The sequence below is a fragment of the Enterococcus canis NBRC 100695 genome, from assembly GCF_001544375.1.
Taxonomy (GTDB): domain Bacteria; phylum Bacillota; class Bacilli; order Lactobacillales; family Enterococcaceae; genus Enterococcus_H; species Enterococcus_H canis.
In genome coordinates this window covers 1-57,671 of the sequence record NZ_BCQJ01000010.1, presented here as the reverse complement: position 1 = coordinate 57,671, position 57,671 = coordinate 1, and the positions used below count along the sequence as shown (strand labels likewise).

Genomic DNA, 57,671 nt, shown 5'->3' with positions numbered 1-57,671 from the left:
TACATACAAAAAAGTGCCTAGTCCACCCCTAAAAAGGAGTGGAAAAAGCACTTTGACTGCTGTTTTCGAATCTCGTTTGTTAGGATAACATAATTCCTTGGTACCTGCAAGATTCTGTCTTCACTATTTTTATTTTTAAGGTAGTTATTTTGAAAAATAGATTTCATTAAGAGGCTGCTTTTTGAAAAAGAACCGATAAATCGGTAAAATAAAAGAAAAAGGAGGTACCATCTTATGGGATTATTCAGCGATCGATCTTTACCAGATGAACGGGAAACAGATACAGAAAAGTTGGCACAAATTGTTTTATCTACTGGCAATATCAGCCGCAAGTATCTCGTTCGTGATCTGGCATTTGCAGTAGATACAAAAGAAGGCGATTTATTTTCGACTGATCCAAATGAATTGTTCCATGATTTAATCATGAAACTCCGCCAGCAAGCAGTAGCCTACGAAGCAGATGCTGTAATCAATTGTCATTTTGAGCATCAAACAACAACAATAGAAGGCAAATCCATTTTGAAGTTATTTGGATATGGCACCATCGTACAATTCAATCAAACCGCCATCAGCTGATTTTGATTGTCTGCCCAAGCGTCATTAGTAGAAATTCTGCTAGTGACGCTTTTTTGACAACAAAAAACCCAAGCGCGAACGCTTGGGCTTAGCCATAGATGCTTTGACTACTTTATCATCGTATTTTTTTACTCTGATAAGAATGATTTCTAGTTGAATATACGCTTTTTCCATTTTTTTGTCAATCGAAATCAGCGAATTTTAAAAGCGTTTTTTTGCCGGCTCTACCACCAGATAGCGATAAGGTTCATCCCCTTCAGAATGGGTTTGAATCGCTTCATCTTTACTTAAAGTAGAATGGATCTGCTTTCGTTCAAAGGCTGGCATTGGTTCCAAGAAAACCGGCTGACCTGTGCGTTTAACCTTTTCCGCTGTCCGTTCAGCTAGACGTTTGAGAATTGCTTGACGCTTTTCACGATAATCCCCAACGTTGACTACGACTGACAATTTTTCACGAGCAGCACGATGAACAAAAACTTGAGCCAAATACTGGATGGCATTTAAAACTTTACCATGCTTACCAATCAAAATTCCTTGCTTTTGGCTATCCAGATGGAAAATTATCAAGTTATCTTCACGAGCAATTCTGACTAAGGCTGGTGCCCCTAATTCTTTTGAGATATTGGTCAAATATAATGCTAATTCGGTAATGGCTTCTGATTCTTCAAGATCTTCTAACTGTTTGACTGCCGGTTCTGTTGCCGAGTTTGTCTTAACCGTTTCAACGATTACAGGTTCCGTCGTTTCCACAGCTTCAATCTCCGCTACGGTTTCTGCCACAGCTTCAGAGATTTCTTCTGCAACAGAAGGTTCAATAGAAACTTGGGCAGATTTTTTCCCAATTCCCAGAAAGCCTTTTTTTCCTTCATCAATTACTTCGATCACAACATCATCTTTTGTCAGATTCAAAGAAGTTAGTCCGCTTTGGATAGCCTCTTCGACTGTCATTCCTTCAAATATAGGCATTTTTTGACCTCCCTGCTATTTTTTACGTTTTTTCTTAGGATTCATTGCTTTTTGTAGTGCTCGTTCCCGTTCACGCTGTTTGCGGGCAACATCTTCTCGCTCTTGACGAATCTTGAATGGATTATTGATTAATAAGGTTTGACCTACTTGGAAGGCGTTAGAAACTACCCAGTATAAAGACAAACCACTTGCTAAGTTTAGACCCATTACTAAGATCATGACGGGCATCGCAAACGTCATTGTTTTGGTCATCCCATTTGATTCCAGTTGGCTCATACTTGAAAGATAGCTACTAATAAAAGTAAAGATTGCGGCTAAGATTGGTAAAATAAAGTATGGGTCATGTTCCCCTAAGTTCAACCATAAAAAACTACCGGCACGCAAAGCTGGTACACGTGAGATGGCTTGCCACAATGCCATTAAGATTGGCATTTGTACCAATAATGGTAGACAACCAGCATATGGATTGACATTGTTTTCTGCATATAAGCGCTGTTGTTCTTCTTGCAATTGACGTTTTGTTTCAGGATCGCGAGAAGAGTATTTTTCCTGCAGTGCTTTTAACTGCGGCTGTAATTCCTGTGTTTTTCGCATGCTCTTGTTTTGGAAGTGCATTAAAGGTAGTAGAATAATCCGTACAATCAATGTAAAGAGGATGATTCCTACCCCGCCGTTACCACCAAATGATAAAAATTGAATCGCCCGAGCAAAGTTAAATACGATATAACGCTCCCAAATCCCAGTACTCTGAGCACCAATTTCGGAAGTACCACAAGCAGATAACACGACGAGCAGACTTAGCATAGCCGCTCCTAATAATATTCTTTTGTATTTTTTCACCAATAAATTCCTCTCCTATAATAATTTCGCTAATCGCAAAACATGGATCAAGTTTTGTTGCAATTCATCCATTGATAATTCTTCCACAGACGGACGTGCAATAATTAAAAAGTCTACATCTTGTCGCAATGAATCCTTCAATTCATAGACACCCTGACGAATCCTTCTTTTGACACGATTTCGCGTGACGGCGTTACCAATTTTTTTACCTACCGACAGACCCACCCGAAAATGCTTCTGTTCTGGTTTTTCTAATAAGTAGATAACAAATTTTCGATTTGCACAGGAATTTCCTCTTTTAAATACTTTTTGAAACTCTTGCTCATGCTTGACCCGATAGGATTTTTTCATTTGAAGATCTCCTAATTTCAATTAGCTTATTCACCTTAACAATGATACCATATTTGCTTTTTTTTTCACTCATTTTCGGCAAATTATCGTTTTTTGGACAAAAAAAAACCACTGAGTGATTTCAGCGGCTTAAGCAGAGATAACTTTTCTGCCTTTACGACGACGGCTAGCTAATACCCGACGACCATTTTTTGTGCTCATACGTTTACGGAATCCGTGAACTTTTTGGCGTTTGCGTTTATTTGGTTGATACGTTCTTTTCATTTTCTCCACCTCCTGGGGCAAAAGTGTACAGACATACCTTAGTAGTATACCGAGAGCATACTAGTTTTGTCAATTACAGATTGCGAAAAAAGCAAATTTTTCTTTTATTAATTTATCCACAGATAAAAAAATTATTGGGACAGTATGTGCATAACTTAAAATTCAGTTCAGGGTTGTGTAGTAGTTTTTACGGATTTCTCCACAAAAAAATCATTGTGGAAAAAAGTTGTCCACAGGCGTTTTTTTGCTTGTTGGAAACTCGTTGTAATTCTTTAATATCAAGCGATTGGTGTTTTTAAATTTTGTGGATAACTAGTGGACAATCAAAAGAACCCACATTCTCACTTTCTCCTGTGGATAAGTTTTATTACAGTTGTTTATCATTTTTCCACATTTGCTTTTTGCTTGTGGAAAATTATTGTAAAACATGCTAAAATTTCATTTGCATCTATGCTTGATTGGGGAGCTTTGGCTGTCCAATTTTTTAAGTTGTATAAATATACATAACATCGAGGAGGATTTTCTATGCCAGATCTCGACTCTTTCTGGAAAGAACTTCAAAATAGCTATCATGCAGTCTTGAGTCCTGCAAGCTATAGCACTTGGATTGAGTCTGCAAAACCTTTGCAGCTGGAAAACAATGAATTAGTCATTCAGGTACCCTCCGATCTCCATAAAAACTACTGGGAAACAAAACTTGTGACCCATGTGTTACAGACTGGATTTCGATTGACAGGAAATGAAATCACTCCCGTTTTCGTGGTGGCAGATAATTCACTTCCTGAACTACCTAAAAAAGTTGAACCTAAAATGAGTGTTCAATTGATGGAACAAAGTAAAAAAGCCCTACTGAATCCCAAATATACCTTCGACACTTTTGTCATTGGTAAGGGAAATCAGATGGCTCATGCCGCTGCCTTAGTAGTAGCAGAAGATCCTGGATCAATTTATAATCCACTCTTTTTCTATGGTGGTGTTGGTTTAGGTAAGACGCACTTGATGCACGCCATTGGTCATCAAATGCTACAAAATCAGCCGGAAGCCCGCGTGAAATATGTTAGCAGTGAAACCTTTGCCAATGATTTTATCAATTCTATCCAGAATAAAACTTCTGAAGAATTTCGTCAGGATTACCGTAAAGTTGATTTATTGCTAGTTGATGATATCCAATTTTTTGCTGATAAAGAGGCAACCCAAGAAGAATTCTTCCACACCTTCAATGCTCTGTATAATGAAGGAAAGCAGATTGTCTTAACCAGTGACCGTCTACCAAATGAGATTCCTAAGCTACAAGAACGACTCGTATCACGCTTCGCTTGGGGACTTTCAGTCGATATCACGCCACCTGACTTGGAAACTAGGATCGCTATTTTAAGAAAAAAAGCCAATGCGGAGCGGTTAGAAATACCAGATGATACTCTCAGCTATATCGCCGGACAAATCGATTCTAATATTCGCGAATTAGAAGGTGCCCTAGTACGTGTTCAGGCCTTTGCCACGATGAGTAGTGCAGACATCACGACTAGTTTAGCAGCGGATGCTTTGAAAACCTTGAAATCTACTGGTAATCGCAATCAGCTTTCTATTTTACAGATTCAAGAAGAAGTAGCAAAATATTATCATATCCAATTAAAAGATCTTAAAGGAAAAAAACGAGTGAAATCGATCGTAGTGCCGAGGCAGATCTCCATGTATTTGTCTCGCGAGCTGACAGATAATTCTTTACCAAAAATCGGAGCGGAATTTGGTGGCAAGGATCATACAACGGTAATCCATGCCCATGAAAAAATCCAGCAATTATTAGAAACCGACCCTACAATCCAAAAAGAAGTCACTGAGATCAAAAATTTTCTTTTAGGTTGATTGTGGAAAAGTAAGAAAAAAGACGTCTTGTTTTCCACAAGATATCCACAAGTGGAAAACTTTATGCTCGTTATGCTTTTTGCTGTTTTCCACAGAACACACAGGCCCTACTACTTTTATTATTTTATCTAATATATAGAAAAGGAGTTTCCAAATGAAATTTACGATAAAAAGAAGTATTTTCCAACAAGAATTACAAACTGTTCAACGAGCTATTTCAACTAAAACCACGATCCCTATCCTAACAGGGGTAAAAATCGTTTTAAATGAGGAAGGACTTTCTTTGACAGGAAGTAATTCAGATATCTCAATTGAAACTTTCTTACCTGTAACCAATGAAAAAGCGCAACTAGCTATTGAAGAAACAGGCGCTATTGTATTACAAGCGCGTTTCTTTGGCGAGATTATTAGACGTTTACCTGAAGATTTGTTTACTATGGAAGTTTTAAGTAATAATCAAGTAGCTATTACATCAGGTAAAGCTGATTTTACAGTCAATGGCCTAGATGCTGACAACTATCCGCACTTACCAGTGATTGATGCCGCTAATCAAATCAAATTGCCTGTACATGTTTTAACTAAATTAATTGGCGAAACGAGTTTTGCGGTTTCTCAACACGAAAGTCGTCCTATTTTGACAGGGGTTCATTTTATTTTAAATAATCAAGAATTATTAGCAGTTGCTACGGATAGCCATCGGTTAAGCCAACGAATCATTCCAATCGAAAATACTGCTGAAAATTTTGATATTGTCATTCCTGGTAAGAGCTTGACAGAATTATCTCGTTCTTTCATGAATGAAGAGGAGATCGTAGAAATTAGTATCATGGAGAATCAAGTGCTCTTTAAAACAGAGAACATGTATTTCTACTCTCGCTTATTGGAAGGAAACTACCCTGATACGAACCGTTTGATTCCTACTAGCTTCAATACTGAAATCGAGTTCCAAGTTCCTGAACTACTAGCTGCCATTGAACGGGCATCCTTGCTATCTCATGAAGGTCGTAACAATATCGTTCGTTTAGAGATTGCTGACCAAGGCGTTACGCTATTTGGGAACTCACCAGAAATCGGTAAGGTTGAAGAGGAATTGAACTATGAAACCGTAAACGGTGATCCATTAGAGATTTCTTTCAATCCAGACTATATGAAGGATGCTTTAAGAGCCTTCGGTGATATGAGTATTAAAATCAAATTCATTTCCGCGATTCGTCCCTTTACAATTGAGCCAAGTGAAAATAGCGTAGCTTTTATCCAATTGATTACACCAGTACGCACAAATTAGGATTTTTTAAAGCTTTGGAAGGCCCACTTCAACGTCGGCTTTCCAAAGTTTTTTCATTTGCTTTCAGAAAAATTGTAAATAATCAGCTTAAAACGATAAATGACATTTTTTAGCGTTAAAATTCGTTTTAAGCGATTTTAATAAAAAAATGAAAAAACAGTCGATTTATCAAAAAAACGGTTATACGAGAAAAAAACCCAGTAAAATTTGTTTTCAGGCCTAAAAAAGGGTATAATATTGGTAGAAATTGAAAAAGACAGGAGGCTCCTTTTTGAAAAAGACAGTCGTTTTAGAAAGTGATTACATGACACTTGGTCAATTTCTTAAAGAAATTAGCGTTATTTCTAGTGGCGGCCAAGCTAAATGGTATTTAGCCGATACTGCTGTTTTAGTTGATGGTGAACCAGAACAGCGTCGAGGGCGTAAACTTTATGCAGGAATGATGGTGGAAGTACCAGACGAAGGTACTTTTTTTATGGCAAAAAAAGAGGAAACACATGAGACTGAATGATATTCAGTTAGAGCATTATCGTAATTATGATCAGTTAGCATTGGACTTTCCTAAGTCATTGAACATCATTTTAGGAGAAAATGCGCAGGGAAAGACGAATCTTTTAGAGAGTATTAATGTGTTAGCGATGACTCGTAGCCACCGTACTAGCAATGAGAAGGAACTGATTAACTGGCAGTCTGATTTTGCCCGAATCACTGGCACGGTTCAAAAAAAAACGACCAAAGTTCCTTTAGAATTGTTGTTATCAGCTAAAGGACGCAAGACAAAAGTCAATCATATTGAACAGAAAAAATTGAGTTCATATGTTGGTCAACTTAACGTTATTTTATTTGCGCCAGAAGATCTTTCGCTCGTAAAAGGCAGTCCGCAGATTCGCCGTAAGTTTCTGGATATGGAATTAGGTCAGATCAATCCTATTTATTTATATGATTTGGTTCAATATCAAACAATTTTGAAACAACGAAATCAGTACTTGAAAAAGGCTGATGGTAAGGTGGACGAAGTTTATTTGGACGTTTTGTCTGAACAATTAGCTGACTTTGGTAGCAAAGTCATTACCGCCCGTTTGCGGTTTGTAGATCGCTTGACATACTGGGCTAAACAGCTGCATCAGCAGATCACTTATGGCAAGGAGCAACTTGCTTTAGAATACATTTCAACGATTGATTTTGCCAACGGGGCTGAGCAACCTGAAATTTATCAGGCGTTCTTAGCGCAGTTAAAACAAAATCGTGCCAGAGAATTGTTCAAAGCGACAACCTTTATCGGGCCACACCGCGATGATTTGCTTTTTTTTATTGATGAAAAAAATGTCCAAACATACGGATCACAAGGACAGCAACGAACAACGGCCTTGAGTGTCCGCTTGGCGGAAATCGATTTGATGGCAGAAGAAACAGGGGAATATCCACTCTTATTACTAGATGATGTAATGAGCGAATTAGATAATGAACGCCAGTTACATTTGCTGGAGACAATTGAAGGCAAGGTCCAGACATTCTTGACCACCACCAGCCTAGAACATTTACGAGATAAAATCACAGTAGAGCCTGATGTTTTCATTGTTCAGGCTGGGACTATCGAAAGGAAAGAAACAGTATGACAGAAGAAAAAAGTATGCAGGAGCGTGCTAGAGAGTATGACGCCAGTCAGATCCAAGTCCTAGAAGGGCTGGAAGCTGTCCGGAAACGTCCAGGAATGTATATTGGCTCTACTAGCAGCCAAGGTCTACACCATTTAGTATGGGAAATCGTTGATAACTCTATTGACGAAGCTTTAGCAGGTTTTGCTGATGAAATTAACGTCATTATTGAAGAAGATAATAGTATTACTGTCATTGATAATGGTCGTGGGATTCCCGTTGATATCCAAGCAAAGACAGGTCGTCCGGCAGTTGAAACGGTCTTCACGATTCTTCATGCCGGTGGTAAATTCGGTGGAGGCGGATATAAAGTATCCGGCGGTTTGCACGGGGTAGGTTCTTCTGTTGTAAACGCGTTATCTAGCCTATTAGACGTAAAAGTTTATAAGGATGGAAAAATCTATTTCCAAGAATATCACCGCGGTACAGTAATGAATGACCTGAAAGTGATTGGCGATACAGATCGTCATGGAACGACCGTCCATTTTGTTCCAGATCCAGAAATTTTTACTGAAACGACAGAATTTGAATTTGACAAATTAGCTACACGGATTCGTGAATTGGCATTCTTAAACCGCGGTTTGAAAATCTCAATTGAAGATAAGCGCAGCGCAGAACCAATTTTGCGGGAATATCACTATGAAGGTGGTATCCGCAGCTATGTAGAACACTTAAATCAAAATAAAAATGTTCTTTTTCCAGAACCAATCTACATTGAAGGGGAACAGCAAGATATCGTGGTGGAAGTTTCCATGCAATATACGGATGGCTACCACACAAATTTATTGAGTTTTGCTAATAATATCCACACTTATGAAGGTGGAACCCACGAATCTGGATTTAAAACGGCCTTGACGCGGGTCATCAATGACTACGCTCGCCGGCAAAAATTAATGAAAGAAAATGACGAAAATCTGACAGGTGAAGATGTTCGTGAAGGTTTGACGGCAGTAGTTTCTATCAAACATCCTGAGCCACAGTTTGAAGGACAAACTAAGACTAAGTTAGGAAACTCTGAAGTTCGAACAGTAACGGATCGTTTATTCTCTGAGTATTTCAATAAATTTTTATTGGAAAATCCAACAGTTGGTCGCCAAATCGTTGAAAAAGGTCTATTAGCTTCTAAGGCGCGTCAAGCAGCAAAACGTGCTCGGGAAATGACCCGTCGTAAAACGGCCCTTGAAATCAGTAATTTACCTGGTAAATTAGCAGACTGCTCCAGTAATGATCCAGAACGCTGCGAATTATTTATCGTCGAAGGTGATTCTGCCGGTGGTTCTGCTAAACAAGGACGCGACCGCGAATTCCAAGCTATTTTACCAATCCGTGGGAAAATTTTGAACGTCGAAAAAGCTAGTATGGATAAGATTCTAGCAAATGAAGAAATTCGTTCATTGTTCACGGCTATGGGAACAGGTTTTGGCGAAGATTTTGATGTTTCAAAAGCTCGTTACCATAAACTCGTTATTATGACCGATGCCGATGTTGATGGTGCGCATATTCGGACGTTATTGCTGACTCTATTTTATCGCTATATGCGTCCCATCGTAGAAGCCGGTTATGTGTATATTGCGCAACCACCGCTCTATGGGGTGAAACAAGGTAAAAATATCACGTATATTCAATCAGGTAAGCATGCTGATGAACAACTAGCAGAAGCCATTGCAAGTCTACCAGACTCACCAAAACCGGCTATACAGCGTTATAAAGGCCTTGGTGAAATGGACGATCATCAGCTATGGGAAACAACCATGGACCCTGCCAATCGCGTTTTAGCGCGTGTCAGCGTGGATGATGCAATCGAAGCCGACCAAATCTTTGAAATGTTGATGGGTGATCGAGTAGAACCACGTCGGGCTTTCATTGAAGAAAATGCGCATTACGTGAAGAATTTAGATATCTAATAAGGGAGGGGTCTCAGCTTTATGAGTGAAAAAGAAAATATTAAGGATGTAAATCTAACCAGCGAAATGCGAGAATCGTTTATTGATTACGCCATGAGTGTTATTGTGGCTCGTGCACTGCCAGACGTTCGTGATGGCTTAAAGCCGGTTCACCGCCGTATTTTATATGGAATGAATGAATTAGGCGTTACGCCCGACAAGCCTCATAAAAAATCAGCACGGATCGTTGGTGACGTAATGGGGAAATACCATCCCCACGGTGATAGTGCGATTTATGAATCAATGGTACGAATGGCGCAACCATTTAGTTATCGCTATATGTTAGTTGATGGCCACGGAAACTTTGGCTCTGTCGATGGTGATGGGGCAGCGGCGATGCGTTATACTGAAGCGCGGATGAGTAAAATCGCCATGGAAATGTTGCGTGATATCAATAAGGATACTGTTGATTATATTTCTAACTATGATGAATCTGAAAAAGAACCGCAAGTGTTACCAGCACGCTTCCCTAACCTCCTAGTAAATGGGACAACAGGGATCGCGGTAGGGATGGCAACTAATATTCCACCGCATAATTTGACCGAGGTCGTTCAAGCGGTGAATTTAGTGATGGAAAATCCTGAGGTAACAACGAACGATCTGATGGAAGTGATTCCGGGACCAGACTTTCCAACAGGTGGTCTAGTGATGGGAAAATCAGGTATCAGACGTGCTTATGAAACTGGCAAGGGTTCAATTACTGTTCGTGCAAAGGTAGAATTAACCGAGTTACCTAATGGAAAAGAACGAATTTTAGTCACGGAACTACCTTATATGGTCAATAAAGCTAAATTGATTGAACGGATCTCTGAATTACATCGAGATAAACGTATCGAAGGAATTACTGACTTACGGGATGAATCTTCTCGTGCGGGTATGCGAATTGTAATTGATGTTCGTCGCGATGTTAGTGCGTCAGTTGTACTGAATAATTTGTATAAATTGACGGCCTTACAATCATCCTTTGGTTTTAATATGTTAGCAATCGTTAAAGGTGTTCCTAAAGTGTTGAGTCTTAAAGAGATTTTGGTCAACTATATTGAACATCAACAAGTGGTTATTCGTCGCCGGACCGAGTTTGATAAGAAAAAGGCAGAAGCTCGGGCGCACATTTTAGAAGGTTTGCGTATTGCACTGGATCATATTGATGAAATCATTGCGATTATCAGAGGATCAAAATCGGATGATCAAGCTAAATCAGCTTTGATTGAACGCTTTGAATTTTCAGATCGTCAAGCGCAAGCGATCCTAGATATGCGTTTGCGTCGTTTAACTGGTTTGGAACGAGAAAAAATCGAGAATGAGTATCAAGAATTATTGACACTAATCGCAGATTTAAATGATATCTTGGCAAATCCTCAACGAATCGATGAAATCATTAAAACTGAGTTGGGTGACATTGAACGCCGCTATGGGGATGCTCGTCGGACAGAGCTCTTGGTGGGCGAAGTGCTTAGCCTAGAAGATGAAGATTTAATCGAGGAAGAAGAAGTCGTGATCACCTTGACCAATAATGGTTATATCAAACGGTTGGCGAATTCTGAATTTCGAGCTCAGCGTCGTGGTGGCCGTGGCGTCCAAGGTATGGGCATTCATGATGATGATTTTGTTAAAACGCTGATTTCTTGTTCGACCCATGATACCTTGTTGTTCTTTACTAATAATGGGAAAGTTTATCGGGCGAAGGGATATGAAATCCCAGAATATGGGCGCACCGCTAAAGGGATTCCAGTTATTAACTTATTAGGAATTGATTCAAGCGAAAGTATCCAGACGATTATAGCCGTGACTGGTCAAGCAGAAGAAGGCCATTATTTGTTCTTTACAACTAAATATGGTGTTGTAAAACGTACTGCTGTGACGGCCTTTTCCAATATTCGTAGCAATGGTTTGATTGCTATTAACCTCAAAGAAGATGATGAATTGGTCAATGTTTTGATGACAGAAGGCGACAATCATATCATCATCGGGACACACGCTGGTTATTCTGTTGCTTTTGCTGAAGAAAGTGTTCGTGATATGGGACGAACAGCAACCGGCGTTCGCGGTATTCGCTTGCGAGAAAACGATTATGTAGTAGGTGCCGATATTCTAACTGAAACCAACGAGGTTCTGGTCATTACTGAAAATGGTTATGGAAAACGAACTGCTTCAAGTGAGTATCCAATCAAAGGCCGTGGCGGTAAAGGAATCAAGACAGCTAATATTACGGCCAAAAATGGCCCATTAGCTGGTTTAACTACTGTTAATGGCGATGAGGATATCATGGTCATTACGGATAAAGGTGTTATTATCCGGTTCAATGTTGACTCAGTATCCCAAACAGGACGAGCAACGCTAGGGGTTCGCTTAATGCGAATGGAAGATGAAGCAAAGGTTGTCACGATGGCAGTCGTTGAACCGGAAGCGGAAACAGAAACGGAAGAAATTGCAACAACAGAGGAATAAAGTAATGCTGTGGGTGAAAATCCACAGCATTTTTTTAATTATAGTGAAAAAAACGTATCTATAAGTAACAACAGATGCGGATAAGCATTGATTATGCTAAGGATTTAGTGTATAATGATTGATTGTGAGTAGTCTATTTTTTAGATAACTCTCCTTGCTCTCGCAGAGAGAGCCAAAGTCCATAGGGAGGTGAAAATCAATGAGTCAAGCAACGAAGTACGAAATCATGTACATTATTCGTCCGAACATTGATGAAGAAGCAAAAACTGCTTTAGTTGAACGCTTTGATACAATCTTAAAAGATAATGGCGCTGAAGTCATCGAATCTAAAGATTGGGAAAAACGCCGTTTCGCGTATGAAATGAACGGTTTCCGTGAAGGTATCTATCATATCGTTAAAGTTTCTGCTCCTACATCAGCTTCTGCTATCAACGAATTCGATCGTTTAGCAAAAATCAATGACGATATCATCCGTCATATGATTGTTAAAGAAGAAGAGTAAGGAACAAAATGTTTCACGTGAAACATTTTAGCGAAAGGAGAACGACGAATTGATTAATAATGTTGTATTGGTTGGTCGATTAACGAAGGATCCGGATTTACGCTATACTGCCAGTGGAGCAGCGGTTGCGACTTTTACACTAGCTGTCAATCGTAATTTCACGAATCAAAGCGGTAATCGCGAAGCTGACTTTATTAACTGTGTTATGTGGCGGAAACCTGCTGAAACATTAGCAAATTATGCTCGTAAGGGTACTTTGTTAGGTGTTACCGGCAGAATCCAGACTCGAAATTATGAAAATCAACAAGGGCAACGGGTTTATGTAACTGAGGTGATCGCAGAGAACTTCCAATTACTTGAATCACGTTCAGCATCTGAGCAACGACAACAAACAGATGGCTTTGCCGGTGGTAACAACAACTTTGGTGGTTCCACTAACAATAGTTCATCTTCATTTAATCCATCGTCCACTCCGAAAAATGATATGCCTAATTTTGATCGAGACGTTGATCCTTTTGGGGGAGCGGGCTCATCAATTGACATTTCAGACGATGATTTACCATTCTAATCAAGATTGATAGGAGGGAAAAGGAATGGCACAACAAAGAAGAGGCGGACGTAAACGCCGTAAAGTAGACTATATTGCTGCAAATCATATCGAACATATCGATTATAAAGATATTGAATTACTAAAACGTTTCATTTCAGAACGTGGTAAAATTTTACCTCGTCGTGTAACTGGAACTGGCGCTAAAAACCAACGTAAATTGACTGTTGCAATCAAGCGTGCTCGTATTATGGGCTTGCTACCATTTGTTTCAGAAGAATAATTTATGTCGACCTTCCATAAATTGGAAGGTCTTTTTTTATAGAAAATGTTTCACGTGAAACATTTTCTAACCATTCGCCCGGCGCCCCTTTTTGTGCTAAAATTAGTTATTGAATGGGGGCAGAGGAGTAATATATATGAGACAGTCTTTGAAAAAAAGTTTGGTGTTCAGCTTATGTCTGTTTCTCATTGCTAGTGTAATGGTGTTGTTGGTTAAGCAAATATGGGCAATAGTTTTAGTGCTTTTTTTAGTTTTTCTAGTGAACCTTCGCTTTATTCTACGGCAGGTTCAAATCACCAAAATAAAGAATGAGGAAAAAATTCAAAAAGCGACAGCGATAGCCCAACAAAACGTACAATTTGCTAGTGAACACTATCCTATCGGTATTGTGGTTTACGAAAACCAAAAGATCATTTGGCACAATCAAGTGGTGACAGAAATGTTGCCAATCAATGAGCTTGAGAAACATTTAAAAAAGGAAAAAGAGTATACAATTGAATGGCAGGATAAAGTTTTCCAAGTTGAAACCTACGAAACAACTAGTTTTTTGATTGATATAAGTAAAGAAATTGCATTAGAAAAAGCACAAAGTGCCCGTAAGTCAGCCATTGGGATTGTTTCAGTCGATAATTTCGATGAAGTTACTGATGGAATGGATGATAAGGAAGTATCTTACCTCAATAGTTATATAACGACGATCTTATCTGACTGGTTGGAAAATTATCATATCTATTATAAGCGGTTGAATGCAGAACGCTATTTCTTTGTTGCTACATATCAAGATATCGAAGCAATGATGAAGGATAAATTCAAAGTATTAGATACGGTGAGAAATGAGTCGGCCACCTCACAAGAGATTCCCTTAACATTAAGTATTGGGATTGCATATGGCAACACCTCGTTAGAAACTATCGGAGATGACGCGCAAGCTAACTTGGATACGGCACTGGTCCGTGGTGGTGATCAAGTAGTTTTAAGAGAATCTGCTACAAATGCTAAGCCTTTTTATTATGGCGGTAAGTCTGCTAGCACCACCAAACGCACTCGAGTACGTTCACGTGCTATGAGTACAGCGTTGAAAAACATTATTTTACAATCAGATCAAGTTTTTATTATGGGACATCGTTTTCCTGATATGGATGCAATTGGTTCAGCTTTTGGGGCAGCCTGTTTAGCCCGTTTTAATCAAAAAAAAGCTTATATTATTTTAGATAATACCCAAGTGATACCAGATGTTGAACGATGCTTGCAAGAAATTCAAAAATATCCAGAGTTAGCAGACCAGGTAATTGATCCCAAAGATGCTGCACAGCTCAAAACGGACCGTAGTGTCTTGCTGATGGTAGACTACCATAAACCTTCTTTATCAATCTCGCCGGAACTATACGAGCAATTTGATAAAATTGTGGTGATTGATCATCATCGAAGAGGAGAAGAATTTCCAACCCAACCAATTTTAACGTATATCGAATCAGGTGCGTCCTCGGCATCTGAATTAGTAACCGAATTGATTGAGTATCAAAGTACGAGAAAGATGCGCTTACAAAAAATTGAAGCAACATTACTGCTAGCGGGTATGGAGGTAGACACGAAAAATTTTGCAGTCCGCACAACGGCTCGAACCTTTGATACAGCAAGTTATCTTCGGACTTGTGGAGCTGATCCATCTCTTGTACAATATTTATTAAGTTCGGATCTTACTAGTTACTTGGAAATGAATCGTTTAATAGCTAAGGCTGAATATGTAACGGAAGATATCGTGATTGCGGCGGCTGACGAAGCCGATACTTATGATAGTGTTATGGCGGCTAAAACAGCGGATACCCTACTTAGTATGGTTGGAATTAATGCAGCTTTTGTCATTACTAAAAGAAGTGATGGCTTAATCGGAATATCCGCCAGAAGTTCCGGGACTATAAATGTCCAAGTGATTATGGAAGAGTTAGGTGGCGGTGGGCACTTTACTAACGCAGCGGTTCAATTGAAAAGTACCGTACCTGAGGTCAAGGAACAGCTACTGCAGTTGATCCACCAAAAAATCAATGAAATTTACCAAAAGGAGTGACCCTAAATGAAAGTTATTTTCTTAAAGGATGTTAAAGGCAAAGGTAAAAAAGGCGAAGTAAAAGAGGTAGCGAGCGGTTATGCGCAAAACTTTTTGATCAAAAATGGTTTAGCTAAAGAAGCGAATAAAGGAAGTATCAGTGAACTAGAAGGACAGAAAAAGGCACAAGAAAAATTAGAAGCTGAGCAGCTCGCTGAAGCTGAGACTATGAAAGCGTTTCTAGAAAAGGAAACAACAGTCGTTGAAATCAAAGCCAAAGCTGGTGAAGATGGCCGCTTATTTGGTTCTATTCCTTCTAAACAAATTACGGATGCTTTGCAAAAACAGCATAAAGTAAAACTTGATAAACGTAAGCTAGCATTAGAACAACCAATTCGTTCTTTAGGCTATACACGTGTGCCCGTTAAACTACATCATGACGTTACCGCCGATATCAATGTTCATGTGGTAGCAGAATAAGCAGTTTTTTTGAAAGCATCAAAGCGACCACCGCTTTGATGCTTTTTATACATCCAGCTGGGCAGTTGTACTTTAAGCTGCTTTCTTGTAAAATAGGTAGGCAATGCAGAAAGGAAAAGAGGAGCGAAACACATGAATGAAGTATGGCAAGATCGTATGCCGCCGCAAAGTATTGAGGCGGAACAAGCTGTTTTAGGCTCTATTTTTCTGGATGCCGAAGCGATTGTAGATGCCCTTGAATACATAGAACCTAAAGATTTTTACCGTCGAAGCCATCAGTTGATTTTTCAAACGATGATGCTGTTAAACGACCGTAATGAAGCCATCGATATTATTACCGTCAAAGATCGTTTAGAGCAAGAGAATCAATTAGAGGACGTTGGTGGCTTAGCCTATCTATCTGATTTGGCGGTGACAGTACCAACGGCTGCTAATATCGTCCATTATGCTAAAATCGTGGAACAAAAATCATTGCTGCGTAATTTGATTCAAACTGCTACAGATATTGTTTCAAAAGGATTTGAGCAGTCAGAGGACGTTGAAGCAATTTTAGATGACGCTGAGCGAAGTATCTTAGAAGTATCAGAAAAGCGGAATCGTAGTGGTTTTCTTGCTATCGGTGACGTTTTGAATCAAGCAATTGCGCATATTGATGAGTTGTATCAGCAAAGTGAAGAAATTACGGGTTTGCCAACAGGTTACCAAGCTTTAGATAAGATGACGGCTGGGCTACAACCAGAGGAGCTGATTATCTTAGCCGCCCGGCCAGCGGTTGGTAAAACGGCGTTTGCTTTGAATATTGCCCAAAATGTTGGCACAAAAACGGATCGATCAGTTGCTATTTTTAGTTTGGAAATGGGGGCTGAGTCGCTAGTTAACCGGATGCTTTGTGCGGAAGGTTCGATTGATGCGGGACATTTAAGGACCGGGCAGCTATCTGAAGAAGAATGGCAGAACTTAATTATTGCCATGGGCAGTTTGTCACGTGCTAGCATTTATATTGATGATACGCCAGGGATTAAAATTACTGAAATCCGAGCAAAATGCCGTAAATTGGCCCAAGAAAAGGGTAATTTAGGCTTGATTTTAATTGATTATCTGCAGTTGATTGAAGGAACGGGTCGTGAAAACCGGCAACAAGAAGTTTCTGAAATCTCACGTCAACTGAAAAAGTTGGCTAAAGAATTAAAAGTACCGGTTATTGCTTTGTCACAGCTTTCGCGGGGTGTAGAACAGCGCCAAGACAAGCGACCAGTTCTAAGTGATATTCGTGAATCTGGTTCTATCGAGCAAGATGCGGACATCGTAGCCTTTCTTTACCGAGATGATTATTATGAACGAGGTGATGGTGAAGGCGAAGAGGAAGCTCAAGGACCTGAGAACATCGTAGAAGTTATTATTGAAAAGAACCGGAGTGGTGCCAGAGGAACAGTGGAACTACTTTTCACAAAAGAATACAATAAATTTTCTTCGGTTTCCCATCGAGAAGAATTTTAAAGCTAAGAGTGATCTTAGCTTTTTTCTTTTGTTTTCATATAAAACTAAAATAAAGTTCGTGTTTTAACCTGTTTTTTCAAAATATAAATGATAATATTCGAATTTTGATTGAAACCTGTTTGAGAAACTGATACAATGATTCAGGACAAAATATTATAGAACGAGGTGTTCGTATGTCATCTGTAGTAGTTGTAGGAACGCAATGGGGCGACGAAGGTAAAGGAAAAATCACTGACTTTTTAAGTGAAAATGCGGAGGTCATTGCGCGCTATCAAGGTGGTGACAACGCTGGGCATACTATTAAATTTGATGGTGTGACCTACAAATTGCATTTGATTCCGTCTGGTATTTTTTATAAGGAAAAAATCAGCGTTATCGGTAATGGTGTGGTAGTTAACCCTAAGTCTTTAGTGAAAGAATTAGCCTATTTGAAAGAAAACGGCGTAACCACTGATAATCTGCGAATCTCAGATCGGGCACACGTCATTTTGCCTTATCATATTAAATTAGACCAATTGCAAGAAGACGCTAAAGGCGAAAATAAAATTGGTACAACAATCAAAGGAATCGGGCCTGCTTATATGGATAAAGCAGCACGCGTCGGGATTCGGGTAGCAGATCTATTAGATAAAGAGATTTTTGAAGAACGTCTACGTTTGAATTTAGAAGATAAAAATCGTCAATTTGTTAAAATGTTCGATTCAGAAGCCATGTCTTTTGATGATATTTTTGAAGAATACTATGAATATGGTCAACAAATCAAACAATATGTCACAGATACTTCTGTGATTTTAAATGATGCTCTAGATGCTGGTAAACGAGTTTTGTTTGAAGGCGCTCAAGGAGTTATGCTAGATATCGATCAAGGTACTTATCCATTCGTTACCTCTTCTAATCCAGTTGCCGGTGGTGTGACGATTGGTAGCGGAGTTGGTCCATCTAAGATCAACAAAGTCGTTGGTGTCTGCAAAGCTTACACATCCCGTGTTGGTGATGGACCGTTCCCAACTGAACTTTTTGATGAAGTGGGTGAACAAATCCGTGAAGTAGGTCGGGAATATGGTACAACTACGGGACGTCCTCGTCGAGTAGGCTGGTTTGATACAGTGGTAATGCGACACTCAAAACGTGTTTCTGGAATTACCAACCTTTCGTTGAACTCAATCGATGTTTTAAGTGGTTTAGAGACTGTCAAAATTTGTACGGCTTATGAACTAGATGGCGAACGGATTTATCATTATCCAGCTAGTTTGAAGGAGTTGAACCGTTGCAAACCAATTTATGAAGAACTACCAGGTTGGTCTGAAGACATTACAGCATGTAAGACATTGGCAGACTTACCAGATAATGCTCGTAATTATGTCCACCGCATTTCTGAGTTAGTAGGGGTTCGTATCTCTACGTTCTCTGTAGGACCAGATCGTAACCAGACCAATGTACTAGAAAGCGTTTGGGCACAAGCATAAACTATTGAAACTAGGCAGTTTTTTGCCTAGTTTTTTTTATCGTGGTATGATAGCCCCAGAGGAGGAATAAAAATGACATTCCAAATAATGACAGATTCTTGTTGTGACTTACCTTATACTTATTTAAAAGAACATAATGTCGCATTTGTCAGCATGACGATTACCCTCGAGGGGACCGAGTATGTCGATGACTTAGGTGAAACATTTGATTTGAATCATTTTATGCAGCAGGTGAAAGACGGTGCGATGCCAACCACCTCTCAAATCAACGTAGGAACGTATCTGGAGACGTTTAGACCTTACGTTGAGGCGAAACAGCCGCTACTATATATCGCCTTCTCATCAGGCCTTAGTGGCTCTTACAGCAGTGCCCTTCAAGCAGTAGAACTATTAAAGGAAGAGTACGAAGAAGTGCTGGTATACGCCATTGATACGAAAATGGCTAGTTTTGGCGAAGGTCTGCTAGTTCGTAAGATGGTCGAACTAAAAGCAGCTGGGCATTCTTTAGAAGAGTGTTTGCTTTGGTTGGCAGATAATAAAATGAAGGTTCAGGCGTGGGTCACGGTCGATGATTTGAAACACTTGGAGCGTGGTGGCCGCATCTCAAAGACTGCTGCGGCAGTAGGCAGTTTGATTAATATCAAGCCAATCATCACAGTTGATAGTGAGGGAAAATTGAAACCCGTAGGCAAAGTTCGTGGGCGTAAAAAAGCATTGCAACAGATCGTCGATGATACCGTTGCACACATTGAAGAGCCTATCCAGCAAACGTTGATTGTTGCGTACGCAGGTGATCTAGCAGCTGGACAAACGGTCAAAGAAAAACTGGCGCAAGCAATTCAAGTAAAAGATATCGAACTTTATCCATTAGGGCCGACCATTGCGAGTCATACGGGTTATGGCTGTATCGCGATTTTTTCAATGGGCTCAAAACGTTAAAAATTTCAATAGCTGATAGTTGAGATTTCAATTAATAAAAAAACGGAACCAAGTCTGACTTGATTCCGTTTTTTTTTAAGCTAATAATGAAGCTACTTGTGTTTGCAAGTTAGGGTTTTCTAAAAACTCATCATAAGTCGTTTCCGCCCGGTCTACGACACCTTTATCAGAAACTACGATGATCCGATTAGCTAGTGTTTGGATAAATTGGTGGTCATGAGAAGCAAACAATAGCGAACCAGTGAATGCCATTAACCCATCATTCAATGCGGTAATGGATTCTAGATCCAGGTGATTAGTTGGATCATCTAAAACAAGTACGTTTGACTTAGAAAGCATTAGTTTAGAAAGCATACAGCGAACTTTTTCGCCCCCGGATAAGACGTTGACCGGCTTCAACACTTCATCACCAGAAAAGAGCATCCGACCTAAGAAACTGCGCAAGAAGGTGTTGTCATCTTCTTCTTTACTAGCATATTGGCGCAACCAGTCAAGAATTGTTAAAGTATTGTCAAATTCTCGGGAAGTATCTTTTGGCAGATACGCTTGGCTAGTAGTAACACCCCAGCGTACGGTTCCAGTATCAGGGGTCAGTTCGCCCATAATGACTTTGAATAAGGTCGTGGTCGTGATATCGTTATTCGCAATAAAAGCCACTTTATCATCTTTATTCAAAGTAAACGAAATATTATCTAAGATTTTTTTGCCATCAATGGTGACACTGACGTTTTCAACTTGCAATAAATCATTACCGATTTCTCGTTCTGGTTTGAAGCCAACAAAAGGATAGCGACGTGAAGAAGGCTGAATATCATCCAACGTGATTTTATCCAACATTTTTTTCCGCGAAGTGGCTTGTTTTGATTTAGACGCATTGGCGCTGAAACGCGCAATAAACTCTTGCAATTCTTTGATTTGTTCTTCTTTTTTAGCATTTTGTTGTGATTGCAATTTTGTTGCTAGCTGACTAGACTCTAACCAAAAATCATAGTTGCCGACATATAGCTTGATCTTACCGAAATCTAAATCAGCCATGTGTGTGCAGACTTTGTTTAGGAAGTGACGGTCATGGGAAACGACAATGACCGTATTTTCAAAGTTAATCAGGAATTCTTCTAACCAGTTAATCGATTGGATATCTAGTCCGTTCGTTGGTTCGTCTAGTAAAAGAACGTCAGGCTTGCCAAATAAGGCTTGCGCTAATAAAACTTTTACTTTTTGACCGGCCGTTAATTCACTCATTAATTGATGATGGAATTCTTCGGGAATGTTTAAGCCTTGCAGTAAGACAGCAGCCTCTGGTTCAGCTTCCCAACCATCTAACTCGGCGAATTCACCTTCTAATTCAGCGGCCCGAATACCATCTTCATCCGAAAAATCTTCCTTCATGTAGATAGCATCTTTTTCTTTCATTACTTCATAGAGACGTTTATGTCCCATAATAACTGTTTCCAAAACACTATATTCTTCAAAATCAAAGTGATTTTGTTTTAAGACAGCCATTCGTTCGTTAGGTCCTAAACTGACAGACCCGGTAGAAGGTGCTTGCTCTCCTGATAGGACTTTCAAGAAAGTCGATTTGCCGGCGCCATTTGCACCAATCAAGCCGTAGCAGTTACCTGGTGTAAATTTAATATTAACATCATCAAAAAGTTTGCGATCTGAAAAATGCAAACTTACATCCGTTACAGTAATCAATGATTTTCCTCACTTTATTTATTATTGTAAATCTCTAGGCATTATAGCGAACTAAGTAAGCTATTTCAAGGTTTTCATGAAACCTTCCATAAAAAGGAGAATTTTTTCTAATGGATATAGAAAAGCGCAGAGGCATATCTAAACAGATATCCTCTGCGTTTCGTTTACATTTCGTTTGGTGCTTCGATTCCTAGTAAACGCAAATCTTCTTTGAGTAAAGTTGCTACAGCGGCAACTAGCGCCAGACGGCTGTCCCGTTGTTCATCTTCTACCAAAATTTTCACGTTGGCATAGTACTTATTGAAGGCTTGTGCCAAATGGATCGCATGCTTAGCGATGACTGAAGGCTCAAATTTATCAGCTGCTCGTTGAACGACATCAGGATATGCCTGTAGTAGTTTAACAACTTCCCAACTTTCTGGATCATTTAGTTGATAGCTAGCTTGAGGATCAGCTTGCCAAACGGCTTTACGCAAGATGCTTTGGGAGCGCGCGTGGGTGTATTGCACGTATGGACCTGTTTCGCCTTCGAAGCGCACGACTTCTTCCAAATTGAAATCGAAATTATTTAAACGATCATTTTTCAAGTCGTGGAATACAACGGCGCCCACACCGACTTGCTTCGCCACAGTATCTTGATTAGCTAGGGTTGGATTTTTAGCTTGGATCTGTTCTTTCGCTTGCGCAATGGCATCATTTAAGACTTCCTCCAGCAGGACAATCTTACCTTTACGGGTAGACAGTTTTTTACCGCCTTGAGTAATTAGACCAAATGGTACATGGTAGAGATCATCTGCCCAGTCAAAGCCCATTTCTTTCAAGACAGCTTTTAATTGTTTGAAGTGGATGCTTTGTTCATTTCCTACCACATAAAGAGATTTAGCAAATTGATAAGTTTCTTTGCGGTAGATGGCAGCTGCTAGGTCACGTGTCATATAGAGGGTTGCGCCATCAGACTTACGAATCAAAGCAGGGTTAAGATCGTAAGCTGATAAGTCTACGATTTCAGCACCTTGGTTTTCTTGTAGTAGATGTTTTTCTTCTAAAAGGTTTACCACGCCAGCCATTTTATCATTGTAGAAGGCTTCGCCATTGTAAGAATCAAAGGTGATGCCTAACATGTCATAGATCTTTTGAAATTCCTTCAGGGATTCTTCGCGGAACCAACGCCAAAGCGCCAAGGCTTCTTCATCGCCTTCTTCCAAGCGTTTGAACCAGGCCCGAGCTTCGTCATTTAATTCAGGTTCTTTTTCGGCTACTTCATGAAATTCTACATAAAGGCGGAGTAATTCTTGGATCGGTGCTGCTTGGACTTCCGCTTCTGAGCCCCAGCGTTTGTAGGCAACGATTAGTTTCCCAAACTGAGTGCCCCAGTCACCTAAGTGATTGATCTTCACCGCTTGGTAGCCGATTTTAGTCATGATATTGGCTAAGGCGTTTCCGATAACAGTTGAACGCAAGTGTCCCATTGAGATTGGCTTAGCAATATTAGGAGAAGACATATCGATAGGAATCGTTTGTCCAGTTCCTAATTGGCTGTCACCATAATGGCTGCCATCTGCCAAGATGTCTTTTAGGACGTTTTGACTGACTTTCCCTTTATCAAGGAAGAAGTTCAGATAAGGACCAACGGCTTCTACTTTTTCAAAATCACCCTGCGGTAATTTCTCAATTAATTCAGCCGCAATCATTTGCGGTGCTTTCCGTAAAGTTTTGGCTAAGGTAAACGTAGGGAATGCGACGTCACCATGTTGTGCACTTTTTGGTTGTTCTAGCAATTGTAAAATCGCTTCAATGGATAGTTGTTCATCTAAAGCAGTGTGGAGTGCTTTAGCAACAATCTCTCTCTCATTCATAATAACCCTCCATTTTCAAATAAAAAAGAACCGTCTCTCCTAAGAAAGACGTTCTTAACAGTGTCAAAATCATTCACATTATAACAAAAAAAAGCCATAATGACTACTGTTGGTACAAAGATTCACTGAGAAGACCTGATTAAGTAAAAAGTACCTAAAAAAGGATGTTTTTACATTTTTTTCTGCTATAATTGCTGTGAGAGGGGCGATTCAATGAAAAAAGCAAGCCGTCAAGCATTGATCAAGCAGCTGATTACCCAGCAGCCAATTGAAACACAAGAAGAGTTGTTGGCTGGCCTGGAAGCTGCAGGTGTTAAAGCGACACAAGCGACCATTTCGCGGGATATTCGTGAAATGGGAATTGTTAAGACCCACGGTATTGATGGGAAAATCCAATATGCATTGTTTACAAAAACGACGCAATCCAGCGAACAGAAATTACATGAAACAGTCAAAGATACAGTCACTAAAGTTATTCGCGTCCAATTTATTGTCGTAATCCATACGACAATGGGGAATGCGGATGTTGTGGCGGCTTTATTGGACGACATCCAGTATGAGGAGATTGCAGGGACCATTGCTGGTGTTGATACGATCGTCTGTATTGCTACTTCAGAAGGTGCAGCACAGATTTTTGAAGAGCGGATTACCGATATGTTATAGAAGACAGGCAACTGTCTTTTTCATAAAACTAAAATGAAAGGGGTACCAATTGTTGGACTTAAAAACATTACAAAATGGCTCAGATATTCGTGGAATTGCGCTTGATACAGAGGAACACCAAGCAAATCTGACGACAACAGCAGTGAAAGAAATCGCCAATGGCTTGGTAAACTGGCTGAACTCGAAAGGAAAAGGTAAGAAAATCGCGATTGGACATGATAGTCGGGTAACCGGTCCGGAACTAAAGCAGGCACTGATCACAACCTTTTTAAAACAAGGCGTTCAAGTAATCGACGTTGGCCTAGCAACGACCCCCGCCATGTTTATGGCCACTCAGTTTCCCGACTTTGCGGCTGATGCCAGTATTATGATCACCGCCAGTCACTTGCCTTATTACTTCAATGGCTTGAAACTGTTTACCGCAGAAGGTGGCGCAGAAAAGGAAGACATTGCCTATATTTTAGCCCATACAGAAACTAACAGCGAAAGTAAGGGGACGCTTGTTCAGCGAGACCTACTAACGCCATATGCCGCTGATCTGGTGGAAAAAATTCGCCAAGGGATTGGACAAGGACAAAAGCCTTTAACAGGATTTCATATCATTGTCGATGCGGGTAACGGCGCGGGCGGATTCTTTGCAGATAAGGTCCTTGTGCCACTAGGTGCAGATACGACAGGCAGTCAATTTCTAGAACCCGACGGCATGTTCCCTAACCACATTCCAAATCCAGATAATAAAGAAGCGATGGCAAGTATCCAGCAAGCAGTCCTCAGACATAAGGCAGATTTGGGTGTTATCTTTGATACTGATGTGGATCGCTCCGCTGTGGTGGATCAGGCCGGACACGTCCTGAATCGTAACAACTTGATTGCTGTTTTAGCGACCATTGTTCTAGCTGAACAACCAGGGAGTAGTATCGTAACCAATTCTCCCACTTCTAGTCATTTAAAAACGTTCATAGAAGCTAAAGGCGGACATCAAATTCGCTATATCTCTGGCTACCGGAATGTTATTAACCGAGCTATTGAAGCCAATAAAGCAGGAACTGTTACGCCGTTAGCCATTGAGACTAGTGGGCATGCGGCCTTTAAGGAAAACTATTTCTTAGATGATGGTGCGTATGTGATTGCCAAAATTTTGATGTTACTACCAAAATTGCGTCAAGAAAATCGTGATTTGCAAGATCTCATCGCTGATTTGGCGCAGCCAGCGGAAACGCAAGAAGTACGCTTCTTAATAACCGCTGCTGATGTCCAAGCTTATGGGCAACAAGTGATTGCTGAGATGGCCGACTTTGTGGAACAAACTCCAGGCTTTGCGGTGGATCCCGAAAATGAAGAGGGAATTCGCGTTAATGTCACTGAGCCCTTTGGTACTGGCTGGTACTTGTTAAGATTGAGCTTGCATGAACCACTACTGGTTTTACAGGTGGAAAATGACCAAACAGGCATGAATCTTCAAGTCTTCCAAAAACTGCAAGAATTCTTTACAAAGTATTCGGCTCTAGACCTTGGTAAATTGCAGACAGTACTACGTAATTGAAAATGAAAATGCCCACAGCAATGGCGGATCCCGTTGCTGTGGGCATTATTTTTACCAGAAACCAGGTGCGGTGACAGATATTTTTTCTTGTGTAAAGGGTAGGCTAAAGGTTAGCTGCTCCGCATGCAACATTAGGCGTTTTCCAGCTTGACCGTAGAGGGGATCGCCGATAATGGGATGTCCCATCGCCGCTAGATGGACTCGGATTTGATGCGTTCGCCCCGTCTCTAGTTGACAATAAACGGCCGTTTTCCCCGGTAAGTGATGGACGACGGTGATATGAGTAACAGCCGCCTTACCGTTGTGCTCATCAATAATGCGTTTGCGTCTATCGTGTCGGTCACGGCCAATTTTTTTGGTAATGGTGATAGTTTGTATAGTACCCTGCACGATTGCTTGGTAACGTCGATAAATTGCTTTGTCGGCTAATAATCTGCCTAAGATAGGCAGGACGACAGGATTTTTGGCAAAAAGAATCACGCCACTTGTTTCTTTATCTAAACGATGGACAACATAGGGATAGGCTGGGGCAAGATAAGCGGCTAAGTGATTTAATAGCGTATCCTGTTCATTAGGTTGATTAGGATGAGTTTTCATTCCTGCTGGCTTGTTTACCACAATCAACTGCTCATCTTCATACAAAACGGCAACTTTTGCTGCATCCCCGGGTAAAATCGTGGGTACAGGGTAATCACTTTCTTCAAAAACCAAGTGGACCACATCACCAGGCTGAATCAGTTGATGAAAGGGAGCATTCACTTGATTGACTTGGACTTGCCGCCGAGTACGTAAAAAATGACGAACTTTGCGGGGAATCAACCATTCCTTTTCCAATACTTCGGTCAGAGGCATTGGTGCGAAGTCTGCCGGGAGCGTGATAGTCAATTCCATTTTGTGAGGATCCTCCTTAAATTTCGTGGAAATTGAAACTTTTCTTAAGAATTTTAGCATAGAATAGCGATAACTTCATGGTAAAATAGAAAACAGTTTAAAATTGCTTACATAGAGGAGTTTATATGGATATTAAAAAAATCTGGTCGGCGGTCAAAACCTATTGGCTGAAATTTTGGCATTGGCTAAAGCCGCATTTAATGACCTTTCATCAATGGCGCAAACGAGTCTGGAAAAAATACCAGATCAATAAAATTTTGTTGCTAGTAGGTTTGCTATGTGTGTTAGTAACAAGCATCTATTTGTTTTATTTAGCGAAAACTGCGAATGTTGCAACCTTGAAATCTGGACTCAGTCAGTCAACCGTTATTTACGATAAGGACGATGAAAATGCCGGCAGCTTATACGGTCAAAAAGGAACCTATGTCGAATTGGATCAAATCTCACCATACATTCAAGATGCTGTGATTTCGACAGAGGACCGTAACTTTTATTCTCATCATGGTTATGATTTGAAAGGGATTGCCCGGGCTTTAGTGGGCCGAGTACTTTCTGGCGGAATTACCGGTGGGGGGAGTACGATTACCCAGCAATTGGCTAAAAATGCCTATTTAACACAAAAGCAGACGTTCGACCGAAAAGCCCGTGAATTGTTTTTGGCTATTGAGATCGAAAAAAAGTACAGTAAGGAAGATATCTTGACGATGTACCTAAATAACTCCTATTTTGGAAATGGGGTTTGGGGAGTCGAGGATGCTGCGCATAAATACTTCGGTGTTAGTGCAGCTGATGTCAGTATCGGCGAAGCTGCGACATTAGTAGGTATGCTGAAAGGTCCGGGTATCTATAACCCAATTGATTATTTAGAAAATGCCACTAATCGTCGGGATACAGTTCTAAGTTTAATGGTGGACAATAAGAAGTTGTCGAAAGAACAGGCGGATCAAGAAGCGACGGTCGACCTTGGCAGTCTGTTGGCAGATGACTATGCAGGACCCGACGCGGGTTACCAATACCCATCTTATTTCGATGAGGTTATTAATGAAGCAGTTAATAAATATGGTTTTAAAGAAGAAGATTTGTTAAACAAAGGGTACAAAATTTATACAGAATTGGATCAGAATTATCAACAGGGCATGGAGACAACCTATGCAAATGATGCGTTGTTCCCACCAAATGCAGTAGATGGTGCGATGGTTCAATCAGGTTCAGCCGCGCTAGATCCCAAAACAGGTGGGGTTCGCGGTATTGTGGGCGGACGTGGTGAGCATGTGTTCCGCGGTTTTAACTTTGCCACGCAAACCCGTCGCGCTCCAGGTTCTTCATTGAAACCAATTTCGGTTTATACACCAGCTTTAGAAGCAGGATATAAACCAGATAGTATCTTGAAGGATGAGCCGCAGGATTATTATCCCGCCCAAAACTATAGTCGGACATACAGTGGTGAGGTGACTATGTATGATGCAATTGCGCAGAGTCTTAATCTACCGGCTGTCTGGTTGTTACATGAAATGGGGATTGATAAGGGCTATGATAAGACGGAAAAATTTGGCATCCCACTGACCAAAGATGATCACTATTACGGTCTAGCCTTAGGTGGCTTGAGCAAAGGTGTTTCACCTTTACAGATGGCGAATGCTTATAGTGTATTTGCAAATGAAGGCAAGCAAGTAGAAGCACATTTGATTCGCAAAATCGTAGACTCAACCGGTGCAGTAGTGCTAGATGTTACGCCAAAAGAAAGTCAAGTGACTTCTAAAAAGACAGCAGATACCATGACCAGTATGCTGCGAGGCGTATTCAGTAGTGGGACTGGGGTTAATGCCGAACCTTATGGCTATGTGATGGCCGGAAAAACCGGAACAACAGAAACCAATTATGATGCTAGTCGTACAAATGATCAATGGGTCGTCGGCTATACGCCGGATGTAGTGATTGCTACTTGGCTAGGTTTTGAAGTCAGCAGCAAGGACCACTACTTGGAAGGAACCAGTGCCGAAGCAGCATCTGCGGTGTTCAACGACCAAGCTAGTCGAATATTACCTTATACGGCACAAAGTCAATTTACCGTAGAAGATATCTATGCAACTGGCGGCCAAGTGACCGAAACCGGCGAAAGCAGTGATGACAGTAGCAATTGGCAAGACAATCTGAATGATGTTGGCGAAAAAGCTAAGGAAGGTTTAGATAGTGTCGGTGAAGTCGTTAAGAAAGGCTGGGACAAGGCAACAGATGCTCTACGAGGACTTTGGCAGAGATTTCAAGAGTAAGCTAGGATTTAGCTAGTCTGCATGTTAGAATAAAAGTATCTTAGAAGAGAAGAGGGATTAGTAGTGAGTAATGTTTATGATAGCGCGAATGAATTAGAACGCGAGATTCGTGAATTGCCAGAATTCAAAGCCTTGGAAGAAGCCTATGGTGAAGTAAAAGCAGATGAATCAGCTTTTACTCTATTTAAAGAATTTCAAGGATTCCAACAACAATTACAAGAAAAACAAATGCGCGGCGAAGATTTTACAGAAGAAGATGCCACTAAAGCGCAAGAATTAGCGACAAAAGTTCAAGGAACAGAATTAATCAACAAAATGATGGAAAAAGAACAAGCTTTCAGCTTAGTTATCAATGACTTAAACCGCATCATCATGACGCCGATCCGCGATCTTTACAACGACAAATAGGAGATTAGGACATATGAAGAGAGAGGGACATAACTTAAAAAGTTGTGTCCCTCTCTCTTCTTTTTTCGGAAATATACCGAACAAACTTTCGTTTTCAAGCTGAATCTTTCTATGAAAAATGGTATGATGAAGAGACGAAGGAGAAGACAGCTATGAAGATTTTACACACAGCCGATCTGCATCTGGATCGCCCCTTTGAAGGGCTGACAGGACTGCCAGATGCCTTGCGGAAAAAGCTCCAAGAGAGCAATTTGATCATGTTAAAACGAATCGTAGACTTGGCGATCACAGAAGAAGTGGAACTAGTCCTTTTTGCTGGTGACGTCTTTCATCAAAATTATATCGCGTTAAAAACGCAAGCAGCTTGGGTCGCACAGCTGGAACGTTTAGCTGCCGTTGAGATCCCAGTAGCTATTATATTTGGCAATCATGACTACTATCAGGAAGACCGCTACTGGTTTGCTTTCCCTAAAAATACACAGGTCTTTACTAGTGAAACTGTCACGACACAGGTAATCACCACACGTACGGGTAAAACAGTCGCACTTTCTGGGTTCAGTTATCAGCGTTCATGGATTGAAGAACATAAGGCGTTGGAATTTCCGCCGCGGGCAGCCGTTGATTATCATATTGGGTTGTATCATGGTGAGCTGGCGCATCAGGAAGCGCGCTATGCGCCGTTTACATTGGCTGAATTGAAAGCGAAAAATTATGATTATTGGGCTTTAGGGCATATTCATCAGCCGCAAATTCTAAGCCAAGAGCCGCTGATTGCGTATCCTGGCACGCCACAAGGACATACCAAAAAGGAGCAAGAGACCGGAGTCTTAATCTATGATTTGGTAAGTAAGCAAATGACACGCTATGAAGTAGCACCGGTGTGTTTTCAGCAACAGAGTTTATCGCTAGAAAAGCAAAATCGACTCACACTAGCGCAGTCTTTTTTACAACAGGAACTAGCTAAAATCTGGCGGCAAGCACCGGAAACCATTCATCTAGTCTTTGCAAAAATCACGGACTGGCCTGAGACTCCCGAGTTTCAGCGCGTATTAGCAACTGGGGAATTATTAGAGTATTTACAAGGTAAGCTTTCAGCTTTGAGTTTACAGCAGCTATGGCTAGCCGGACTCAGCAGCCAACCGTTAAAAGGGAAAAAGATCTTGCCATTAACCGAGGCTGATTTAGAACAGTTGGGTCAAAACATACAGACGCCTGAACTTTTTGCTGATTTATTTACCAATCCAGATGCTCGTGGCTTGGATTTTCAGAATGAACCATTACTCGCTGCTTTGACACGATTAAAAGCAGACTTTGAGTTGGAGGAGAAACCATGAAGATCCTATCAATAGAAATCACCGGTTTTGGGAAGTGGCAGCAATATAAGCTGGATTTTTCGACAGATGCCCAACTAATATATGGCTTGAATGAGGCAGGCAAGTCTACGATTTATGCTTTTATTGAAACGATGCTGTTTGGTTTTCCTAACCGCGGCAAGCGCAAGCGTAATTATCAACCATATGATGGTGCAGCTTTTGGCGGTAGTCTAACGTTTCAAAAAGAACCTTATGGGCTGGTACGCATCGAACGTTTCAAAGAAAAGGATCGTGGTCGAGCAACGGTTACGGTGGGGGAACAAACCGGAGATGAAAAACTACTGCAGCGTATTTTAGCGCCTTTGACTCGTGAGCTGTTTCAACAGGTTTTTACGTTTCAACAGGAACAATTATGGGATTTACAACGATTACAAGCAGGTGACCTAGAACGAGCGCTTTATGCGCTAGGCATTTCTGGTAGTCAGGATTTGTTGCAAGTACGCGATGGTTATTTGAATGAGGCCCAGCAGTTCTATAAAAGAAAAGGCAGTCAGCCACCGCTGAATCAGAAGCTGAAAGAGTGGCAACAGCTACGTACAAAGATCCAGGAAAAGGAAAAGGGAATCCATGAGTATCAAGCGTTGCTGGCAGCGTTAGAACGAGTGAAAGCAGAATTGGATCAGATGTTGACTGAGGAAGCACAGGTTCAGCAAAAGTTGACGCTTAATAAGCAACAGCAATTGAATTTTCCCTTATTGATGGAATGGCAAGAACTGCAGCAACAAGAATACGAGGCGCCTTTAAGTGACACCTTAGTTGAAAATTTGACAAATGGTTATCAAGAGTATGATTATTTGACGAAACAGCTGGCAGAGGCTGAAGCAAGCTTAGAGAAACAGTCTGGTTTAGATCAGCATTCGGCACGCTATTATTTTTATCTAGAGCAGGAAGAAGCGATTAAAGCCTTTTTAGCCCAGCGGCTTTCTTTTGAGAAGAAGCAGGCAGAAAATGGTTGGTTGCAAAATCGCTACCAAGAGTTGGGTGCAACTGAGGCGGAGCTACGGGCACGTTGGCAGTGGCAAGTAGAGCCTGTGCCGTTTACCCCAGAGGAATTAGCCTTCATTGAGCAATTGCAAGAACAGGAAACGGAACTATTACAAGCACAACAACAAACGCAATCAAAAGCGTATTTACTAGCAGAACAGCAGCAACAAGTAGAGGCCGAGCTAGAAAACTTAGAAAATCGCCATCCTGAACTTTTAGGTGGGCAACAGCAACGCTCTTGGTTATTACCAGGCCTACTTGCTGTCGGATCATTAGTCGGTATGGTCCTTTTACCAAATCCATGGCGCTTTTTGATGCTGGTAGGTCTGGTAATAGCGGGACTGCTCGCATTTAAAAAGACAGGACAAGATCATAAAGAAACCTGGCAAACGCTATTAACGCGGTTGGATAGCTTGCAAGCAGAACAGCAACAGGTGAGCTTAACCCAGCAAGACTTAGTCAACCAATTGGCTGAGCAACAACAAGCTTTAACCGATTTGCGAACAGAAAAACATTTAGGTACGTACCCATTGGCGTCGTGGTTGACGGGGACAGAGGTGACGTATTTCCACAAAATTATCGCTGAAAGAGAACAAATTTTTGCACAGTTAAAGGCCTATCATCAGGCTGAAACAGAAGTGTTGATTGCTAGTCAATTTTTAACTGACTGGCTACCACTGCAAGATAAATCTGTGGCCGTCATTTTTGAAGAAGTACAGGATTTTCATGACGAAATGGAAAAAATTCGGTTTGCGCAGGAACATCATGCCCATTACCAACTGACTCAGCAAATCAAAGGTACTAAACGAAACTTGAAAGAATTAGCAGAAACGCTGAAGCCGCAACTAGCAACTGCAGGTATTGCTTTTCCAACCTTGATTCCAGAAAGATTACAGGCTGAGCGAAATCGAAGAGGGGCGACAGCTCGAAAAGAACAGCTCTCGGAACAGCTGCAAGAGCTCTTTCATGAACCCTTGAGCGAGGCGCAATTAGCTGCAAACGCTGCGGCTTTGGATGAACAGTTGCGGCAGCTACAAGCAAGCTTGCAAGGGCTACGACGTGAAGAACAGAAGCTGTTATATCATGAAAAAGTTCTGCTGCAGGATGGGACTTTGGCAGAGTTGTATCAACAGCAAGCCGAGCTAGAAACGGAGATTCAAGAACTGGCGGAAATTTGGCAGAGTGCACTGTTGGCAGCGGAGATTTTACTGCGTGCGCTGGATACCCTATCAGAGGCTCAATTGCCGAAGCTTTTAGCACAGGCCAGCACCTATTTTCGGTATTTAACCGATCGTTATCAACAAGTTTTCTTAGAAGAAGATCAGTTCTGGGTGACAGATGGTCAACGGCGCTTTAGTCTGTTAGACCTTTCCACGGGTACCAGAGATCAGTTTATCTTGGCATTACGATTAGCGTTTATCGCGCTACATCATCAAGCTACCTGTCCGGTAATTATTGATGATGGTTGGCTCCACTATGATCATGAACGAAAAGGCCGTTTTGTAGCACTGATGCAAGAATTAGCGCAAAAACAACAAGTGATCTGTTTTTCTTCTGATCAAGAAATGGTAAGCTATTACCAACAGGCAGGTTTAAAAGTTCTGGCAATAGGAGGAAAAGAAAATTGAAATTACGAGAACTAGCGGTGGATGATACCTTTGAATTGTTTGTCTTAATCAAAAATGCCGATGTGCGTTTGGCCAAAAACGGTAAGAAATTTATTGCTTTTACTTTTCAAGATACGTCTGGCATGATCGATGGTAAGTATTGGGATGCCTCGGAAGAAGAGATTCAGCGATATACTGCTGGACGTGTGGTGCTTTTAAATGGTAAGCGGGAAGTTTATCAAGGCAATCCACAAGTGAAGATCTTGCATATGCGCTTGGCCCGCCCAGAGGAACCTAGTGATCCAACGCTTTATATGGAACGGGCGCCATTAAAACGGGAAGAGATGACGGAGGAGATCAACCAAACCATTTTTGAAATCACAAACGCCCATTGGAACCGGATTGTACGCTACTTAATGAACAAATACCAAAAAGAGTTTTTTGAGTTTCCCGCGGCGAAAAAGAATCACCATGCGTTTGCTGGCGGCTTGGCTTATCACACCGTGTCGATGTTGCGTTTGGGAAAAGCTATTTGTCGGGAATACAATGAACTCAATGCGTCACTACTGTATGCGGGCATCATCTTGCATGATCTAGGAAAAGTAACGGAACTTTCCGGTGCGATGACTACGGAATATACCTTAGCTGGTAACCTTATCGGACACTTGGTAATGGTAGATGAAGAAATCACCAAAGCTTGTCTAGCTTTAAAAATCGACGATCAAGAAGAGGATGTCGTTATTTTGCGGCACATGGTTCTCTCGCATCATGGCCTATTAGAATACGGTTCACCCGTGCGTCCGCGCATTATGGAGGCAGAAGTTTTGCATCAAATCGACAATATGGATGCTTCTATCCAAATGATGCTAGGCTCGATCCGTTTGACGGAGCCGGGTAATTATACCGACCGGATTTTTGGCATAGATAATCGTAGTTTTTACGTTCCTAAGGATATTTAAAAAAATAGAGCCGCAAGTCTTAAAAATAGCGACCACCAAAAGTTAGCTTAGTCTAACCTTTGGTGGTCGCTACTATTTTGGTTCTGTGTTGCCTGTTCAGCTAGCCTTTAGCCATGACGCAAGGACTCTTTAAATAATTGGATATCGGCCATAGTCAAAGATTGAATAAAGGTCGTCAATAATTGAATCGTTTGGCGGTAGTCCTCTTGATGAATCAATAGCCGAGAAGAGTGCATATAACGGGTAGGTAATGATAAGGTCATAGTTACGACACCCTCCATTGCCTTATGGATATTACAAGCATCAGTCCCACCAACAGTCATAAAATCATAGCGTACATTCAATTTTTGCTCTTTGATTAACTGCTCCATATGCTCTAGCAGTCCACGGTTAGCAATTGTTAGGGAGTCCAATACTGAAAGAATACAGCCATCTCCAAGCCGTAAGCCGCCACTGTCAAACGGGGTATCTTGAGCAGTCGTCACATCGAGCGCGATGGCAACATCAGGCTTAATGCTATGAACGGCAGTTCGAGCGCCACGAATGCCTACCTCCTCTTGGACAGTTGCCGCAAAGTAAACATCAGCAACGGGTTCTTGTAGGTTACGTAGGACTTCCAAACCGACACCAACACAGACTCGGTCATCCCAAGCTTTACCCATTAAGTACTCGGGATCGTTCATTTGTCGAAAAGTGGTATTCGGTGTGATCATGTCGCCGATAGCAATCCCCATCTCTTGAATCGTTTGAGCATCTTTGACCCCCATATCTAAATAGAAATCCATTGGTGCAAAAACCTTGCTCTTTTCTTCTAGGGGCATTCCGTGGGGAGCGCGACTGCCTACCACACCGATATATTTTTCACCGCTCATCGTTGTAACACGCATTTCCTGAGCGGGCATGACATGTCCCCACCAGCCGCCCACCGGCAACAAGCGTAAATAGCCCTCTGGCGTAATTTGCCGCACCATAAAGCCGACTTCGTCCATGTGCGAGGAAAGCATGACTTTAGGACCAGCACCTTTTTTATGCAAAATAATGGAGCCTAAATTATCATAGTAGCTTTCATCAATGAAAGGTTCTCCATAGCGTTTGACGATTCGTGAGACTTCTCGTTCACAGCCGCCGATGCCATCTGCTTCACTTAATTGTTTTAACAAATTAAGGTCAATCTCTTTGATTGTCATACGACGCCTCCTAACGGTTCTCTTCTTTAAAGGCTGTGATCTGTTCATTAGTCAACTGACGAACAAAGGCTTGTAAGGCTGTTTGTAAAGCCAAATAATCAGTTCTACTAGCACTTTGGATACCAGCATCCAAGTTCCGAACAGCCTGTCCTAACAGGAGCGTTGGGCAACCAGTCCGTAATTTATTGATCCAGCCAGCATCCGAGCCTTCCAGTGAGTAGTAAGGTTGAACCATGAGCTCTTGTTGATCACAAACTTGTTTAGCAGTAGCTAGTAGTAGGCGATTCGGTAAAACAGAAGGATCATAATAAGTCAGCAGAGGACCTTGTCCCACCACTCCTTGTTTGTCGACAGGATCTTTTTGGTAATCCCAAGCTTGTTGGGTATCCAACATGATTGCTAAATCAGGAGCTACTAGATTGGCCGCTGTTTGTGCACCACGCGTCCCTACCTGTTCTTGAACCGTACAGCCGATATATAAATCAAAAGGCAGTGTTTCGTTAGCTAGGGCAACCAAAAGGTCAATGGTTTGGCTGACTGATAAGCGGCCATTCCAATTAGGTGCATACCAATATTCTTGATTTCCTGAAGTGAAAAATTCTGAGGCAAAGGTAACCATGTCTCCAAGCTGGACTACTGCTGCGGCTTCTTCCGCAGATGAAAATCCTAAGTCTAGGAGTACAGCATTTTCCTTATTCAAAACAGTATCAGATTTATCCTGGGCAAGAATGACACCAAAAAAGGTTTCAGCATTACGCGTAGTCAATTTGACTTTTTGACCTAACAACGCTTTCCCATTGGTTTTTCCTAAGGATAATGCCAAAAGGGTACCATTTTCTTGGATCTTGCGAACGATAAAGCCTAATTCATCCATATGTGCGTTGATCATTACCCGTGGTGCTTTAGGCGTTGTCCCTTTTTTCAGTGCATAGATGGAACCTAGATTATCATAAAGAATCTCATCGCAGTAAGGCGCATAGGCCTCCTTCAAGAATTGTGAGATATATTTTTCATTACCAGAGATCCCTGGTGTTGCCACCAGGGTTTTCAAACGTTCAATCGTTTCCATTAAAAATGCCCCATTTCTTAATAGCAGTGTTCGGCAACGAAAGCAGTGGTATCAGCACCGCTGGCTTTTAGCTGGCACAAAGCCAACATATTCTCTAAAGATTCAGTTAGACCAGTACCGCCTTTTTTAGGCATTTTTACGATATTGACTTGGTCTTTGTAAGTGGCAATCGCTTCGGCACATTCAACGGACATAGCTGCGATTACAGGCTTTTGCAGGCGTTCTTGGATAGTTGCCGCTACCTTGCCAGCCATAAGGCCATACGTTTCGTAATTGAAGCAAGGACCGCAGATTACCACATCAGGATTCAGTTTTTTCACCATAGCGGTTAATTTTAACGCATTAGTTTCTGGATCTTGGGCGAAATAATCATCCCCACAATAAAGAGTGGCACTAACTTGCCCGTCAACTTTGCTTAAATAGTTATCGAACATTTTAGCGGAGCCTACAGCAATATGTTTGCCGCCTAGTGGCTGATCGCCCTTTTCTTTACCACCAAGTCCTGCTTGAATCTGATCTAGGATAAAAATGATTTTCATATGCTCACCCTCTAAATGTCTTCGATGGAGATATCATCAAATGAGATCTCTTCATCAGCTAATTTTTGTGCTTCTGCGTCGGCTTCATCTTTCAAATACTGTTTATCCAAGGTCTTGATGAACGGGTAGTAAATTAGACAGCCTAAGGCCAGTAAGACGAATTGCCAAAGTGACGCAATGAAACTACCAGTACTTAAGTAACCAGAGAAGCCAATCGGTGTGGTCCATGGCAGCGAAACCCCAGTTGTATACGGAATCAAACCGATTTTAGTAACAAAAGTTGATAATAGTAAATTGATAGTTGGCGTAAGGATAAACGGAATGATAATAATTGGGTTCAAAACAACTGGTAAACCAAAGATGATGGGTTCATTGATCCCAAAGATCCCTGGAACGATGGATAATTTACCTAGTTCTTTGATTCGTTTTGATTTACAGAACAACATCATCACAATGACTAATGATAAGGTTGAACCGCCACCACCAAAGTTGGTAAAGAAATTTGAAAATGGATCAGTAAAGATATTAGGCAATGGATTACCAGCTTGGAAAGCATCCAAGTTTTCCATAGTCAAAATCTTAGTGATAGGAGCAAATACAGAGTTCGCCACAGCGGGACCATTGATCCCGAAGAACCAAAAGACCGTACAAGCTAAACTGTAAACGATTTGGGCTGCTAATGTATTACCAGCACCCTTCAATGGTGTTTGCAATACCTCAAAAACAAAGTTATGCGCCGTTTCAAATGAAGTCATGCCAAACAAGAGGTTGATCAAGAAGAATGTAACCATGACTAGGGCACTTGGGATCAAAGCAGCAAAAGATTTCGTAACTGCTGGTGGTACTCCGTCTGGCATTTTGATCGTCCAGCCTTTTTTCGTTGCGTAAGAATAAATAATAACGGATAAGAATGCAACGACTAAGCCGACAAAGATGCCGTTTGTTCCTAAATGGTCAAACGATAACCCACTAATTGGATCAGCGACACCATCTACGACTAATTTATTAGGTGTCAAAATTAAAAAGGAGATGGCTGCAACTGCGGCGGACTGAATTGCATCAGCTTTTAACTCACGAGCATATGCATAGGCAGTTCCTAAACAGGAGAAGAAGCCAACGGTGTTAAAGACAGAGCCTGAAACACGCGTAATCCAAGATTCCCAGCCAGTGCCAAAGATATTTGCCCAAAATTCAGACCAGCCTGGTACGGGGAAGTTGGCGATCAAAAGAAAAATCGAGCCAACAATGATCAAAGGTGTTGTGATCAAAAAACCGTCCCGAATGGCGATCAGGGCTTTGTTTTGTCCTAGTTTTACCGCGACGGGCATAAGGACGTTTTCGAGTTTGCTAAACATGTATGATTCCCTTCTTTCGTTTTATCTTTTCAACTCACAGGAGTTAAAACCTAGTCAATTGGTGCTTTGATGCGTTTTTCATAAGCATCGAGCCATTCTTGGGTGATGGGCTCGATTTTAGTTGTCTGGTTCTCGCCAGGATGAGCTAGATAGATAGCCGCAGGTTCACGGTCATTTACTACGCTGAAAGTAAATTCCACATTGGTAGCAACGCCCCAATTGCCATCTTTGTCCATGGCAATTAGTGAAAAAGCGCCTGCTTTACCGTAGCGGGCGGTCAGCTTATCGTGAAAGCGATAGACAGCTTGGTCGCAAGCTGCTTGTGGTGAGAGACCTTCTCCCATCAAACGGACGATTTCATAAGAAAGACAGCCTTTCATCAAGTCTTCGCCTAAACCTGTCGCGGCGGCGCCTCCAATCTCGCTATCAACATAAAAGCCAGAGCCAGATAACGGTGAATCACCTACACGTCCTGGTCGTTTCATAAAGAGGCCAGAACTAGAGGTTCCTGTTACCATGCTGCCGCTTTGATCGAGTCCAACAACGCCGACTGTGTCGTGGCCATCATATGGATTTAAGTTGTGCTTGGCAACTTCTGCGACGCGGTTTTCCCAGATTTTTTTGGCACGAGCCGTTAGCATATTACAACGTTCAAAACCTTCCAACATCGCATACTTAGTGGCGCCAGAGCCGACACGGAAGCTGTTAAACTTATCATTACTTAATTTACGAGCCACGCTGATTGGATTTTTGGTATCCGTGATACCAGCCACAGCTCCAATTTTAAAGGTGTCCCCGTCCATATAAGCAGCGTCCATTTCTAAGATTCCTTCGGCGTTAGGTAAGCCGCCATACCCAACTGATTTGTAAAAAGGATAATCCTCTACTGCTTGGATCGCTTGTTCTACTGCATCGCCGGCAGACCCATTGGCAGCTAATTTTTGACTGGCTGCTACAACACCGTCGTGCGCCATGCGCCAAGTTGCGATCATTCCCCATGACATATACTTCATCTCACTTTCGTTAAAACGTTTACAATTACAACGTCATTATAATTGATATATACTAGTTTGTATATACTAAATACGCAAATCAAGAACTTTTTCCTACAGAATAAAGACCAAAAAAACACGATATCCCGCAGCGATATCGTGTAGTCAATCAATCATTTGCTAATGCATAGAGTGCCAATGTGTAAATCTCAAAATTTTTCATAAGGTCTGCAACCGTCATATATTCGTTTTTGTTATGAGCGATACCTTTTTGGCCGGGAAACGAAGGACCAAACGCCACTGTATTAGGCATAGAACGGGCGTAAGTAGCACCAGTAGTAGTGACCGGGCTACCATCTAAACCGGTCATTTTTTCGTAAACGGTCGATAATTTTTGAACATTTGGGTTTTCTTTAGGGAACATGGTCCCTGGAATACGCCGTACAATCTCTAAATGGCTATTAGGCGGCAATATCTGTTGAAAACCAGCCACCACTTCCGCTTCAGTATTGCTTACTGGGTAGCGAATAGCGACACCTAAATGAAAGCCAGTAGGCGTCACTAGAAGCTCATAGGGCGTTAAAATCAGTTTTCCAGAGTCTTGATCAGCCAACGCCAAGTTAATACCTTCACCAAAATGCTGTTGGTGGAAACTGTCAGCCAACCAAGAAAAGTAATCACGCAACGCAGTAGGGAGATCACTGTTGCGCAACTGTTGTGCTAATAGGGTGATGGCATTTTCACCAAGTTCAGGTGCATTAGTCGGTGCTCGTTTACCAGTCACACTATAAGACGTTTCCTGGTAGGTCAAGGTCAATTCATCGGGAACATGGTCACGGGCTTGGTCCCCATGAATTGTGATAGCTGCCATTAATTCTGGCGGCAGCTCCGTCACCAGTTCGAGGTTCACAATACCTCGTTCGCCATAAACCACTGGGTATTTTCCATCAGGTGTAAAAGCAAAACTAGGTGGGGCCTCGGTGGCTAAATAAAGCGGCAAATCGGCAGAACCACTTTCCTCATCCGTACCAAACAAGATACGAATCGTCTTTTGGAGAGGGACCCCGGTCTCTTTCAGTACTTTAAGGGCATAAAGACAACTAAAAATTGGGCCCTTATTGTCTAATACACCACGTCCGTAAAGGACACCTTGGTCTTCAGTCAAATCAAATGGGGGATAGTCCCATCCGGAACCAGCTGGGACCACATCTAAATGGCCCACAGCCGCGATATAATCGTTATTGTCTGGTCCTAATTGAGCATAGCCCACTGCATCACTTACGATGCCAGTCTTAAAACCATAGCTGTCAGCTAGCTCTAAAACAGTCTCTAAGGCTTTTTTAGGTTCAATTCCAAAAGGGGCGTGGTCTGCAGCGGCGCCCTTGACACTAGGAATTTGCATCACTTTTTTGAGATCAGTCAAAAAGGCTGTTTGAGCGGCTGCCACAGCTACTAAAAGATCATTTTCCATTTCCATTGTTTTCCTCCTAGATTCGTCGGTGCAATGTATTTTTAAAGGTATATTTATCTGCACGATAGTAAGACGTATCATACAGGATTGGTACACCAGTCACTGAATAAGTGATGGAGTGAACTAATAATAGGGGATTTCCTACGGGCACCTGTAAAAGACGCGACATTTCCGCATCGACCAAGACAGCCTCAACCTCTTGATGGGAATAAGCAATTTCGATTTTCTTCTCAATTAGTTGGAAAATGGAATCGGTCAATTGTTTTTCAGATTCAAACGGCAGATATTTTGCCCGAACATGTAGATTTTCGACCGTCATCGGTTCTTCATCAAAGCCTCGTAGTCGCACGATATGGTAGATGGTTTCTCTTGAGTCTGCTTGTAGGGTTTCCCATAACTTCTCTTCAAAAGGTGTTTCTTCAAATTGGATCAAAACCGTGCGTGATTCTTTCCCATAAGCTTTGGCAGCCTCGGAAAAACCTTGTAAACCAGAGCGGCCACTTTGAATCTTTTGCGACTGCATGGCATAAGTGCCTCGTCCTTTTTGTTTGACCAGAATATTTTGGGCAATCAATTCGTCGATGGCTTTACGTACGGTTAAGCGGCTAACGTCAAATTCTTTCGCCAGTTCATACTCTGAAGGTAGGCGTTGGGAGCTGACATAAGTCCCGTCTAAAACACGCTCGCGAATTTTCTGGGCAACCTCTCTAAAAATTGGTATTTTTTTCATTGGCGTTCCTCCTTACCATTCAAATAATTTTCGATTGATATGGATCCCTGATGAGCTGCTGATAAAGGCTTGAGCATCAGCGGTCATCGCGATCTCTTGTACTAGTTTCAATTCGGTCTTCGCAACTACCACAATCAGTAATTTTTTTTGTTGATGATCAAAGGCACCCTCGACGTCATTTACCATCGTGATACCGCGCCGTAAGTGTTGCTGTAAAGCAGTGACGACTTGGTTAGCTTCATCCGTGACAATCATCACTTGGACATTTTGCTGCTTGGTATTGACATAATCTATGACGCGCCCGCTAATAAAGACAGTTAAAGCACTGTAGAAAGCAAACTGCCAGCCAAAGAGAAAGCCAGCGATAAATTCTACCACGACATTAAATAAAATGAAGATGGAGCCTAAGCTACGGCCTGTTTGTTTACGAATCAAGATTCCGATAATATCTAGTCCGCCTGTTGAAAAATCACTTTTCAGTGTAATACCCACGGAAATTCCGTGAAGCAGTCCCCCGAAAATCGTGCAGATAAAAGGGTCAGTGGTTAAGGCGACTACCGGTAATAGGCGCATAAACAGGGAAGTTGCAAAAACAGCTAAGATCGTGTAACAAGTAAATTCATGGTCGATTTTATGCCAAGCGACAGCTAAGAGGGGCAAGTTGAGACAAAGTACCAACAGCGGGATTGAGAAGCTGGGCCCTCCATATAGTTGCATACTAGTCACAATCAATTGCACGAAGCCTGTTAAACCATTGGCATAAATGGAACCTGGCAGCCAGAAAAAGTTAAAAGCGACAGACGATAATAGGGCATAAAGCAGGGCTATACCAACTTTTTGGTAGCGCCAAGGAATCGACATAAGTGAGGCTCCTCTCCTTGTAATCGCCTCCATTATACATAGTATATACTATTTTGTATATACTGAAAATAAAAAAGACCTGCTTTTGCAGGTCTTTAAACGTTTTATTTAGATGAGTCGGTTGAATCTGTCGCAGCAGCAGACTCGCTAGTAGCGGTACTTTCAGAAGATTGATCGCTAGCTTTTTCAGAGCTGTCCGTTGAGCTTGCAGAATCGTCAGTTGAAACAAATCCAGAAAGAACATTGTCAAAAGCAGAATCTTTAATTTTGACATTGGCTTCTTTTAGTTCTTCAGAGATGGTGTTCATGACAAAGGTTTGATCGTTTAATTTCGTATTGGTTGCGATTTCTTCGATTTCATCTTTATAAGGATCCATGCTGTTGCCTTTGGCTTTGTTTTTATCCATCTTCACGATGTAATACGTGGTAGTGTAAGTGGTAGAAGAGGTAGAAGAAATCACATCGGATACTTCGCCGTCTTTCAATTTGAAGGCTGCTTCCTTCACTTCTGCTGGAACTGTAGTTGATTGAGAGTCAAATTTGATTTTGCCACCATCATCTTTAGTTGTAGTATCAACAGAATTTTCTTTAGCTAGTTTAGCGAAATCAGCATCATCTTTTTTCGCATCTTCTTGAACTTTCTTCGCATCTTCTTCAGAAGTCATGGCAATGATTTGTGCTTCAACTTCTGGATGGAAAGAATCCCAAGCGGCTTTTAAGTCATCATCCGTCAATTTGATGTGTGCTTTCAAGCCTTCTTTTAAGACTAAGTTATTACGTAGGTAATCTTTGTAAGTTGCTTCAGTATAACCAGCAGCTTGTAGTTGGCTGTCTAAGTTATCACCTAGCTGTTCTTTCGTTTTATCAAATTCTTCATTAACCATATCTTTGGTTACTTTATCGCCGTATTTATTATCCATCACTTTGTAGATGATCATATCGCGGACGATTCCTTGGTTGGTACTGTTTAATTTTGCTTGATCGTAGAAATCCTCAACTGTGATTTTACCGCCCTTCAAAGTAGCGATATCTGCATTGGAACCACTAGAACATGCTGCTAAAGTCAAAACGCTGACTGTGCCGACCATTGCTAATAAGATTTTTTTCTTCATAAAATTGCACTCCTATAAGTTAAAATTGTCTATAAAAACCACACTAACTAATATACCACAGTTTTCTGGATCTGATAGTCTAAGCCTAATAGTTTCAAACAAAATTCAAACTTAATCCGTAAAAAACCAATAATTAAAAACTAAATACGACAAAAAGAGGTTGAGGCAGAAGTGTTTATTCAGATAGGAAGAGTCTGGAACATAACTTTTTGAGTTTTATGTCCCAGACTCTTTTGACTTATTGATTTAGCTCTTCCAGCTCTGTTTGAATCTTTGTTAGTTGTTCTTGAATTTGTTTGATACGCGGTTCAGCTTGGAAGGTAAAGTCATCTACATCTTGCTTAGTCCCTGATATAAAAGGATCTAAAAGGCTAGAGGTGGTCTCCTTGACCTCGGTCAAAGCACCTTTGAAATTTTGAAGGCTAGTATTGAGATTTTGGGTCAATTCAGCCGCTTCATTCAATTCCCGTGTTAGTTTTTCTCGTGTTTCATTGCCACTGCGGGGAGCAAATAACAAACCTGCCGCCGCTCCAGCTAGACTGCCCCAAAATAGGCCGTTCATAAAGTTTTTAATCATTGGCTCACCTGTTCCTGGATAGCTTGCGCAATAGCAGCCATCTCGTTTGATGTATAATCCTCCTGATGATTGCCAAAGTGGATGGAAAAATCATCTTCTTTACTATAGCGAGGGATCAAATGGATATGGGAATGAAAGACTGATTGATAGGCAGTTTCTTTATTATTGTTCAAAATATTTAAGCCTTCCATTTCGGGAAAAGCTTTTTCTAAAGCACGAGCGATTTTGGGAATTCGGGCGAAGACGGCCGCGGCTAAGTCTTCATCATAATCAAAAATATCTTGTACGTGTTGTTTAGGGACCACTAGGGTATGTCCCTTGGTCACTTGCGTGATGTCTAAGAAAGCATAGACTAGTTCATCCTCATATACAGGATAGCTGGGGATCTCTTTAGCTACGATCTTACAAAAAATACAATCCGTCATAAAACATACTCCTTCCAGAAATACTTCTACTGACACTTTACCATACTTGCGAAAAACACGGAAAGTAAAATGATAGAAATGTCCCTGAAACCGGTAAAAACTTCATGGTATAATGGGGAAACATAGGAGGAAGACAGAATGACGCTACAAGTAAAAAATCTAACAGGTGGCTACGGCCCATTACCTGTATTAAAAGATATCAGCTTTGAAGTAAAAGATGGTGAGATGGTAGGCTTGATTGGCTTGAATGGTGCCGGCAAGAGCACGACGATCAAAAATATTATTGGCTTGCTGACCCCGATGCAGGGCTCCATCAGCTTAAATGGCAAGACCTTGAAAAACCAACCAGAAGAGTATCGCCATGAGATTGGCTATATTCCAGAATCACCTTCTCTCTACGAAGAGCTGACCTTACGAGAACATATCGAGGTTACCGCGATGGCGTATGATCTGCCACAAGCGCAAGCCTTCCAGCGAGCGGAGAAATTACTGAAGACATTTCGACTGGAAAAGCGCTTGGACTGGTTTCCAGCTCACTTTTCCAAAGGTATGAAGCAAAAAGTCATGGTATTATGTGCTTTTTTGATTGAGCCTAGTCTATATATTATTGATGAGCCTTTTTTGGGGTTAGATCCATTAGCCATCCACGCCTTATTGGAATTGATGGATGAAATGAAGCATCAAGGTGCAGGTATTTTAATGTCTACCCATATACTGGCAACGGCCGAACGGTACTGCGATCGGTTCATCGTGCTTCATGAAGGCGAGATACGGGCGCAAGGGACTTTGGCTGAATTACAGCAAAGTTTCCAAATGCCAGGAGCGACCTTGGATGAAATCTATTTGAAACTAACAGAAACGCAGGTGGATTAAATGGGAGCATTCTTTCAACTGCGTTTACGCCGACATCTGACTAAAATGCTGAAATATTTACGGTATGTCTTTAATGATCATTTTGTTTTAGTCTTGATGTTCTTATTCGGTGGCTTAGCGTTTTACTATTCACAACTGTTACGGGAGTTGCCAGCTGTCTTTCCGGGCGGTCGTCTTTTATTGTTAGCCGTTTGGTTGTTGGCACTATTACCGGGGAAGCTGGCTACACTCTTAGTTCCAGCCGATTTAGTGTTTTTGCTGCCTAAAGAAGCACAGATGAAGAGCTATTTGAACCGCGCACTAGTGTATTCTAGTGGATTGCCGCTATTTTTCAGTCTGTTTGTAGCCGTTATTACCCTACCATTAGCCCTTCTAGCAACAGGTTATGGTTTGGCCGATGGTTGGTGGCTGGGGGGGACTTTGCTGTTTTTGAAAGAGGCACAATTAGTATTGCAGGCGTGTCGAGCATTTGAGGAAGCAAAAGCTCATACTTTGGTTTGGTGGGGGAGCACCGTGGTGATTCTCTTGCTGGCGTTCTATCTATCTCCATTGGCAGCTTGTCTCTTAGCACTTGCCGGTCTCTTAGCCTCAGGCTGGCACTGGCACCAACTGAGTGGTCGTTTACGCTGGGAATTATTGGTAGAGGCGGAACAAAAAAGGCAGCATCGTATCTATCGCTTTATCAATCTATTTACGGATGTGCCAGAGATTATTCCCAGTGTCAGCCGTCGCCGATTTTTAGATCCTCTATTTCGGGGAATCAAGCCGTTACAGCAAAATACGTATTTGTATCTCTATGCACGTAGCTTTGTGCGAGGCTCAGAATATAGCGGCCTCTACCTACGTTTATTGCTAGTAGGAGCCGTCATTTTGTGGTTTTTAGCTGATTTTTATTGGGCGCTAGGTTTCAGCTTACTATTTTTGTATTTGATTGGGTTCCAACTGTTGCCACTGTATCAGCAGTTTGACTATATGGTGCTGACGCGGTTATATCCAATTAGAGATACGCAAAAACAAAAAACGATGCAACAGTTGCTGACAGTCTTGTTGGCAAGTGCAAGTCTATTCTTTGGCCTCATTGCCGTCGTACAATTATCATTTGCCGCCGGTGCCATGATTTTTGCCGCTAGCTTGGCATTTTCGCTGCTGTTTAGTTTCTTGTATGTACCAAATCGCTTAAAGAAGATGCAAGGTTGAGTACAGTAACCGTTCAGAGTACGAAAGAAGCTTGACGCAGTGCGCTTTGGAAAGTAAAATAATAGATACTGCATATTTTTGGGAGGAGAACACGAACCATGGAGTTCCAATTAGATAAAGAGTGGCGGCTGCGCCCCATCCAAGGGGATACAGGCAAAACCTATATGGGCATCCGCGGAAACGAGCGGGTCTTTATCAAACGAAATACATCTCCATTGTTGGCGGCTCTTTCCCGAGAAGGTATCACGCCAAAGTTAGTCTGGACGAAACGGACAGGAAATGGCGATGTGTTAACGGCACAAGAGTGGTTAGATGGCCGCTTACTGTCGCCACAAGAAATCGGGCAGCGGAGTGATGTTATTCACCTGCTCTACCAAATGCACCATTCCTTGTCGCTGAAAAATATGCTGGAAAAAATCGGGGGTCAAGAAGTTCTACCGATTGATTTATTAACGCAGTATATGGTCAATTTACCGAATGAAGTCAAGCAAAATCACTATTTAGCGAAGGTATTCCGTTTTTTGGAAGATCATATTCCTCCTTATCATAGTGGCGAATTTTCCGTGGTTCATGGCGATGTGACCCACCGCAATTGGCTTCAAAGTGAACAGGGCCTGTACTTAGTTGACTGGGATTCAGTCATGTTGGCTGATCCGGCAGTGGATTTGGGAATTTTGCTAGGACATTATGTAGAATTTGATCAATGGCCGCAATGGTTAACGGCTTATGGTATGCGACCAACCCAAGAAAACATCGATCGCATCTTCTGGTATGCAACAATCAATTTTTTGCAGGAAATCGTGCGCCAGTATCGTCGCGGCGATTCAAAGAATATGAACAAAGAAATTTTATTATTGAAACGAACATTTACCTATTAGATAGTGGAGGCAGATATGCGGGTAAGAAATAGACCGGGAGCAGCAGAAAAATTGGCTAGCTATCCTCAGTATGTGGTACAAGATCCAGAAAATTGGCGGGGTCGTTGGCAGGAACGCTTTGGAAATGATCAACCGATCCACGTGGAAATCGGGAGTGGTAAAGGCCGCTTCGTAACAGAAATGGCGAAAGCACATCCTGATATTAACTATATTGGTATTGAGATCCAAATAAGTGTAATATCCTTGGCACTTGATCGAGTAATTGAAGCAGATGTGCCAAATTTGCAGATCATGCGTGTGGATGGTGGCGATTTGACGAACTTTTTTGCGGATCATGAAATCGCACAAATTTATCTCAATTTTTCTGATCCGTGGCCTAAAAAAAGACATGAGAAACGACGTCTTACCTCTAAACGCTTTTTAGATACTTATCGGCAAATCCTACGTCCACAAGGCGAAATTCATTTTAAAACTGATAATCGCGGATTATTTGAATATTCGCTCAGCAGCTTTTCAAAATATGGCATGGTGCTAGAGCAGGTATGGCTGGATCTTCATGAAAGTGATTTTGAAGGAAATATCCTGACAGAATATGAAGAAAAGTTTTCGGCGAAAGGTCATCCTATTTATCGTGTTGAGGCACGTTTTCAAGCATAATTGATCCTGAACAAGGTCTAGAACCTTGTTCAGTTTTTTATTTTATAACAATGATTATACTAGATTTATTTGTTGGTCAATGAGAAAATAACATAAAAATAACGATATAAACAGAAAGGAGCGTCGCATGATAGTTGAAAAATTGCTGGTAAACGAAGAACAGCAACTCCTGCATTTGATTGAATATGTCTTAACTCATGGCGGTCAAGCGGATAAAAAATCATTGCGGGAAGTGCTACAAATTGCACCAGCGACATTTCGGCGCTTACTCTATTTACTCCAGAGCCATTTTCAAGAGGTACTGCTGTGTGAGTTAAGCAGCAATACCATTATCATCACCTTCTTACCTAACCAATCTTTTGGCAAGTTAAAACGTCGCCTGATTCAACAGTCCATCAGTCATCGGATACTATTGGAATTACTGCAAAATCCTGGTGTAACGTTGCGACAACTTCATGAAAAATTGTTTATTAGCGAGTCTAGTGTGCGCCGCTATATCAAACGAATCAATTTACTGATTGAACCCCTTTTCCTAGAAATCAAAAAGTGTCGCCTGCAAGGCTCGGAGCATCAAGTGCGCGCCTTTTATTTAGCTTATTTTGAATATGTTTATGGACTATTTGAAGGTATCTTTCCTTATAATCGTGAAATCGAGGTCTTTGTACAAGAATTGATTGGTCAAATCAATGATCGAAATTCATTGCCAATACGTCATTATCATGAGCAAAAAATCAGATTGTTGTGCTACATATCTGCTTACCGCGTAAAGGATGCAAATCCATTAGGACCTAAGATCTTAAAGTTGATACCAGATTTTTATCCTTACCCGCCTTTTTCCGGCATCCCCGATGCGGTTGTGCCAGACTATTTGAGAACAGAATTGGAGCGGGAAATTTTTACTATCTTTCTTTTCGCGTTGCCTTTGATTCCAGTAGAAAGCAGTCTGTACCAAGATTTTTATCGTCACCAGGCTCAGTCGCAGACATTATTGTTTCAAATCAGCTGTTATGGCGAGAAATTGTTTGAGGTATTTACAAGGGAAATGACGGAGAGCCCAGTTTATCAAGATATTCAAATGATGCTCTTTGATTTACATATTTCCGGCATTATTTTTCCCTTGAATCAGTACACCGCATTACCAGAGATGAATCGACCGAATCAAGAAATTACGTCTTATCGGGAAGCTTACCGTGATTTTCGAGATGACTGCATTGCTAAAATGAACCAATATATAGAAGATTTTGAACTGCGTGCCTTTAATTACCATTACTTGAGAGAACGGTATGATCTATTAGTCGTTCGAATGAATGAGGCTGTTTATCAGCGGGTCACGGTAGGCTTTTATAGTGAGTTGAGTTATTCTTCTGCTTGTTTTAGCTTTGATTATTTCCGACAAAGACTCAGTTTCCACCCAGCGTTATACTTTGTTAATTTAGGAGAAGAACAGGCCGCTTGTGATATACTTTTGACTAGTGATAGCCAATTTGCGGAACGACAACGGGATCAGTACCAAGAAGTCTTTGTATTCAATGAAGATAATCGGGTAACAGAAGTAATGACAGCACATCAGTGGCTACACAATTTCTTATACAAGCAACATATGAAACGCTTATTACCGAAAAAAACGCTAGTCAGCACCTGAGATGAACTCAGGGTGACTAGCGTTTTTTGATTTAGCTCATTAGTTTACGTTTTTCGCTGTATCTACAATAGCTTGTAAGTAGCCTTTTGTATCAGCAAAAGTAGCACCCGTTACCACGTCAGCTGGTTTCGCATCGTCGCCTTGGGCTTCTAGTTCACTGATTGCTTTTTCGATATCAGCAATTGTTTTACCAATCACGAAATCTTCAACAGCTTTCATGTTATCTGAGTAAGTTTGAGTTGCGCCTGCATGATCTTTCATCATGGCAGAATAAGCTTCGTTGTTGGCTTCTTTAGAGGCTAACACTTGACCGTTTTTTACGCCTTGACCAAAGTCAGAATCAGAGTTTGGTACGCCACCAAAGTCAGCTGCTTCAACAAATTGGAATTCGTCTACGAAGACGGCTGCTACTTTGTCGCCATCCATAGCAACTGTTGTAACGGCGAAAGATTTGTCTCCGTGTGGTGCGCTTAAAGTCTGCGCTTCTTTCAAGTCAGTTGTATCAGATTTTTCACCGACAGAAATCATACCACTTTTGGCAGTGTCAACAATGGCTTGCAAGTATCCACGAGTATCAGAGAAAGTAGAACCAGTTACAACATCCGCTGGTTTCGCATCGTCGCCTTGACCTTCTAACTCTTTGATGGCTGCTTCTACGTCAGCAACTGTTTTGCCTTTAACAAAATTAGTGATAGCTTCCATGCTGTCTTTCCAAGTTTGTGTTGCGCCACCGTGATCTTTCATCATAGCAGAGTAGGCATCGTCATTTTCTTCTTTTCCGACAAGGATGTTGCCATCAGGGAAAGATTCACCAAAGCCGGCATCAGCATTTGGCACGCCTTTGAAATCGCCTGGCTCAACATATTGGAATTCATCCAAACGAGCGGTTACAATTGTGTCACCATTCATTGTAACGTTTACAGCTGCGAATGATTTGGTACCATGTGGTGCTGCGTACATTTGACGCATGATGACCGTGCCAGCTCCAGGTACTTCGGTTCCTTCTGGGGCTTTTCCTTCGGCGATTGTAATATTAGCTGGTGCTGCGCTATCTGAAGTTGCTTGTGAACTTTCTGAAGAAGCTGCGCTCCCTGTAGAATCAGTTCCGCTGTTATCATTTCCTCCGCAAGCTGCTAAACTTAAGCTCGCTAATACCAATAGTGCCACAATTCCTGTCTTTTTCATCATATCCTCCTGAGTAATAAAAATAGTTTTTTTACGCGCTTTCATTATAGCATAGGAAGATTTGGTTTAGCAAAACAATTTGTTATTGTTTGCACAAAAAAAACCCGTTATAAAACGGGCTTTATTGTTCTTATTCAGTTATGCGTGTGACATCTATCACAGTTCCAGTGTAAGCGTCGGCTGAGAAAGCATATTGGACAAGTCTGCCGTCTTCATAGCGCGTGATACCGCCCGTGTAAATCTTAGAATGGATCGCAAACTTGCGCAAGGGTTTTTGATCAAATTCGATCCAAGAGCCTTCTACAGGACCTTCTTTTAGAAACGCTTGTTTGACTTTTTCTAAGACTAAATCAGCATCCATCGTCTTTTGCCGCTGATACCACATCGTGCTGGCGACACCACCTAGAACACCTACGCCCATCCCTAGCGCTAAGCCGCTTTTGAAATAACCAAATTCTCCTGTTTGTGTCATGGGGGCGTCCTCCTTTAATCTTTTCTTTATTTTACCACATTCCCTAGACAACAAGCGAAGTAAAAAGCATATCAAAAACAAAAAGTTTGCGTTATAATATATGGGAATTTAGGGAAAGGAGCCCCTACCTTTAGGGGATGATACTATGGAAGAAAAAACATTTCAACGCATTAAAGAATTAACCGAGTTACAAGGAACTAGCGGATTTGAGGACGATATCCGCGCCTATATGAAGGAACAAATCACGCCACTGGTGGATGAAGTTCAATATGATGGTCTTGGTGGCATTTTTGGTTTGCGCCATCATGAATCCTCAGATGCGCCCAAAGTCATGGTAGCTGCCCACATGGATGAAGTCGGTTTTATGCTAGCACAGATTCAAGATAATGGCTTGTTCCGCGTGGTGCCACTAGGCGGCTGGAATCCTTACGTGGTTTCCGCACAGCGCTTTACTTTAAAAACGCGCAAAGGCAATTATCCATGTATTTCCTCTTCAGTACCGCCCCATTTGTTGCGTGGTACGAGCGGTCAAAAACAAGTGGAAGTAGCAGACATTTTGTTTGATGCGGGCTTTGAATCAAAAGAAGAGGCAGAAAGCTATGGTGTCCGTCCGGGAGATAGCATTGTACCATTGACTGAAACTATCAAAACAGCCAACGGCAAAAACATCATTAGTAAATCATGGGATAACCGCTATGGTTGCACAGTTGTGCTGGAAGCTTTAGAAGCGCTAAAGGATGAAAAATTAGGCCATACGTTGATTGCTGGCGCTAACGTGCAAGAAGAAGTCGGCTTACGAGGCTCAAAAGTTTCCGTAAATAAATTTGAACCTGATTTGTTCTTTGCCGTAGATTGCTCGGCTGCAGATGATCTGACTACTAAAAAAGGAACTTATGGCCACTTAGGCGAAGGGACTTTGATGCGGATTTATGATCCAGGCTTGATTATGTTGCCACGCTTGCGTGAATATCTGTTAGATACAGCTGAAACCCATAATATCCCGTATCAATACTTTGTTTCTAAAGGTGGTACCGACGCTGGCGCTGCCCATACACAAAACAATGGAGCACCAAGTACCGTGATTGGAGTTGTGGGACGCTACATCCACACCCATCAAACAATGTTTAGCATTCGCGATTTTGAAGCCGCGCGGGAAATGTTGATTCAGACATTAAAGGGCTTAGATCGTAGCACAGTGAATACAATTGTTTACGGAAAGTAGGGATTAGATGATCATTCCAAAATCATTAGAAGAATTAGCAGGATATGTTGAGCAGGGACAGAATGTCTTCTTTTTCACTGCTGGCTGGTGCGGAGACTGTAACTTTATCAAACCCCAGTTGCCAGAAATTGAAGCAGCTTATCCAGATTGGCAATTTGTCCAAGTTGACCGCGATCAGTTTATCGATGTTGCCGTTGAATGGAATATCTTCGGGATTCCTAGTTTCGTTGTAATTAAAGATGGTGAAGAACTAGGTCGTCTAGTGAATAAAAATCGTAAGACCAAAGAAGAAATCATGGACTTTTTAAAAATCGTCCAACAATAAGGAGAGTCTTATGGAACAAGTCTATCGTACAATCTTAGTGGGCATCGATGGCAGTGAGCAAGGGAATGCCGCTTTTCGCAAAGCGGTAGAGGTTGCGCGCCGTAATGAAGGCCGAGTCATCGCTGCTCATGTGATTGAAAACCAATTATATAATTTGATGGGCTACCCATCATTACCAGATAACTTGATGGGACAAGAAACTGAGGCAGGTAAGCAATTACTGGCAGAATGTCAGGCCTATGCCGAATCAGTGGATTATCCCCACGTAGAAACGGTTTTGACCTTTGGCTCAGCGAAAGAAGCCATGGCTCGGGAGCTACCAGCCAAACATCACGTTGATTTGATTATGGTGGGGCAGTCCGGCCTAAATTCATTAGAGCGCGTGATGGTGGGGAGTGTGTCTAACTACATTCTACTCCATGCACCATGTGATGTTTTAGTGGTCAATCCTGAAAAGTAACGGAAAGGAACGAATACATGATTTTTAGTTATAATCCTAAGCACGTTGGTGATACCTTGATGGTCATCCTAGCAGATGATCACAACAAAGAGAACTTTGTGGAGAGTAAGGGAAATGTCAGCCGTGTCTTTACAGAAGATGGAACTGTTGCTTGGAACTTGTTTCATATCAGTGAAACAGTGGCCCTAACTGGCAATGGCCAAGTGACGTTAACAGACGAGGAACTAGCACAGGTCAATCAATTAATCCAAGCCGCTGGTTTTATTGAACAGCTGGCCGCTGACCATGAACCTAAAATCGTCGTTGGCTATGTCCAAAGCTGTGAAAAGCACCCCGATTCAGATCATTTATCAGTTACCATGACGGAAGTGGCTCCTGGTGAAGTATTGCAAATCGTTTGTGGTGCACCTAATGTGGCTGCCGGCCAAAAAGTCGTAGTAGCAAAACCAGGTGCGATGATGCCAGACGGCTTATTAATTTGGTCTGGTGAATTACGAGGCGTTAAAAGTGATGGCATGATTTGTTCCGCTCGGGAACTGCATTTGCCGGATGCGCCGACTGAAAAAGGAATCTTAGTCTTACCAGAAGATGCTGTTATCGGAACAGCTTTTCAAGTAGGAAAATAGAAAAATAAAAAAGACGCGAGTTCGGTGCCCACTTATCAAAAGTGGCCCGACTCGCGTCTTTTTTCCTGTTTAGTTGTTGCTATTTTGTTGTTTTAAAGCAGATTGATCAATGGTTAATTCCACCGTAGTTGTTTTTTCTTCAGATTCATGATAATAGGTGACTTCAATAGAATCGCCAACTTTCTTCTTATAAAGTGCAGATTGTAGCTCTACATAGTTGGAGATTTCTTTGCCATCAATTTTAGTGATGACATCATATTGTTGCAAGCCGGCTTTTTCAGCTGGCGTGGCTGGTTGAACACCAGTAACCACGACACCGCTAGTCACAGAAGTTGGTACTTTCAAAATTTGTTCTTGTTGTTGAGAAGAAATATTGGCTAAGTCTAACATGGTGATGCCGAGTGCCGGCCGAACCACTTTACCACTTTCTTCTAATTGGTTGATGATATTTACAACATCATTACTTGGAATGGCAAAGCCCATGCCCTCAACGCTGACTTGTGAACTAGAGCTAGCCGTGTTGGTAATTTTACTTGAGTTGATACCAATGACTTGTCCTTCAATGTTGACTAATGGACCGCCTGAATTTCCTGGATTGATGGCTGCGTCAGTTTGGATTGCATTGGTATTGACCGTTTCGCCAGATTCATTCGTACTTGTTACTTGGCGGTTTAAAGAAGAGATGATTCCAGACGTAACAGAATTAGCAAAATCAGAACCTAAAGGTGAGCCTAGGGCGATGGCTGGCTCGCCGACTTTCAATTTGCTAGAGTCGCCGAAAGTTGCTACTGTTTTGATTTTATCAGATTTGATTTTTAAAACGGCTAAGTCAGAATAAGCATCGGTTCCTACTAATTCAGCTTTGACTTTACTACCGTCGCTCAAGAGAACTTCCAAGCCATCTTGCCCTTCAACAACGTGGTTATTGGTAACAATATAAGCAGTATCGCCATCTTTTTTATAGATAACCCCACTACCTTCACCAACCGTTTGCAAGTCACCTTCGCTATCGGAACTTTCCGTATCTTCACTTTGTGAACCATCATTGCCAAACAGACCGCCAAAACCAGATAAGTTTTGATTTTGTTTTTGCAGGTTAATCACAGAGACGACAGCGCCTTGGATCTTTTCAACAGCCTTAGTAATGTCACTATTAACATCTACTGTTACGTTGCTGACCTCAGTTTGCCCACTATTGTTAGGAGCCGAGGATGTCGGACTGCTGGTACCATTTCCTCCAGTAAACGCATAAAATACACCGGCGATGATCAAACCGCCCAACACGCCACCAACTAATCCCGGTAAAAAACGTCTAAAGAATCCCGATGATTGTTTAGGCGTTACATCTTTTCTAGCCATTGTATGTACCTCCTTGGGTTATTCTATTTTAAGTATATGCTCACTTACTGAAATCAGTCTACTCAAGAGCTTTGAATTTTTTATGAAAAACTTCGGCAGAAAAACTGGCGAAAATTTGAAAAAACACGCAAACTAAGGAGAACCAGCTAGAACTTGTGAATAAATCGCGAAAAAACCTGCGAATAAATCCCCAAAAACTTGTCCCCAAATTGTGGATAATGTGGACAAAACAGGGGAAAACTAGTGTTCGCTTAAGAAATCCTTTAAAAAAAGGACTTTTTCCCTATGCAACCTGTGGATAACTCTGTTGATATGTGCATAACTTTGGGGAGAGGGTGTGGAAAGACTTATCAACAAATGCTAGAATTGTGGAAGAACCTACAAGAAGGAGTAAAAATATGGGGATAAAAATTATTGGCGTAGGAAAGTTGAAAGAAAAATACCTGTTACAGGGAATTGCAGAATATGTAAAGCGCCTAAAAAGCTATACTAAAATCGAAATGATTGAGGTGCCAGATGAAAAGGCACCAGAGAACTTAAGCACCGCTGAAATGCTACAAGTCAAAGAAAAAGAAGGGGAACGAATTCTCGCTAAGATTCGCCCGGATGATTATGTCTTTGCTCTAGCAATTAATGGCGCGCAGCTTTCCAGTGAAGAGTTTGCTGAAAAGTTGGATCAGCTCGCCACCCAAGGCAAAAGTAATTTTGTTTTTGTCATTGGGGGCTCCTTAGGCTTAAGCGAAACAGTCTTAAGTCGCAGTGATCAGCAGATTTCTTTTGGTCGGCTGACCTATCCGCACCAACTGATGCGTCTGGTGTTGGTAGAGCAGATTTACCGAAGTTATCGAATCAATCGGGGGGAACCGTATCATAAATAGGAATAACTTGTGGTTTAACCCTAAATTCGATTTTTTCGGGGGAGATAATGATGGAAAGCAATAAAAACCTCTTAGCTAGGCGTCAGCAACTAAAGGCAGTTACCTCATACCTTGAAAATGGCCGCTATTTTTTCTCTGCTGATGGACGTGTGCTATTTAAAGCAGATCAAGCGAATACTTTAGCCTTTATGGAGAGAAACTTGACAGCTGCTAATGATGATTTGCCAGAATTAGTGATTGAGACAGAGCAAAAGTCTTCGCCCTTAGGTTACGCGGTCTGGTTCGGAATCAATGGCGATCTTAAGTTATTTACGCCAGACAAAGTGCTGACTTTTTCCGCAGGATTAGACAGCTTTCAACGTAAGTTAGCTAATTATCATTATTTCTCGTGCTATTTTACTTTGCCAGAGGTGCTGTATCATAATGCAGCTGAAAGAGTAATAATAGAAGAAAGAGTTTTTAGCCAGCCGATATCAAATCCTGATAAAGAACTTTTGCAAAGATTGATAGGAAGGGATTATCTGGACTACTTTAGAAAGCTAGTGAAAGCAGCGGATCAGTTAGAATGGCAGTCCGGCGAGTCACGTTTGGCAGAAAGTTCCAATAATGCCTATCAAGCTGAGTTTGCTGATTTACTCACGTTAGCCAGCCCACTCTTAACAACACCATTTCCAAGAATCCGAGTCCACGGTGATTTGTGGACGGAAAATATTTTATTGACTGCAGGGCAGAAAGTAGTTTATTTGGATTGGGATGAATCAGAAAATTTGTTTTTCTTTTTTGATATTTTCAAATTTTTATGGAATGAATTGGATGTCCATAATGAACGAAGTTACTATGAAAGCTATCTGAGGGGTGAGTTTGATGAGCTATTATCTGAGTGGTTCACTTGTTTTGGCCTGTCCTTCTTACCGAGGTATCGCAAAGAATATCTCTATCTATTCTTTTTAGATTTTTTATTAGCAGAGTCTACGACATATCCCTATCAGGCGAAACGTCAAGAGTTGCGAGATTTTAAGAAGAAAATTCTAGAGCAGGATAAAGAGTGAACGGCCGCTAGAAAATAGGAATTTACCAATCAACTGTTGGGATAAATATGGTTTGTATGCGATAAAGTTTAGGAATCATCAGCAGTAAGAAGAAAGTCGATACTCTACAAAATATTGGCTGCTGTTTGTAATCTAGAAACTAAATAATTTGGAGGAACAAATGAATAACAACGATCGATTATTACGGTTGCGTTATGCAATCGATCTGAAGGATGCAGATTTAATTAGAGCTTTTGAACTGGGTGGCGTGCCCTTAACTAAAGAAGAGGCTCGGTCAGTTTTGACAAAGGTGCAGGATAAACACAAAGATAATGCCGAAAACAATGTGT

Annotated in this window: 55 protein-coding genes; 34 read left to right on the top strand and 21 right to left on the bottom strand. The window is 41.5% G+C overall.

Going from position 1 to position 57,671, the window contains the following annotated elements; genetic code table 11:
• Nucleotides 1-234 precede the first annotated feature (234 nt).
• A complete protein-coding gene (locus ECA01S_RS11985) occupies nucleotides 235-576 on the top strand; it encodes a hypothetical protein (RefSeq protein WP_067395852.1) in 342 nt (113 codons plus the stop codon).
• 201 nt (nucleotides 577-777) lie between these two features.
• Here the strand turns inward: ECA01S_RS11985 and jag are convergent, their stop codons facing one another.
• From jag to rpmH, 4 genes are all read right to left on the bottom strand, one after another.
• A complete protein-coding gene (jag, locus tag ECA01S_RS11980) occupies nucleotides 778-1,542 on the bottom strand; it encodes an RNA-binding cell elongation regulator Jag/EloR (RefSeq protein WP_067395849.1) in 765 nt (254 codons plus the stop codon).
• A gap of 15 nt (nucleotides 1,543-1,557) precedes the next feature.
• Nucleotides 1,558-2,382, bottom strand: coding sequence for a YidC/Oxa1 family membrane protein insertase (locus ECA01S_RS11975; protein WP_067395889.1), 825 nt, complete (start codon nucleotides 2,380-2,382; stop codon nucleotides 1,558-1,560).
• A gap of 15 nt (nucleotides 2,383-2,397) precedes the next feature.
• Complete coding sequence (rnpA, locus tag ECA01S_RS11970) at nucleotides 2,398-2,733, bottom strand: ribonuclease P protein component (protein ID WP_067395846.1); 336 nt, start codon at nucleotides 2,731-2,733, stop codon at nucleotides 2,398-2,400.
• A 129-nt stretch (nucleotides 2,734-2,862) separates the two neighbouring features.
• Nucleotides 2,863-2,997 carry a 50S ribosomal protein L34 gene (gene rpmH / locus ECA01S_RS11965; RefSeq protein ID WP_002356012.1) on the bottom strand — a complete coding sequence of 45 codons (135 nt, stop codon included), beginning with the start codon at nucleotides 2,995-2,997 and terminating at the stop codon, nucleotides 2,863-2,865.
• A 525-nt stretch (nucleotides 2,998-3,522) separates the two neighbouring features.
• Between rpmH and dnaA the strand changes: the two genes are divergently transcribed.
• The 14 genes from dnaA (at nucleotide 3,523) to ECA01S_RS11895 (ending at nucleotide 19,949) form a co-directional block, all read left to right on the top strand.
• Nucleotides 3,523-4,860 carry a chromosomal replication initiator protein DnaA gene (gene dnaA, locus ECA01S_RS11960; protein WP_067395840.1) on the top strand — a complete coding sequence of 446 codons (1,338 nt, stop codon included), beginning with the start codon at nucleotides 3,523-3,525 and terminating at the stop codon, nucleotides 4,858-4,860.
• 154 nt (nucleotides 4,861-5,014) lie between these two features.
• Entirely contained in the window at nucleotides 5,015-6,145 is a 1,131-nt protein-coding gene (gene dnaN / locus ECA01S_RS11955; protein ID WP_067395837.1) for a DNA polymerase III subunit beta, read from the top strand.
• Nucleotides 6,146-6,416: 271 nt separating this feature from the next.
• A complete protein-coding gene (gene yaaA, locus ECA01S_RS11950) occupies nucleotides 6,417-6,656 on the top strand; it encodes a S4 domain-containing protein YaaA (protein WP_067395835.1) in 240 nt (79 codons plus the stop codon).
• Nucleotides 6,643-7,761, top strand: a complete 1,119-nt coding sequence (recF, locus tag ECA01S_RS11945; RefSeq protein ID WP_067395832.1) for a DNA replication/repair protein RecF — start codon at nucleotides 6,643-6,645, stop codon at nucleotides 7,759-7,761. Before yaaA ends, recF begins: the two co-directional genes overlap by 14 nt.
• Nucleotides 7,758-9,704 (top strand): DNA topoisomerase (ATP-hydrolyzing) subunit B, encoded by a 1,947-nt coding sequence (gyrB, locus tag ECA01S_RS11940; RefSeq protein WP_067395829.1) that lies wholly within the window; start codon nucleotides 7,758-7,760, stop codon nucleotides 9,702-9,704. Before recF ends, gyrB begins: the two co-directional genes overlap by 4 nt.
• Before the next feature lie 21 nt (nucleotides 9,705-9,725).
• On the top strand, nucleotides 9,726-12,191 hold the full coding sequence (gyrA, locus tag ECA01S_RS11935) for a DNA gyrase subunit A (protein WP_067395826.1): 2,466 nt from the start codon (nucleotides 9,726-9,728) through the stop codon (nucleotides 12,189-12,191).
• A 199-nt stretch (nucleotides 12,192-12,390) separates the two neighbouring features.
• The gene (gene rpsF / locus ECA01S_RS11930; protein ID WP_067395823.1) at nucleotides 12,391-12,693 is read left to right on the top strand and encodes a 30S ribosomal protein S6; all 303 of its coding nucleotides are present in this window, start codon (nucleotides 12,391-12,393) and stop codon (nucleotides 12,691-12,693) included.
• A gap of 49 nt (nucleotides 12,694-12,742) precedes the next feature.
• Complete coding sequence (gene ssb / locus ECA01S_RS11925; protein ID WP_067395821.1) at nucleotides 12,743-13,261, top strand: single-stranded DNA-binding protein; 519 nt, start codon at nucleotides 12,743-12,745, stop codon at nucleotides 13,259-13,261.
• Nucleotides 13,262-13,286: 25 nt separating this feature from the next.
• A complete protein-coding gene (gene rpsR / locus ECA01S_RS11920; RefSeq protein ID WP_067395818.1) occupies nucleotides 13,287-13,523 on the top strand; it encodes a 30S ribosomal protein S18 in 237 nt (78 codons plus the stop codon).
• A gap of 136 nt (nucleotides 13,524-13,659) precedes the next feature.
• Nucleotides 13,660-15,588 (top strand): DHH family phosphoesterase, encoded by a 1,929-nt coding sequence (locus ECA01S_RS11915; protein ID WP_067395815.1) that lies wholly within the window; start codon nucleotides 13,660-13,662, stop codon nucleotides 15,586-15,588.
• A gap of 6 nt (nucleotides 15,589-15,594) precedes the next feature.
• The gene (gene rplI / locus ECA01S_RS11910) at nucleotides 15,595-16,047 is read left to right on the top strand and encodes a 50S ribosomal protein L9 (protein ID WP_067395813.1); all 453 of its coding nucleotides are present in this window, start codon (nucleotides 15,595-15,597) and stop codon (nucleotides 16,045-16,047) included.
• Between the two features lie 132 nt (nucleotides 16,048-16,179).
• A complete protein-coding gene (dnaB, locus tag ECA01S_RS11905) occupies nucleotides 16,180-17,544 on the top strand; it encodes a replicative DNA helicase (RefSeq protein ID WP_067395810.1) in 1,365 nt (454 codons plus the stop codon).
• A gap of 173 nt (nucleotides 17,545-17,717) precedes the next feature.
• The gene (locus ECA01S_RS11900) at nucleotides 17,718-19,010 is read left to right on the top strand and encodes an adenylosuccinate synthase (protein WP_067395807.1); all 1,293 of its coding nucleotides are present in this window, start codon (nucleotides 17,718-17,720) and stop codon (nucleotides 19,008-19,010) included.
• Nucleotides 19,011-19,082: 72 nt separating this feature from the next.
• A complete protein-coding gene (locus ECA01S_RS11895) occupies nucleotides 19,083-19,949 on the top strand; it encodes a DegV family protein (protein WP_067395805.1) in 867 nt (288 codons plus the stop codon).
• A 75-nt stretch (nucleotides 19,950-20,024) separates the two neighbouring features.
• Here ECA01S_RS11895 and ECA01S_RS11890 read toward each other — a convergent pair whose 3' ends face one another.
• Nucleotides 20,025-21,647 (bottom strand): ABC-F family ATP-binding cassette domain-containing protein, encoded by a 1,623-nt coding sequence (locus ECA01S_RS11890; protein WP_067395803.1) that lies wholly within the window; start codon nucleotides 21,645-21,647, stop codon nucleotides 20,025-20,027.
• Between the two features lie 164 nt (nucleotides 21,648-21,811).
• Entirely contained in the window at nucleotides 21,812-23,503 is a 1,692-nt protein-coding gene (gene argS / locus ECA01S_RS11885; RefSeq protein WP_067395801.1) for an arginine--tRNA ligase, read from the bottom strand.
• Between the two features lie 213 nt (nucleotides 23,504-23,716).
• On the opposite strand from argS, the gene argR reads away from it, so the two are divergent.
• The gene (argR, locus tag ECA01S_RS11880; RefSeq protein WP_067395798.1) at nucleotides 23,717-24,166 is read left to right on the top strand and encodes an arginine repressor; all 450 of its coding nucleotides are present in this window, start codon (nucleotides 23,717-23,719) and stop codon (nucleotides 24,164-24,166) included.
• Nucleotides 24,167-24,215: 49 nt separating this feature from the next.
• Complete coding sequence (locus tag ECA01S_RS11875) at nucleotides 24,216-25,709, top strand: phosphohexomutase domain-containing protein (protein WP_067395794.1); 1,494 nt, start codon at nucleotides 24,216-24,218, stop codon at nucleotides 25,707-25,709.
• A 51-nt stretch (nucleotides 25,710-25,760) separates the two neighbouring features.
• Here ECA01S_RS11875 and ECA01S_RS11870 read toward each other — a convergent pair whose 3' ends face one another.
• Complete coding sequence (locus tag ECA01S_RS11870; RefSeq protein WP_067395791.1) at nucleotides 25,761-26,600, bottom strand: RluA family pseudouridine synthase; 840 nt, start codon at nucleotides 26,598-26,600, stop codon at nucleotides 25,761-25,763.
• Between the two features lie 125 nt (nucleotides 26,601-26,725).
• On the opposite strand from ECA01S_RS11870, the gene ECA01S_RS11865 reads away from it, so the two are divergent.
• The 5 genes from ECA01S_RS11865 (at nucleotide 26,726) to ECA01S_RS11845 (ending at nucleotide 34,201) form a co-directional block, all read left to right on the top strand.
• Nucleotides 26,726-28,870: a PBP1A family penicillin-binding protein gene (locus ECA01S_RS11865; protein WP_067395789.1), complete on the top strand. Its 2,145-nt coding sequence runs from the start codon at nucleotides 26,726-26,728 to the stop codon at nucleotides 28,868-28,870.
• Between the two features lie 63 nt (nucleotides 28,871-28,933).
• Nucleotides 28,934-29,278: a YlbF/YmcA family competence regulator gene (locus ECA01S_RS11860; protein WP_067395786.1), complete on the top strand. Its 345-nt coding sequence runs from the start codon at nucleotides 28,934-28,936 to the stop codon at nucleotides 29,276-29,278.
• A gap of 152 nt (nucleotides 29,279-29,430) precedes the next feature.
• Entirely contained in the window at nucleotides 29,431-30,612 is a 1,182-nt protein-coding gene (locus ECA01S_RS11855; RefSeq protein ID WP_067395780.1) for a metallophosphoesterase family protein, read from the top strand.
• Nucleotides 30,609-33,263: an AAA family ATPase gene (locus tag ECA01S_RS11850; RefSeq protein ID WP_067395774.1), complete on the top strand. Its 2,655-nt coding sequence runs from the start codon at nucleotides 30,609-30,611 to the stop codon at nucleotides 33,261-33,263. Before ECA01S_RS11855 ends, ECA01S_RS11850 begins: the two co-directional genes overlap by 4 nt.
• Nucleotides 33,260-34,201: a 3'-5' exoribonuclease YhaM family protein gene (locus ECA01S_RS11845; RefSeq protein ID WP_067395771.1), complete on the top strand. Its 942-nt coding sequence runs from the start codon at nucleotides 33,260-33,262 to the stop codon at nucleotides 34,199-34,201. Before ECA01S_RS11850 ends, ECA01S_RS11845 begins: the two co-directional genes overlap by 4 nt.
• Before the next feature lie 107 nt (nucleotides 34,202-34,308).
• Here the strand turns inward: ECA01S_RS11845 and ECA01S_RS11840 are convergent, their stop codons facing one another.
• The 11 genes from ECA01S_RS11840 to ECA01S_RS11790 all read right to left on the bottom strand — a co-directional run bounded on the left by ECA01S_RS11840 (nucleotide 34,309) and on the right by ECA01S_RS11790 (nucleotide 44,519).
• Nucleotides 34,309-35,388: a M42 family metallopeptidase gene (locus ECA01S_RS11840; protein WP_067395768.1), complete on the bottom strand. Its 1,080-nt coding sequence runs from the start codon at nucleotides 35,386-35,388 to the stop codon at nucleotides 34,309-34,311.
• 10 nt (nucleotides 35,389-35,398) lie between these two features.
• Complete coding sequence (locus ECA01S_RS11835; RefSeq protein ID WP_067395766.1) at nucleotides 35,399-36,457, bottom strand: M42 family metallopeptidase; 1,059 nt, start codon at nucleotides 36,455-36,457, stop codon at nucleotides 35,399-35,401.
• Between the two features lie 17 nt (nucleotides 36,458-36,474).
• Nucleotides 36,475-36,996, bottom strand: a complete 522-nt coding sequence (locus ECA01S_RS11830) for a GrdB-related putative oxidoreductase (protein WP_067395763.1) — start codon at nucleotides 36,994-36,996, stop codon at nucleotides 36,475-36,477.
• 11 nt (nucleotides 36,997-37,007) lie between these two features.
• The gene (locus ECA01S_RS11825) at nucleotides 37,008-38,351 is read right to left on the bottom strand and encodes a PTS sugar transporter subunit IIC (RefSeq protein ID WP_067395761.1); all 1,344 of its coding nucleotides are present in this window, start codon (nucleotides 38,349-38,351) and stop codon (nucleotides 37,008-37,010) included.
• A gap of 50 nt (nucleotides 38,352-38,401) precedes the next feature.
• Nucleotides 38,402-39,355: a glycosylasparaginase gene (locus ECA01S_RS11820; protein WP_067395758.1), complete on the bottom strand. Its 954-nt coding sequence runs from the start codon at nucleotides 39,353-39,355 to the stop codon at nucleotides 38,402-38,404.
• 157 nt (nucleotides 39,356-39,512) lie between these two features.
• A complete protein-coding gene (locus ECA01S_RS11815; RefSeq protein ID WP_067395885.1) occupies nucleotides 39,513-40,814 on the bottom strand; it encodes a Sapep family Mn(2+)-dependent dipeptidase in 1,302 nt (433 codons plus the stop codon).
• A gap of 16 nt (nucleotides 40,815-40,830) precedes the next feature.
• Nucleotides 40,831-41,544 (bottom strand): GntR family transcriptional regulator, LSA1692 subfamily, encoded by a 714-nt coding sequence (locus ECA01S_RS11810; RefSeq protein WP_067395755.1) that lies wholly within the window; start codon nucleotides 41,542-41,544, stop codon nucleotides 40,831-40,833.
• Between the two features lie 12 nt (nucleotides 41,545-41,556).
• Nucleotides 41,557-42,405, bottom strand: a complete 849-nt coding sequence (locus tag ECA01S_RS11805; protein ID WP_067395752.1) for a YitT family protein — start codon at nucleotides 42,403-42,405, stop codon at nucleotides 41,557-41,559.
• Between the two features lie 104 nt (nucleotides 42,406-42,509).
• On the bottom strand, nucleotides 42,510-43,517 hold the full coding sequence (locus ECA01S_RS11800) for a peptidylprolyl isomerase (protein WP_067395749.1): 1,008 nt from the start codon (nucleotides 43,515-43,517) through the stop codon (nucleotides 42,510-42,512).
• 238 nt (nucleotides 43,518-43,755) lie between these two features.
• The gene (locus ECA01S_RS11795; RefSeq protein ID WP_067395746.1) at nucleotides 43,756-44,094 is read right to left on the bottom strand and encodes a YtxH domain-containing protein; all 339 of its coding nucleotides are present in this window, start codon (nucleotides 44,092-44,094) and stop codon (nucleotides 43,756-43,758) included.
• Complete coding sequence (locus ECA01S_RS11790) at nucleotides 44,091-44,519, bottom strand: HIT family protein (RefSeq protein ID WP_067395744.1); 429 nt, start codon at nucleotides 44,517-44,519, stop codon at nucleotides 44,091-44,093. Before ECA01S_RS11790 ends, ECA01S_RS11795 begins: the two co-directional genes overlap by 4 nt.
• A 138-nt stretch (nucleotides 44,520-44,657) precedes the next feature.
• Between ECA01S_RS11790 and ECA01S_RS11785 the strand changes: the two genes are divergently transcribed.
• From ECA01S_RS11785 to ECA01S_RS11765, 5 genes are all read left to right on the top strand, one after another.
• Nucleotides 44,658-45,392: an ABC transporter ATP-binding protein gene (locus ECA01S_RS11785; RefSeq protein WP_067395742.1), complete on the top strand. Its 735-nt coding sequence runs from the start codon at nucleotides 44,658-44,660 to the stop codon at nucleotides 45,390-45,392.
• Nucleotides 45,393-46,589, top strand: a complete 1,197-nt coding sequence (locus ECA01S_RS11780; RefSeq protein ID WP_067395740.1) for an ABC transporter permease — start codon at nucleotides 45,393-45,395, stop codon at nucleotides 46,587-46,589.
• Nucleotides 46,590-46,687: 98 nt separating this feature from the next.
• Nucleotides 46,688-47,467 carry a phosphotransferase family protein gene (locus ECA01S_RS11775; RefSeq protein WP_067395737.1) on the top strand — a complete coding sequence of 260 codons (780 nt, stop codon included), beginning with the start codon at nucleotides 46,688-46,690 and terminating at the stop codon, nucleotides 47,465-47,467.
• Nucleotides 47,468-47,482: 15 nt separating this feature from the next.
• Nucleotides 47,483-48,124 carry a tRNA (guanosine(46)-N7)-methyltransferase TrmB gene (gene trmB, locus ECA01S_RS11770; protein ID WP_067395734.1) on the top strand — a complete coding sequence of 214 codons (642 nt, stop codon included), beginning with the start codon at nucleotides 47,483-47,485 and terminating at the stop codon, nucleotides 48,122-48,124.
• Between the two features lie 127 nt (nucleotides 48,125-48,251).
• On the top strand, nucleotides 48,252-49,766 hold the full coding sequence (locus ECA01S_RS11765; protein WP_067395730.1) for an AcpB/EbpR/MafR family transcriptional regulator: 1,515 nt from the start codon (nucleotides 48,252-48,254) through the stop codon (nucleotides 49,764-49,766).
• Nucleotides 49,767-49,805: 39 nt separating this feature from the next.
• On the opposite strand, the gene ECA01S_RS11760 is transcribed toward ECA01S_RS11765, so the two are convergent.
• Together ECA01S_RS11760 and ECA01S_RS11755 are read right to left on the bottom strand one after the other, a co-directional pair.
• A complete protein-coding gene (locus tag ECA01S_RS11760; RefSeq protein WP_067395727.1) occupies nucleotides 49,806-50,951 on the bottom strand; it encodes a peptidoglycan-binding protein in 1,146 nt (381 codons plus the stop codon).
• A gap of 130 nt (nucleotides 50,952-51,081) precedes the next feature.
• Nucleotides 51,082-51,423 (bottom strand): peptidase, encoded by a 342-nt coding sequence (locus ECA01S_RS11755; protein WP_067395724.1) that lies wholly within the window; start codon nucleotides 51,421-51,423, stop codon nucleotides 51,082-51,084.
• Nucleotides 51,424-51,568: 145 nt separating this feature from the next.
• Here ECA01S_RS11755 and pepA point away from each other — a divergent pair, with 145 nt between their 5' ends.
• The 4 genes from pepA to ytpR are packed head-to-tail and all read left to right on the top strand — an operon-like array spanning nucleotide 51,569 to nucleotide 54,056.
• The gene (pepA, locus tag ECA01S_RS11750) at nucleotides 51,569-52,645 is read left to right on the top strand and encodes a glutamyl aminopeptidase (protein WP_067395721.1); all 1,077 of its coding nucleotides are present in this window, start codon (nucleotides 51,569-51,571) and stop codon (nucleotides 52,643-52,645) included.
• 7 nt (nucleotides 52,646-52,652) lie between these two features.
• A complete protein-coding gene (locus tag ECA01S_RS11745; RefSeq protein WP_067395713.1) occupies nucleotides 52,653-52,970 on the top strand; it encodes a thioredoxin family protein in 318 nt (105 codons plus the stop codon).
• Between the two features lie 10 nt (nucleotides 52,971-52,980).
• The gene (locus ECA01S_RS11740) at nucleotides 52,981-53,430 is read left to right on the top strand and encodes a universal stress protein (protein WP_067395712.1); all 450 of its coding nucleotides are present in this window, start codon (nucleotides 52,981-52,983) and stop codon (nucleotides 53,428-53,430) included.
• Nucleotides 53,431-53,447: 17 nt separating this feature from the next.
• The gene (gene ytpR, locus ECA01S_RS11735) at nucleotides 53,448-54,056 is read left to right on the top strand and encodes a YtpR family tRNA-binding protein (RefSeq protein ID WP_067395711.1); all 609 of its coding nucleotides are present in this window, start codon (nucleotides 53,448-53,450) and stop codon (nucleotides 54,054-54,056) included.
• A 69-nt stretch (nucleotides 54,057-54,125) separates the two neighbouring features.
• Here the strand turns inward: ytpR and ECA01S_RS11730 are convergent, their stop codons facing one another.
• Nucleotides 54,126-55,415 carry a S1C family serine protease gene (locus ECA01S_RS11730; protein ID WP_067395710.1) on the bottom strand — a complete coding sequence of 430 codons (1,290 nt, stop codon included), beginning with the start codon at nucleotides 55,413-55,415 and terminating at the stop codon, nucleotides 54,126-54,128.
• A 398-nt stretch (nucleotides 55,416-55,813) separates the two neighbouring features.
• Between ECA01S_RS11730 and rlmH the strand changes: the two genes are divergently transcribed.
• From rlmH to ECA01S_RS11715, 3 genes are all read left to right on the top strand, one after another.
• Nucleotides 55,814-56,293 carry a 23S rRNA (pseudouridine(1915)-N(3))-methyltransferase RlmH gene (gene rlmH, locus ECA01S_RS11725; protein WP_067395709.1) on the top strand — a complete coding sequence of 160 codons (480 nt, stop codon included), beginning with the start codon at nucleotides 55,814-55,816 and terminating at the stop codon, nucleotides 56,291-56,293.
• 50 nt (nucleotides 56,294-56,343) lie between these two features.
• Nucleotides 56,344-57,342: a phosphotransferase gene (locus tag ECA01S_RS11720; RefSeq protein ID WP_067395706.1), complete on the top strand. Its 999-nt coding sequence runs from the start codon at nucleotides 56,344-56,346 to the stop codon at nucleotides 57,340-57,342.
• 160 nt (nucleotides 57,343-57,502) lie between these two features.
• Nucleotides 57,503-57,671: DUF1456 family protein (locus tag ECA01S_RS11715; RefSeq protein WP_157490295.1), on the top strand; the 169-nt coding region annotated here is incomplete at its 3' end.

What these genes read in the sequence shown, in the direction of transcription:
- ECA01S_RS11795 (WP_067395746.1), bottom strand. Translation starts at nt 44,094, where the DNA reads ATGATTAAAAACTTTATGAACGGCCTATTTTGGGGCAGTCTAGCTGGA.
- ECA01S_RS11815 (WP_067395885.1), bottom strand. Translation starts at nt 40,814, where the DNA reads ATGGAAAATGATCTTTTAGTAGCTGTGGCAGCCGCTCAAACAGCCTTT.
- ECA01S_RS11895 (WP_067395805.1), top strand. Translation starts at nt 19,083, where the DNA reads ATGACATTCCAAATAATGACAGATTCTTGTTGTGACTTACCTTATACT.
- ECA01S_RS11855 (WP_067395780.1), top strand. Translation starts at nt 29,431, where the DNA reads ATGAAGATTTTACACACAGCCGATCTGCATCTGGATCGCCCCTTTGAA.
- ECA01S_RS11740 (WP_067395712.1), top strand. Translation starts at nt 52,981, where the DNA reads ATGGAACAAGTCTATCGTACAATCTTAGTGGGCATCGATGGCAGTGAG.
- ECA01S_RS11755 (WP_067395724.1), bottom strand. Translation starts at nt 51,423, where the DNA reads ATGACACAAACAGGAGAATTTGGTTATTTCAAAAGCGGCTTAGCGCTA.
- ECA01S_RS11745 (WP_067395713.1), top strand. Translation starts at nt 52,653, where the DNA reads ATGATCATTCCAAAATCATTAGAAGAATTAGCAGGATATGTTGAGCAG.
- dnaB (WP_067395810.1), top strand. Translation starts at nt 16,180, where the DNA reads ATGAATGAAGTATGGCAAGATCGTATGCCGCCGCAAAGTATTGAGGCG.
- ECA01S_RS11820 (WP_067395758.1), bottom strand. Translation starts at nt 39,355, where the DNA reads ATGTCATGGGGAATGATCGCAACTTGGCGCATGGCGCACGACGGTGTT.
- ECA01S_RS11835 (WP_067395766.1), bottom strand. Translation starts at nt 36,457, where the DNA reads ATGGAAACGATTGAACGTTTGAAAACCCTGGTGGCAACACCAGGGATC.
- ECA01S_RS11780 (WP_067395740.1), top strand. Translation starts at nt 45,393, where the DNA reads ATGGGAGCATTCTTTCAACTGCGTTTACGCCGACATCTGACTAAAATG.
- gyrB (WP_067395829.1), top strand. Translation starts at nt 7,758, where the DNA reads ATGACAGAAGAAAAAAGTATGCAGGAGCGTGCTAGAGAGTATGACGCC.
- ECA01S_RS11870 (WP_067395791.1), bottom strand. Translation starts at nt 26,600, where the DNA reads ATGGAATTGACTATCACGCTCCCGGCAGACTTCGCACCAATGCCTCTG.
- ECA01S_RS11985 (WP_067395852.1), top strand. Translation starts at nt 235, where the DNA reads ATGGGATTATTCAGCGATCGATCTTTACCAGATGAACGGGAAACAGAT.
- rpmH (WP_002356012.1), bottom strand. Translation starts at nt 2,997, where the DNA reads ATGAAAAGAACGTATCAACCAAATAAACGCAAACGCCAAAAAGTTCAC.
- rplI (WP_067395813.1), top strand. Translation starts at nt 15,595, where the DNA reads ATGAAAGTTATTTTCTTAAAGGATGTTAAAGGCAAAGGTAAAAAAGGC.
- ytpR (WP_067395711.1), top strand. Translation starts at nt 53,448, where the DNA reads ATGATTTTTAGTTATAATCCTAAGCACGTTGGTGATACCTTGATGGTC.
- trmB (WP_067395734.1), top strand. Translation starts at nt 47,483, where the DNA reads ATGCGGGTAAGAAATAGACCGGGAGCAGCAGAAAAATTGGCTAGCTAT.
- ECA01S_RS11720 (WP_067395706.1), top strand. Translation starts at nt 56,344, where the DNA reads ATGGAAAGCAATAAAAACCTCTTAGCTAGGCGTCAGCAACTAAAGGCA.
- ECA01S_RS11830 (WP_067395763.1), bottom strand. Translation starts at nt 36,996, where the DNA reads ATGAAAATCATTTTTATCCTAGATCAGATTCAAGCAGGACTTGGTGGT.
- ECA01S_RS11825 (WP_067395761.1), bottom strand. Translation starts at nt 38,351, where the DNA reads ATGTTTAGCAAACTCGAAAACGTCCTTATGCCCGTCGCGGTAAAACTA.
- ECA01S_RS11790 (WP_067395744.1), bottom strand. Translation starts at nt 44,519, where the DNA reads ATGACGGATTGTATTTTTTGTAAGATCGTAGCTAAAGAGATCCCCAGC.
- pepA (WP_067395721.1), top strand. Translation starts at nt 51,569, where the DNA reads ATGGAAGAAAAAACATTTCAACGCATTAAAGAATTAACCGAGTTACAA.
- ECA01S_RS11900 (WP_067395807.1), top strand. Translation starts at nt 17,718, where the DNA reads ATGTCATCTGTAGTAGTTGTAGGAACGCAATGGGGCGACGAAGGTAAA.
- argR (WP_067395798.1), top strand. Translation starts at nt 23,717, where the DNA reads ATGAAAAAAGCAAGCCGTCAAGCATTGATCAAGCAGCTGATTACCCAG.
- ECA01S_RS11800 (WP_067395749.1), bottom strand. Translation starts at nt 43,517, where the DNA reads ATGAAGAAAAAAATCTTATTAGCAATGGTCGGCACAGTCAGCGTTTTG.
- dnaA (WP_067395840.1), top strand. Translation starts at nt 3,523, where the DNA reads ATGCCAGATCTCGACTCTTTCTGGAAAGAACTTCAAAATAGCTATCAT.
- jag (WP_067395849.1), bottom strand. Translation starts at nt 1,542, where the DNA reads ATGCCTATATTTGAAGGAATGACAGTCGAAGAGGCTATCCAAAGCGGA.
- ECA01S_RS11760 (WP_067395727.1), bottom strand. Translation starts at nt 50,951, where the DNA reads ATGAAAAAGACAGGAATTGTGGCACTATTGGTATTAGCGAGCTTAAGT.
- ECA01S_RS11805 (WP_067395752.1), bottom strand. Translation starts at nt 42,405, where the DNA reads ATGTCGATTCCTTGGCGCTACCAAAAAGTTGGTATAGCCCTGCTTTAT.
- ECA01S_RS11840 (WP_067395768.1), bottom strand. Translation starts at nt 35,388, where the DNA reads ATGACAATCAAAGAGATTGACCTTAATTTGTTAAAACAATTAAGTGAA.
- rpsF (WP_067395823.1), top strand. Translation starts at nt 12,391, where the DNA reads ATGAGTCAAGCAACGAAGTACGAAATCATGTACATTATTCGTCCGAAC.
- ECA01S_RS11765 (WP_067395730.1), top strand. Translation starts at nt 48,252, where the DNA reads ATGATAGTTGAAAAATTGCTGGTAAACGAAGAACAGCAACTCCTGCAT.
- ECA01S_RS11775 (WP_067395737.1), top strand. Translation starts at nt 46,688, where the DNA reads ATGGAGTTCCAATTAGATAAAGAGTGGCGGCTGCGCCCCATCCAAGGG.
- ECA01S_RS11850 (WP_067395774.1), top strand. Translation starts at nt 30,609, where the DNA reads ATGAAGATCCTATCAATAGAAATCACCGGTTTTGGGAAGTGGCAGCAA.
- ECA01S_RS11785 (WP_067395742.1), top strand. Translation starts at nt 44,658, where the DNA reads ATGACGCTACAAGTAAAAAATCTAACAGGTGGCTACGGCCCATTACCT.
- dnaN (WP_067395837.1), top strand. Translation starts at nt 5,015, where the DNA reads ATGAAATTTACGATAAAAAGAAGTATTTTCCAACAAGAATTACAAACT.
- recF (WP_067395832.1), top strand. Translation starts at nt 6,643, where the DNA reads ATGAGACTGAATGATATTCAGTTAGAGCATTATCGTAATTATGATCAG.
- rnpA (WP_067395846.1), bottom strand. Translation starts at nt 2,733, where the DNA reads ATGAAAAAATCCTATCGGGTCAAGCATGAGCAAGAGTTTCAAAAAGTA.
- ECA01S_RS11810 (WP_067395755.1), bottom strand. Translation starts at nt 41,544, where the DNA reads ATGAAAAAAATACCAATTTTTAGAGAGGTTGCCCAGAAAATTCGCGAG.
- argS (WP_067395801.1), bottom strand. Translation starts at nt 23,503, where the DNA reads ATGAATGAGAGAGAGATTGTTGCTAAAGCACTCCACACTGCTTTAGAT.
- ECA01S_RS11915 (WP_067395815.1), top strand. Translation starts at nt 13,660, where the DNA reads ATGAGACAGTCTTTGAAAAAAAGTTTGGTGTTCAGCTTATGTCTGTTT.
- rpsR (WP_067395818.1), top strand. Translation starts at nt 13,287, where the DNA reads ATGGCACAACAAAGAAGAGGCGGACGTAAACGCCGTAAAGTAGACTAT.
- ECA01S_RS11865 (WP_067395789.1), top strand. Translation starts at nt 26,726, where the DNA reads ATGGATATTAAAAAAATCTGGTCGGCGGTCAAAACCTATTGGCTGAAA.
- rlmH (WP_067395709.1), top strand. Translation starts at nt 55,814, where the DNA reads ATGGGGATAAAAATTATTGGCGTAGGAAAGTTGAAAGAAAAATACCTG.
- gyrA (WP_067395826.1), top strand. Translation starts at nt 9,726, where the DNA reads ATGAGTGAAAAAGAAAATATTAAGGATGTAAATCTAACCAGCGAAATG.
- ECA01S_RS11730 (WP_067395710.1), bottom strand. Translation starts at nt 55,415, where the DNA reads ATGGCTAGAAAAGATGTAACGCCTAAACAATCATCGGGATTCTTTAGA.